Origin of the sequence: Idiomarina solivarensis (assembly GCF_033052755.1) — a bacterium.
Lineage (GTDB): Bacteria > Pseudomonadota > Gammaproteobacteria > Enterobacterales > Alteromonadaceae > Idiomarina.
In genome coordinates this window covers 229315-286985 of the sequence record NZ_JAVFHZ010000004.1, presented here as the reverse complement: position 1 = coordinate 286985, position 57671 = coordinate 229315, and the positions used below count along the sequence as shown (strand labels likewise).

Here is a 57671-nt window from a genome sequence, read left to right as displayed (position 1 = left end):
GTCTCTGTTGGCTGTTTTAGTAAAGATTCGGATTGACTGTTATTTTCTGGTTTGGCGTCTTGCTTAGCGGGCGGTACTGGGTCATAGCCGCCTTCGTGGGCGGGGTGACATTTTCCAACTCGTACAGCGGCAAGGCCAATACCACGGATTGTACCGTGTTTTTGAATAGCCTCACAGGCATAATGTGAGCAAGATGGATAAAATCGGCAACGAGGGCCTAGCAATGGGCTAATAAACCATTGATAAACCTTTATTAACGCGATTGGTATTGTTCGCAACGCTTTGCTAATTTTCGCCATAAATAATTCAATGTATCCCGTAATGCGGCGTTATCCTGCTCGACAATACCCTGCTTGGCAATAATTACAATGTCAAAAGCGGGAATTTTATGTTGCTTTAAACGGAAGGTTTCACGTATCTGTCGTTTGATGCGATTTCGGTCAACAGCGCGCTTAGCCCGCTTTTTGCTGACAGTAACACCAATACGTGGATGTCCGAGCTCGTTAGGAGTTGCCAACATGGTGACATGAGCAGTTACGGCTTTTACAGGAGGATTTGAAAATACAGTCTGGAAATGAGAGGGAGTTAACAGACGTAACTCCCTTCCGTATGAGATACTTTTATGCACTCAGTACTTTACGACCACGAGCACGGCGGCGAGCCAGTACTTTACGGCCATTTTTTGTTGCCATGCGAGCACGGAAACCGTGAGAGCGCTTGCGCTTTAATACGCTTGGTTGAAATGTTCTTTTCATAACTAATATTCCATCGGTCAGTTTGCTATTTCCCACGCTGGCCGAAAAAGTTGAAACCAAACGTGAACGGAATTTTTTAGAGCGCGGATCTTACCGATCTTTTTGCATTGAGTCAATGACTAGACACGGTTTTAGGCGATAAATCCTAAATTAATATCATCCACAATCTAATGAGATTATAACATTAATAATGTGGATAAAATAACAGTTATTCACCGTTCTGGCGTTTTCTTTGTTAATTGGCTTTTCGCCTTTTTAAGCAAGTTATGCGCCACTTTTAAACTATTTTCTAATTTTTAACTCCTTTATTCATGCTGTTTTCAAGCAGTTTATGCTAGCGAATATGAACTGAGTGAAGTACAATATTTGGTTATGATAATAAGAAACGATCCAGGAGAAGAGTGTGAATAATTCGCTTTGGCAACAATGTGCAGAGCGACTGCAATCGGAATTACCGTTACAGCAGTTCAACACGTGGATCAGACCTCTACAAGCCAAGCTTAATGGCGAAACCCTGACGTTGTTCGCGCCGAACATTTACTCGGTAGACTGGGTGCGCGACAAATACTTGAAAACCATCAATACGTATTTGGAAGCTCTGTGTGACGAGAAAGTGCCTAACGTTATTTTAAAGGTTGGTGAAGCCGCTCCAACGCAAAGAAGTAATAGCACTCAGCAAAGAGCCAGCGGTCCCCGCCGGAATTCGCCTAGTTTTTCGTCGAACAATACCGATACGGAAGTTCCTTTTGAAAGCAACATTCACCCTGAATATACCTTCGACAACTTCGTAGAGGGTAAATCGAACCAATTGGCCCGTGCTGCAGCTATTCAGGTAGCTGAAAACCCCGGGGGCGTTTATAACCCGCTTTTTGTTTATGGTGGTACCGGCTTAGGTAAAACCCACCTTTTGCACGCCGTGGGTAACGGCATTATGGCGCACAAAAAAGACGCTAAAGTGTTCTATATCCGGGCGGAGCGTTTTGTGCAGGATATGGTCAATTCAATTAGGAACAGTTCAACCAACGAATTTAAGCGTTATTATCGTTCGGTCGATGCTTTGCTAATAGACGACATTCATTTCTTTGCGAATAAAAAGGGCTCTCAGGAAGAATTCTTCCATACTTTCAATGCGTTGTTAGAAGGTAACCAGCAAATTATTATGACCAGCGATCTTTATCCTAAAGAAATAGATGGAGTAGAAGATCGATTGAAGTCGCGCTTTGGCTGGGGTCTGACTATTGCTATTGAGCCTCCTGAGTTAGAGACTCGGGTCGCTATCTTAATGCGCAAAGCCGATGAACGCGGTTTGAATATGCCGCATGAAGTGGCCTTTTTTATCGCCAAACGGTTACGGTCTAACGTCCGTGAATTAGAAGGTGCGTTAAATCGAGTCGTTGCCAATGTACAGCTTACCGGTCGAACAATTACTATTGATTTCGTAAGGGAAGCGTTGCGGGACTTAATTGCTGCTCAGGAAAAACTGGTTACGATAGATAACATCCAGAAGACCGTTGCAGAATACTATAATATTAAACTGGCCGACATTTTGTCGAAACGCCGTAGCCGTTCAGTTGCTCGACCAAGGCAATTGGCAATGGCATTATCAAAAGAGTTAACGAACCACAGTTTACCTGAAATTGGTGATGCATTTGGTGGTCGGGACCACACAACGGTTTTGCATGCTTGTCGGAAGATACAAGAATTAAAAGATGCACAGCACGACATAAAAGAAGACTATAGAAATCTTATTCGGACATTGTCGTCATAAAGTGTCGTTATAAACAGGGGACTCAGTCATGAAATTTTCAATTAACCGCGATGCTTTTCTCAAGCCGCTGCAGGTCGTCAGTGGTGCTGTTGAGCGGCGGCATACCTTACCTATTTTATCAAACTTGCTGTTGCAAGTTGATAATGGCCAGCTAAAGCTGACCGGGACGGATCTAGAAGTTGAACTTGTTTCGGCTGTGCCACTAGAGTCGGCTGATATGGATGCGGCAGTTACCGTGCCGGCTAAAAAATTGCTGGATATTGTGCGGAGTTTACCTGAAGGTTCAACAATAGAATTTACCTCTCAGGAAGACAGCGCAACGGTTAAATCCGGTCGCAGTAAATTTAAACTGAGTACCTTGCCGTCAGACGACTTTCCAAATATAGATGACTGGAAAAGTGATATCCACTTGGTGACAGAGCAAGCCATACTGAAAGACTTAATGGAAAAGACACACTTTTCAATGGCTAACCAGGACGTACGTTATTACCTGAATGGTATGCTGTTCGAAACTGACAATGGCATGCTGCGTTCAGTGGCCACCGATGGCCATCGGTTGGCTATGAGTACCTGTGCGATAGATCAGCCAGGTTTGGCTCAGCGCCAGGTTATAGTGCCTAGAAAGGGTGTTGTCGAGCTGCTTCGGTTATTGGGAGACGACGACAAGGAAGTTTCAGTTTCTATTGGAAACAATCATATTCGAGTTGAAACCCCAGAGCTTGTTTTTACCAGCAAATTGGTTGATGGCCGCTTCCCGGATTATCGCCGTGTTCTGCCTAGCGGTGGTGATAAAGTAGTTGTTGCCCAACGTGACGCTTTGCGTCAATCTTTTGGTCGCGCTTCAATTTTATCTAATGAGAAGTTTCGCGGTGTGCGGTTAAATCTGAGTAGCGGTGAACTTTGTATTACGGCAACCAACCCTGAACAAGAACAAGCTGAAGAAGTCATTGAAGTGGATTATCAAGGCGAGGATTTGGAGATTGGTTTCAATGTTAGCTATTTGCTGGATGTTCTGAACAATATAGATGACGAACAGGTGTCCTTTACGTTATCTGATTCCAATAGCAGTGCGCTTATAGAACCCCAGCATGACGAGTCTTGTTGTTACGTTATTATGCCAATGCGTTTGTAATACCAAGCATTAATGTTCATTGAGACGTTGAACCTTAGCCACTTCCGAAACTTTTCGGAGGTGGCTTTGTCCCCCAGCCCCAAAGTAAACATCATAACCGGCGATAACGGCTCCGGAAAAACCAGTCTGCTTGAAGCTATCTATTTGCTAGGCTTTGGCCGTTCCTTTCGGCCCGGCGGGTTTCGCCAGTTGATTAAGGAAGGACAGCCGGGTTTTACCGTTTTTTGCCGATCGCAAGATTACGCGATAGGTGTGAGGCGGAGTAACAATGGTGAACAATCTCTGAGGTTGAATGGCGCCAATGTGCAACGCATGTCGGACGTTGCACGTTTAGTCCCTGTGCAATTACTTACACCAGAATCGGTTGATATTCTTTTGGAGGGTCCAGGCCAAAGAAGACAGTTTATCGATTGGGGTGTGTTCCACGTGGAACATTCTTTCTATTCTGACTGGGTGGCTTACACACAACTGCTTAAGCAAAGAAACAGTTTATTAAAGCAGCGCTCACTTCCGACAAGAGAAGACCGTTACTGGAAAGAGCAGTTGGCTTACTATGGCGAGCGGATAAGTAAAAGTCGCGAAAAATATCTAGAAGAACTTAATGATTATATACAAGAATTAGCGAAATCTTTTCTCTCCGATGTTACAATGGAGGTTCGATTAAAATCAGGCTGGGATACTAGCCAAAGCTTATTTGACGCCTTAGAAAGCCATACAGAGAAAGATAAGAAATACGGCTTTACCTCAGTTGGGGCACATAAGGCAGATATAAAAGTGATAGCGGACGGGGTAGAAGTAAAACATCGCCTGTCTCGCGGACAATTAAAGACCGCGATAACCGCTTTAAAGTTAGCGCAAGGGAAGCATTACCAAAAAATAAAAAGGCAACCCTGCATTTATTTAGTCGATGATTTAACGTCAGAGCTTGATTCAAGAAACCAAGCGTTACTCTGTCGTGAGTTAGAAAATCTAGACGCACAAGTGTTTATCACCGCAATTACTGGAAAGCAGTTGTCGGATAAATTTCAAAAATCACCCCGAATGTTCCACGTGGAACATGGGGTAATAAACGAATGATATCGAGATAATACTATGGAAGAAAATAATTACGGTTCATCGAGTATCAAGGTTCTGAAAGGGTTGGATGCGGTTCGCAAACGCCCGGGTATGTACATTGGTGACACAGATGATGGAACTGGTCTGCACCACATGGTTTTTGAAGTTGTCGATAACTCTATTGACGAAGCCTTAGCTGGGCATTGTTCAGAAATTATGGTTATCATTCACTCTGATGGTTCTGTCAGTGTAAAAGATGATGGTCGCGGAATACCAGTTGATATACATGAGGAAGAAGGCGTTTCCGCCGCTCAGGTTATTATGACGGTACTGCACGCCGGCGGTAAATTCGACGATAATTCATATAAAGTGTCAGGTGGTCTGCACGGCGTCGGTATTTCGGTTGTAAATGCGCTATCTGAGAAACTGCAACTGACCATTCGCAGACAAGGTCAAGTTTATGAGCAAACTTACCATATGGGTGAACCCGATAGTGACGTTGAGCCTGTTGGGGAAACCGAAGCAACCGGTACTGAACTACGTTTTTGGCCGAGCCATGAAACCTTTACTAATACTGAATTTCACTACGATATTCTAGCAAAACGCTTGCGGGAATTATCGTTTTTGAATTCTGGTGTTGGCATACGTTTACGCGATGAACGCGATGACCGTGAAGATTTGTTTAAATACGAAGGTGGTATCGCTGCTTTCGTTAACTACCTCAATAAAAATAAAACACCTATTCACCAAAAAGCATTCTATTTTTCTGTTCAAAGAGACGATGGCATTGCAGTCGAAATCAGCATGCAGTGGAATGACTCTTTCCAGGAAAACATCTACTGTTTCACTAATAATATTCCACAGCGCGACGGTGGAACCCATTTAGCTGGTTTCCGGGCGGCACTAACCCGTACGTTAAACAGCTACATGGAAAAAGAAGGTTTTACCAAAAAGACTAAAACCTCGGCAACCGGTGATGACGCGCGTGAAGGTTTAACTGCTATTATTTCTGTTAAGGTACCGGATCCTAAATTTTCCTCGCAAACAAAAGATAAGCTTGTCTCTTCAGAGGTGAAGTCTGCAGTTGAGCAGTCTATGAATGAACAGTTAGCCGATTATCTTTTAGAAAATCCGGGCGAAGCAAAACTTATTATCAATAAAATTATCGATGCAGCAAGGGCTCGCGAAGCGGCTCGAAAAGCGCGTGAGATGACACGCCGAAAAGGCGCATTAGATATTGCGGGCTTACCCGGAAAGCTTGCGGATTGTCAGGAAAAAGACCCGGCCTTATCTGAACTTTATATTGTGGAGGGTGATTCTGCAGGTGGTTCAGCGAAGCAGGGACGTAATCGTAAAAACCAGGCAATTTTGCCGTTAAAAGGTAAAATACTTAACGTAGAAAAAGCTCGTTTTGACAAAATGTTGTCCTCTGTTGAAGTGGGAACTTTGATTACCGCGATGGGTTGCGGCATTGGTCGTGACGAATATAACCCGGATAAAACGCGCTATCACCGTATTATCATCATGACCGATGCTGATGTTGACGGTTCTCACATTCGTACTTTGTTATTGACGTTCTTCTACCGTCAAATGCCGGAAATTATCGAACGCGGATACATCTATATTGCTCAGCCGCCACTTTATAAGGTGAAGAAGGGTAAGCAAGAGGTTTATATTAAAGATGATCCAGCGTTGATTCGTTATCTGACCAGCTTAGCTTTGGATAATGCGTCGTTGCACGTTAACGAAACCGCACCAGGTATCGCTGGCGATAAGCTTGAAGCGTTAGTTAACGGCTACCAGATGGCTCAGGAAAATATCAAACGGCTAAGCCGTCGTATGCCAGAACGCTTCTTGCAGCGACTCTTTTATGCGCCACGCCTTACTGATGACCGTCTAAAAGACAAAAGCTACATGGAAAAATGGGTTAAAACATTAAACGATGATTTAACTGCGCGGGAAGTAGATTCTGCAACTTACACGGTTTCATTGCATGAAGATACCGAACGTAAGATGTGGCTGCCAGCGACTACCATTCGCCAACACGGCGTCGATACAGATTATCCGCTTAACTATGAATTCTTAATGTCGAAAGACTACGAACAAATAGTGACGCTTGGCGAAGAAATAGATTCTTTGGTTGAGCCTGGCGGATACGTTTTGCGCGGCGATAAAAAGGAGCCCGTTGACCACTTTGTTGATGCAGTCGAGTGGATGATTAATGAATCTAAACGAGGCCTCTATGTGCAGCGCTATAAAGGTTTGGGCGAAATGAACCCGGATCAGCTTTGGGAAACAACCATGGATCCAGCTACTCGTCGTATGCTCCAGGTAACTATTGAGGATGCAATTGGTGCAGACCAATTATTTACGACCCTGATGGGCGATGAAGTTGAACCGCGCAGAGCCTTTATCGAATCAAATGCACTTAAAGTGGCGAACTTAGACGTTTAAAAATAACGATTGAAGTAGTTAGCCACAAAAAATCCGGTTCATGAAAGTGAGCCGGATTTTTATTTTTTATAAATCAGCTGGTTAATTACTGAAGAAGAGAAATATCTGCAATTTTTAAGAACAGCTGCCGCAATCTGAACAGCAGGTTAAGTCTATTGATACGAACATCGTTGTTGTCCGCATTAACCATAACGTGTTCAAAAAACGCATCGACAGGCTCTTTAAGCTCAGATAAATGGGTGAGGGCGTCACTGTACTCAGCGTTAGCAATAAGTGGCTCAACCGTGCTCTCAGTTTGCTTAACTAACTGGTACAGGCTTGTTTCCGACTCTTCCTGGAGAAGCTCCTCTTTCACGTCGCCCGAAATTGGTTCCTCAGATTTTGCTAAAATATTACCCACTCGTTTGTTCGCAGCGGCCAGGCTCTCGGCTGAAGTCAGAGACTTAAACCGTTGCACTGCTTTCACGCGCTGGTCAAAGTCGGTGGGTTTCGAGGGGGAGCGTGCGAGTACGGACTGTATAACGTCAACAGAAATGCCTTGCTCTACGTACCAAGGACGGAATCGACCTAGTAGAAAGTCGAATACGTCAGCAGCAACGGTTTCGTTTGTTAATTTTCCACCGAAACCTTCTACCGATATCCTTAGCAGATCATTTAAATCTAATGGCAGATTTCGCCCGACTAACGTGCGTAGTAAACCTAACGCAGCACGACGCAGAGCGAATGGGTCACGATCGCCTTTAGGAACCTGGCCTATTCCAAAAATACCAACCAGAGTATCTAGCTTATCGGCCAGAGCAACTGCGCTAGCTTCTTTTGTTATGGGTAAGTCGTCACCAGAAAAACGTGGCCAGTAATGCTGCTCAATTGCCTCAGCAACAGTCGCGCTTTCGCCATCACTAAGTGCATAGTGTTTGCCCATAACGCCCTGGGTTTCTGGAAATTCGGACACCATATCGGAAACTAAGTCGGCTTTACAAAGTAGGCCCGCTCTTTCAGCAGCTTCTACGTTAGCGTTTAATTCGGCGGCGATTTTACCTGCTAGCACCGAAATGCGACGTGCTTTGTCACCAATACTGCCCAGTTGTTTTTGAAACAGTACAGAATCGAGCGAAGAAACTCGTGATTCGAGAGGTTTCTTCTTATCAGATTCAAAGAAGAACTGAGCATCGGCAAGGCGAGGGCGAACGACTTTTTCATTGCCCTGGATAATTTGCTGAGGGTCGCGGCTATCGATGTTGGTAATGAAGATAAACCGAGATAACAAGTTACCCTTGCCGTCTTCAACAGGGAAGTAGCGCTGGTCGTCCTTCATAGTGACTATCAACGGCTCTTTAGGTACCGCTAAAAAGCCCTGGTCGAAACTGGCGGTTAATGCGACAGGCCATTCAACCAGTGCTGCAACCTCTTCCACCAACTCATCGTCCTGTATGACTTGGCCACCAAGTTCAGCTGCGAGACGAGATACTTCAGACTGAATAGTGCTGATACGCTCTTCAAAGTTAGCGATCACTTTCGCTTCGCGCAGCTTAGCAACGTAGTTGTCGGCGTGGTCGAGTTCGAATCCTTCAGGAGAATGGAAGCGGTGCCCTTGAACAAAGCGGGCACTCCTTGTTTCCAGTATTTCAGAATCGATAAGCTCGCTACCAAGCAGGATAGTCAGCGTATGAACCGGACGAATAAACTGCGCGGTACTGTTACCCCAACGCATCGGCTTGGGGATAGGGAGAGTCTTTATGGACGCTTCCAGAATACCCTGCATTAATTCAGCCAGTGGCTGGCCCTTTACAGTCGCCTTATGCAGCAGCCATTCGCCTTTATCGGTTTTTAGGCGCTCCGCTTCATCTACAGTGATGCCATTGGAGCGAGCCCAGCCCTCGGCTGCCTTTGTTGGCTTACCGGAGTCATCAAACGCGACATTAATCGCAGGTCCGCGCTTTTCAACCGCTTTATCTTTTTGTTCTGTTTCAACCTGTTTTACCATAACTGCCAACCGACGGGGGGTCGCATAAGCTTCAATAGAGTCAAAACTTAAATCTGCACTTTTCAAACCCGCTTCTAAACCCGCTTTCAAACTATCGCGCAGAGATTTTAATGCTTTTGGCGGCAGCTCTTCGGTACCTAGCTCAATCAATAAATTTTCTTTTTGCACGGCGCTGCTCTCCTTAGTTCGCTGCTGGTTTGCTATTGTCTTGGGCTAAAGGGAAACCAAGAGCTTCGCGGGACTGGTAATACACTTCGGCAACGGCCTTCGCCATCGTTCTGACTCGAAGTATGTAGCGTTGCCTTTCGGTGACAGAGATTGCGTGTCGGGCATCCAGCAAATTAAACGCGTGAGACGCGCGCATCACTTGCTCGTAAGCGGGCAAAGCGAGTGATTTTTCAATTAACAGCTCACACTCTTTCTCACAATCGTCAAAGCGACGGAAAAGCACATCGACATCGGCGTACTCGAAGTTATAAGTCGACTGTTCAACTTCGTTCTGGTGAAATACGTCCCGATAGTAGATCTTACCGCGCGGGCCGTCAGCCCAGACCAGGTCGTAAATGCTGTCAACGCCTTGAATGTACATGGCGAGTCGCTCAAGGCCGTACGTGATTTCCCCGGCCACTGGACGACATTCTATGCCGCCAACCTGCTGAAAATAAGTAAATTGTGTGACTTCCATGCCGTTAAGCCAAACTTCCCAGCCGAGACCCCAGGCACCCAGGGTAGGAGACTCCCAGTTATCTTCCACGAAGCGTATGTCGTGAGTTAGAGGATCAAAACCAAGCATTTCTAGTGAGCCCAGATAAAGCTCCTGAATGTCTTTAGGTGACGGTTTCATAATGACCTGAAACTGATAGTAATGCTGAAGTCGGTTGGGGTTTTCGCCATAACGGCCGTCGGTTGGCCGGCGGCAGGGTTGCACATAGGCAAAACTGGCGGGCTCCGGACCTAATGAGCGCAAAAAGGTCATGGGATGAAAGGTGCCTGCGCCCACTTCCATATCTAATGGCTGAACGACAGCACAACCTTGTTGAGCCCAGTAATTTTGAAGAGCAAGAATAAGCCCCTGAAAGGTTTTAACATCGTACGTCGACATACGCATTCTCTGCTTTATTATTTGTGGTTGACCAAGGGTCGAAAAATATGTGTAGATTATACCCTCTGAATCGCCTTGGTTATAGGGGAAGGCATGACAAATAATCTGGTGGAACGTTGTTCGTGGTGCGAATCTGCCGACGACTACCGTGCGTATCACGACACTGTGTGGGGACGACCGGTGCGCGATCCGATAGAACTGTTCGCAAAACTGTGTCTGGATGGCCAACAGGCGGGCCTTAGCTGGATAACCATATTGCGAAAACAGGCCGGTTACGAAAAGGCCTTTCTAGACTTTGAGCCGAAGGCTATTGTGGCAATGAATGATGCGGATCGTGAATTGCTGTACAGCAACCGTGATATTATTCGTAGCAGAGCTAAAATCGATGCCATTTTTACAAACGCGGAAGCTTTTTTAAAATTAGAAGAAAAGGGTGTTCAATTTGAGCAGTGGCTATGGCAGTTCGTCGGTGGTTCACCGATTATTAATGCGTATCGAACGCAAAGTGAGATTCCGACCGAGACTGATGCTTCCCATAACATGGCAAAAGCGTTAAAAAAGGAAGGGTTTAAGTTTGTCGGGCCGACCATTTGCTATGCTTTTATGGAAGCAGTTGGTATGGTGAACGACCATGTGACCAGCTGTCATTGTTATCAGCCTGTTGCTGAACAAATGAAACAATTTACGTTGTAAAAATGAGCGAAGGACGAATGATAGAAATTACTCTTGCCGATTATAGCAACCCCAAACACCGCAGCGCTGTTATTGCCATGCTGGACGCTTATGCCAAAGACCCAATGGGCGGTGGAGAAGGGATATCAAGTGAAGTTAAAGAAAGCCTGATTGATGAAATGGCCAAAAGAGACCATGTGTTTTCGTTATTAGCTTACGATGGAGACACACCGGTTGGCGTAGCAAACTGCGTTGAAGGGTTTTCAACGTTTGCGGCAAAACCTCTCATGAATATTCACGATATAGCGGTTATTCCTGAGTACCGTGGCCAGGGTGTTGCTCGTAAATTGTTAGAGGAAGTGAAAACGCTGGCTGAATTCAGAGGCTGTGTGAAACTCACTCTGGAAGTGTTAGAGAACAATGACCGAGCCAAACAAGCCTATAAGAACTTTGGCTTTGAGCCCTATGAATTAGGTGATGTAGGTCAGGCTGAGTTCTGGGAAATGTATTTAAACAAAGAGAAAGCCTGATGTCTTTGCATCAGGTTTTTAATGCGACTTCCTGACCCAGTAACGATACGGTGTTTCTTTCGTTTCTGAAGTAACCAATTCATGCTCCATAAATTCGCAAAAGCCCGGAATATCCCGGGTGGTTGCCGGATCATCAGCAATAATAAGCAAAACCTCTCCGACTGACATTTTACGAATAGCCGCACGCACAAGCATAACAGGCTCCGGGCACTTTAAGCCGAGGGTATCGAGTTCTTTGTCACAGTTAATCTGAGTCATTATTTCTAAAAGAATTAAGTGAAATTATTAGCTAGCTTAACACTTCGGGGGATGAGAGAGGAGCAATTAGGTCGCCCCTCCTTTTATTTGACGTAGGGCACTCAGAAACACGCCGTGAACCCATCCCTGGGGGCTTGACTGCAGCCATCCATGGCTGCAGACAGTTTCTGAGTGCCCTACGCCAACTAACAGCGGAGGAGCCACCTAATTGCTCCTCTCTGTTTCTCAGCGTTAAACTACCAGCATACGCTGTTTTCTTTAAACACGCTCAAACACGGTCGCGATACCCTGGCCAAGACCAATACACATAGTCGCAAGACCGAGCTTCGCGTCTTTCTCTTCCATCAGGTTGATTAGCGTGGTTGAGATACGCGCGCCTGAGCAGCCTAACGGGTGACCCAGTGCGATGGCACCACCGTTCAGGTTGACCTTTTCTTCCATCTTGTCGAAGAGTTTCAGGCCTTTTAATACCGGCAGAGACTGCGCAGCAAAAGCTTCGTTTAGTTCAACTACGTCGATGTCGTCAATAGATACACCTGCACGTTTCAGTGCTTTTTCTGTGGCTGGTACAGGACCATAGCCCATAATAGATGGATCGCAGCCGGCAACGGCCATAGAGCGAATTTTAACGCGTGGCTTAAGACCAAGCTCTTTGGCTTTGTCAGCTGACATCACCAGCATAGCCGCTGCGCCATCAGACAGAGCTGAAGAGGTGCCTGCGGTTACCGTGCCGTTAGCTGGGTCAAATACCGGACGAAGCTGTGACAAGCCTTCTGCGGTGGTTTCAGGACGTATTACTTCATCTTCAGTAACACGTACCAGTTCGCCGTCAGCGTTGTGACCATTCATTGCGTAAATCTCTTTAGCAAAGCGGCCTTCCACGGTAGCTTCGTGTGCTTTCTTATGAGAACGTGCGCCGAATTCATCTTGCTGTTCACGAGTAATACCAAACTTGCGCGACAATAACTCAGCGGTCATACCCATGCTGCCAGAGGCTTTCGCTACCGATTTATTCATGCCCGGGTGAAAGTCGATACCATGATCCATTGGTACGTGACCCATGTGTTCGACACCACCGGCCATAAAGATATCGCCGTCGCCGTTCATAATAGCGCGTGCTGCGTCATGCAGTGCCTGCATTGATGAACCACACAGGCGGTTAACGGTAACACCGGCCACTTTATGCGGAATACCGGCGATAAGTGCCGAATTACGAGCAATATTAAAGCCTTGTTCCAGGGTTTGCTGAACGCAGCCCCAGTAAATATCTTCCAGTTCTTCCGGGTTAACTTCCGGGTTACGCTCAAGTAAGCCCTTCATCAGCGCTGCTGAGAGGTCTTCGGCACGAGTATGGCGGAAAACACCATTTTTTGAACGCCCCATTGGCGTACGAATACAATCTACAATGACGATGTCTTTCATTTTAATAACCTCCTCAAGCCTTACTTCGCGCTGGTTGTGTCAAAGTAAGATTTACCGGCTTTAGCCATTTCGCGCATGCCGTCTGTTACCTGGTAAATTTCACCCAGGTGCGCGTACTTGTCCGCCAGTTGAATAAAGTTGTCCATTCCTAAAGTGTCCAGGTAACGGAAAGGACCGCCGCGGAATGGAGGGAAGCCTAAGCCATAGAGTAATGCCATGTCTGCTTCAGCAGCAGAACCGACAATGTCTTCTTCCAGGCAACGAACCACTTCGTTCACCATGGGGATCATGCAACGGGCAATGACTTCATCTGCGTCCAGTTTCTTACCTTGCTCACAGCCTAGCAGCTCGTAAGTGGCAGGATCCGCTTCTTTGGTTGGTTTACCTTTTTTGTCGGTGCCGTAAACGTAGAAGCCTTTGCCATTTTTCTGGCCATAGCGCTCAGCTGCTGCCAACTTCGCAATAGCGCTTGATGTGTCGCGCTTCATGCGGGTAGGGAAGCCTTCGGCCATCACTTCGGTGCAATGGTCTGCGGTGTCGATACCAACCACATCGCTTAAGTAAGCCGGTCCCATAGGCCAGCCAAACTGCTTCTCCATTACTTTGTCGATGCCGACGAAATCAACGCCTTCATCAACCATGCCGGCAAAGCCTGCCAAGTATGGGAATAGTACACGGTTTACCAGGAAGCCCGGGCAATCGTTAACGACGATAGGTGTTTTACTGAGTTTCAGCGCATAAGCGACAACGGCGTTAACAGTGTCATCAGAGGTTTTTTCGCCTCGGATAATTTCAACCAATGGCATTTTATGAACCGGGTTGAAAAAGTGCATACCGCAGAATTTTTCAGGGCGTTTTAGGTTTTTCGCCAGCTCAGTAATGGAAATAGTCGAGGTATTTGAGGTCAGAATGGCATCATCACCAATCACACCTTCTATTTCGGCCAGCACAGAGCCTTTGACTTTCGGGTTCTCAACAACCGCTTCCACGACAATATCGACGTCTTTAACGGCATCATTCAGCAGGGTTGGGGTAATAGATGACAAGACCTTAATCATCTTCTCGTTGCTCACCTTGCCGCGTTCAACGCCTTTTTTCAGGATCTTGCCGGCCTCTTTCATGCCTAGGTCTAAGGCGTCTTGCTTGATGTCTTTCATCACGGCTGGCACGCCTTTGGACGCAGACTGGTAAGCGATGCCGCCACCCATAATACCTGCGCCTAAAACACCTGCTGTTTTTATTTCTTTGGTTGCGGCTTTTGCGTATTTCTTCGACTTACCTTTTACGGCTTGATCGGCCAGGAAGATACCAACCTGTGCCTGACACGCGTCAGTTTGAGTCAGGTCGAAAAATGCGTTGTTTTCCGCTTTCAATGCGCCTTCACGGTGTTCGCGAGCGCCGTTTTCAATTGCTTCTAACGCCTTGTGCGGTGCCGGGTAGTGTTTACCAGCTTTGGCTGCAATTAAACCTTTAGCGGTAACCAGAGTCATCATTAACTCGGTGTCGTTAGCTTTCAGCGGCTCTAACTTAGGCTGACGCTTGGCTTTCCAGTCTTGCTCGCCGGCAGCGGCAGCTTTCGCTAAATTCAACGCCGCTTTTGTTAGGTTCTCTGGCTCAACAATCGCATCAATAGCGCCAACTTTAAGCGCGTCTTCTGCTTTGTTGTTTTTACCTGTGGTGATCCACTCTAAAGCGTTATCAGGACCAATAACGCGAGGTAAACGCATAGTGCCACCAAAGCCCGGGATAAGACCCAGTTTAACTTCAGGCAGGCCGATGGTTGCTGTGGTGTCCGCTACACGGTAATCACAGGCTAATAGTGCTTCACAACCACCGCCTAACGCGAAACCTTTAACCGCACCAACAGTGGGTACAGGCAGGTCTTCCAGTTGGTCAAATACGCGTGATGCTTTTGCTACCCAGCTGCGGGTCTTTTCTTGATCAGAGAACAGTGTCAGGAACTCTGTAATGTCAGCGCCGACAATAAAGGTCGATTTGCTACTGGTGACAATGACGCCACGCAGGTCATCTGTATCTTTAAGTTTTGTCAGCGCTTCGCTGAATTCTTCTAATGTTGCCTGGTCGAATTTATTAACCGAGCCTTTCGCATCAAATTGTAATTCTGCGAAACCTGGTTCGATAAAATCGACCCGAATGCTTTCACCTTGATAGATCATCTTGGGTCTCCCACGACTTCCATTAATTTGTTGCTGTAAAGAAACTGATTCTGTTATAGCTTTGGGTTAAGGTAGAGAGAGTTTGGCGTGAATACGCTAATTTTTCAACGGTTATTTAAACATGCGTTTGAATTAATGAAAAAGCAGTCGTTTATCATACGTTACAGTGCGCCATTGTTTTTAGCGTTATCACTGTTTAGCAGTGGAGCAGTGCAATCTGCATCCGTTGACAGTGAATTGCGCAAGCAACAACGTGAATGGTTCAGGCAAGCAGAGTATGCTGCTAAGCGCGGCCGCCTAAACGAATATCGCTTATTGCTTGATAAGTTGGAGGGGTATCCATTAGTGCCCTATCTTGAGCTGGCGAGACTAGAGCAGATTGGTTACTTGGCGAATGAAGATCGGGTTCTGGCATTTTTGAAGAAGTATGACAAGACCCCGCTGGAGTGGCAGCTAAGACAGCCCTGGTTAACGTACCTTGCTAACCAGGAAAAACACGCCCGTTTTATTCGCGATTTCCGCTTTCCCGGAACATTGAGCCATCAGTGTCAGTTCATTGAATCGCAAAGGGAAACTGGATTAGATGATGGTTCGTTTCGCCGTAAAGTTGATGCGATATGGAAGCATGGGTTTTCGCTTCCATCGGAATGTAATCCCATATTAGAAGAATGGGAGGCGCTTGGCGCTCGTACCAGCGAGAAGGTTTGGGAGAGACTACAACTTGCCGCTGAAGACGGAGACCCTACGCTCATCCCTTATTTGACGGGCTTATTGCCTGAGTTGCAGCAGTATTTGGGCGAGTTTTACCACAAAGTGAGCTATTCGCCTGCCGCAATAGAAAGTAGCCATTGGTTTAAGGGACGCTACCCGTTAAAAGAAGCCGAAATAGCAACCTTTGCACTGACCAAATTGATTTGGCGCGACGAAAGTATCGCTTTGCGAAGTTTCGCTCAGCTGAGTAAGCAATTGTCTTTTACTCAGCAACAACAAGAGCGCATAGCAAAAGAGTTTGCTGTAGCGCTTAGCCTGGAATCCCATCCGGAAGCTCGTATTTGGCATGATCGCGTTCCCGTCAATGAGTTAAACCAACGTGTTTTACAATGGCGTTTGGCCGTGTATTTAAAAGATAAAGACTACGACGGTTTGCGTGATGCAATTCAAAACTTGCCTGCGGCTATACAGCAGGGGAATCAATGGCGGTACTGGCTTGCCCGAAGTCAGGAAGTGACCGGAAATGTTCTTGCGGCCCAGTCGATTTATGAGGATTTGTCTGACGAGCGTCATTATTACGGTTTTCTTGCCTCGGCGCGCCTTCAAAAACCGATCAGCCTGGAGCGGGAAAAGCTTGAGGTCAGTGTGGTGCAACTTGAACAAATTCGCAATCATCCCAGCGTCCAACGGGCCTATGAATTAATCCAGCTTGAACGCTGGGTGGATGCCCGGCGCGAGTGGAATCATTTGCTGACGCAACTCAGTGGTGAAGAACATAAGGTCGCAGCGTACCTCGCGAGCGAATGGGGCTGGCACGACCAGGCTATATGGACTTTGGCTCAAATAGGGCACTTCGATGCCGTCGGAATTCGTTTTCCTCTGGCGTATCAGGATATTCTGGGGCGAGCCTCTCAGGCGGCCGGTATCGACAAGAATTGGGCTATGGCGATAACGCGGCGCGAGAGTGCTTTTCGACACGATGCTTATTCAAGTGCTGGTGCCAGAGGTCTGATGCAAATTCTACCGAGTACCGCAAAGCAGTTGGATAGCACCAATAGTAGCTGGCGACGCCTAAACGACCCTTCGGTGAATGTTCGTTTAGGTACCCATTACCTTAGCCGATTAAAACATCGCTTTGAGAATAACTGGTTATTAGCGACAGCAAGTTATAATGCGGGTTACTACAATGTTAGAGAGTGGCTGCCGGACGAGCCTGTTTACGCTGATGAGTGGGTAGAGACCATACCGTATTACGAAACCAGAGATTACGTAAAAGCGGTCTTGAGTTATCAACAAATTTATAGGATGTTGAATGGAAATGAGGATAACTTGTTTAAGCAAGTGATTGATATGACCATTGTTGACACTGAATAAGGCGATCCAATATGACTGCGACAGCAGATTTGTGGCCGTTGTTTCCTGACCATATAAAGCACCTCCAAACTCGCGCTGAGCGTCTTTTTAAACGTGAGAACTTAGATTCAATTGCAATTCATTCGGGGCAGCAGAAGCGCTGGTTTCTGGACGATATGAATTATCCTTTTCGCGCTAATCCTCATTTTAGAGCCTGGTGTCCGGAAACTCAGCTTCCTAATGCCTGGATCATTATAAAACCCAATACTCGACCGACTTTGGTGTTGTTAGACTCTGTCGACTTTTGGCATACAGCGGCAAGCCTGGAAGGGCAGCCTTGGTTAGAAGAGTTCCACGTGGAACACATAGGGTCGCCAGAGGCCATTGAGACATTGCTTCCCTATGATAAGAAAAACTCAGCATACCTTGGTGAACACATTGAAGTCGCAAAAGCGTTAGGCTTTGAGAATATAAACCCTGATCCGGTGCTGCATTTCTTCCATTATCATCGTCTTTTCAAGACCGATTACGAAATTGCGTGTCTCACCCAAGCCAATCACATTGCTGCTGAAGGGCATATTGCAGCTGCAAATGCGTTCTTTAATGGTGAGGCAGAGTTCGACTGTTTGTTGAAATACATGGCCGCGACTCGACAGGGGCAGAATGAAGTCCCTTATAACCACATTATTGGTCAAAATAAAAATGCCAGTGTTTTGCATCACTGGGTACCCGAGAAGCGGGCTTTTGGCTCTCTGAATTCAATGCTGGTGGATGCTGGAGCGGAGGTCTGTGGTTACGCTGCAGACATTAGCCGCACATGGTCGAAGCAACACAATGAGTATGAAGAACTGATTGCAGCATTAGACCAAATTACACTAGCGTTAATAGACAAGATGAAACCAGGGATGGAATTTCCAGCCTTACACCAGCTTGCTCATGAACAAATAGCCAACGTACTTTTCGCCTTTGGATTTGTCAGCTGCAGCCCGGAACAAATGATTGAAGATGGCATTACCACGGTGTTCTTCCCTCATGGTGTAGGCCATCCGCTAGGACTCCAGGTACATGACGTGGGGGCTGCACAAGCGGATGAGCGCGGAACGCCGATACCATCACCCTCAGGTTATTTGACCTTAAAAACCACGCGCACGGTGGAGCCAAGACAGGTTTACACGGTTGAACCCGGCATTTATTTTATTGAGCCTTTATTACAGAAGCTCAGTAACTCACGTAATAAGCACCTTATCAATTGGCGCCGGGTGGATGAGTTTAAAGCCTTCGGAGGTGTGCGAATTGAAGATAATATCGTGGTGTATAGAGAGCGAAACGACAATTTAACTCGTCAAACGTCTTTAGATGCCTACGTGAAGAAGGTGACCCGTCTTGCCTGATTTGGACTACGATATTCCGGCTGCCGAAGCTGAAGCAGGGATAGAAATTAAAGGCAGCCGTTTTATTGCTTGCATAGCTCATACGGCGACGCCCGATAACGGGGGCGACTTCTTGGCAGAGGTAAAGAAGCGGTGGCCAAAGGCTTCTCACTATTGTACAGCGTCATTATTTTCAGCCCCGAACAACAGTCAGGAGATGGCCTATAGCGATGATGGCGAGCCTTCGGGAACCGCCGGTCGACCGATGCTCATGGCATTGCAAAACAGCGGTGTGGGCGAAGTCACTGTGGTCGTGGTGCGCTATTTTGGTGGCGTAAAGTTAGGGACCGGTGGATTACAGCGGGCTTATACCGAAGCGACGGTGGCTGTGTTAGCGGAAGTTGAAAAGGAACAACGGGTTTTTAAGCGTGGCTTTAAGCTAAGCTTTGCCTATACCGACCAAGGAGATGTGGAGCCGCTTTTGGTTGAAGCCAATGCTGAAATTGAATCTGCCGATTATACCGAAAGTGTTCAACTTAAGGTGTTGCTGCGCCCGTTTCAGGTAGAGGCGCTGCAGAAAAAGTTACAGGCCGCTACTCGGGGGCGGGTAAGGTTAGATGCTCTCGACTAGAAGAACATCGCGCTTGGTTGGAACACCTTCTCAACCTGGTCGATGTATTTTTTGTCCAGCAAGAATAGAATAACGTGGTCGTCTGAGTGGATAATGGTTTCACTGTGCGCCATTAATACCTCGTGACCACGAACAACAGCACCAATCGTCGTGCCTGGCGGAAGCTTGATATCTTTAATTGCCTTTCCGACGACCTTTGAAGTGTCTTCGTCGCCATGTGCAATAGCCTCAATCGCTTCGGCCGCGCCTTTCCGCAGTGAGTATACGTTAACGATATCGCCCCGACGTACATGAGTCAGTAGAGCCGAAACCGTTGCCCTTTGCGGTGATATAGCAATATCGATCTCACCGCCCTGAACTAAATCAACGTAAGCACTGCGCTGAATAAGCACCATGGTTTTGCGGGCGCCCATGCGTTTAGCCAGCATGGCTGACATAATGTTCGCTTCGTCGTCATTAGTCACCGCAATAAACACGTCGATATCTTCAACGTGCTCTTCTTCCAGTAGCTTTTGATCGGAGGCATCGCCACGAAAAATTAATGTGTGCTCAAGGCGTTGCGAAAGCTCTTCTGCGCGGACTTCAGAGCGCTCGATGAGTTTAACCCGATGGTCGACTTCCAGCTGCTTCGCTAATCCTGCCCCAATATTTCCGCCGCCAACAATCATTATGCGGCGGTATTTGTCTTCAAGTTTCTGAAGCTCTTGCATTACGGTACTAATGTGACGTGTATCGGCAATAAAGAAGACTTCATCGTCGGCTTCGATAATCGTTGTCCCGGTAGGGCGTATGGGCTTACCCTGACGATAAATTGCGGCGACACGTGTATCAATGTTTGGAATGTGTTCGCGCAGTGTCGAAATGGCATGGCCTACTAACTTACCGCCGTAGTAGGCTTTGACCGCAACCAGGCTGGCGCGTCCATTAGCAAACTCCATTACCTGTAACGCGCCCGGGTAATCAATAAGCCGACGAATGTAATTGGTGACAAGCTGCTCGGGAGAAATAATATGATCAACCGGGGCATCCTGATTATGAAACAGTTGGTCTTTGTAGCGGATGTATTCCTCGGAGCGAATTCGAGCTATCTTTTTCGGTGTGTTGAAGATGGAATAGGCCACCTGGCAGGCGATCATATTGGTTTCGTCGCTACTGGTGACTGCAATGAGCAAATCTGCATCATCGGCACCTGCACGACGCAATACATCAGGATGAGCACCGTTACCAACAACAACACGCAGATCATACTTGTCCTGCAAGTCATCCAACAAATCGTTATTGGTATCAACGATAGTGATATCGTTGCGCTCACCGACCAGGTTTTCTGCCAATGTGCCGCCAACCTGGCCAACACCGAGTATGATAATTTTCATTCGACTTTTTTCAATCTCGCGTAAAAGAAACCATCCCCGTTGTAGTCACCGGGAAGCAATTGCAGCATTTCGTTATCTGCATCAATAGGTATCAGACTAGCACCAGATTGCTGCTGGAGAAAAGACTCTATTTGCGTTTGGTTTTCTTGTCGCAGAATAGAGCAGGTTGCGTACAGCAGTTCACCACCGGGCTTAAGCAGTGGCCACAGCGATTTCAGTATGTCGCTTTGCAAACTGGCCAGGTCGTTAATGTCATCGGCCCGACGTAACCATTTAATATCAGGGTGGCGGCGTATAACCCCAGTGGCCGAGCAGGGCGCATCCAGTAATATACGGTCGAAGGGTTCACCGTCCCACCAGTCAGAGGTTGCGGCAACGTCGGCGCAGTGAATAATGGCACTTAAACCGGCTCGTTCCAGGTTTTCATCCACACGGTCGAGGCGTTTCGGGTCAATATCGATAGCCTGAACCGGGAGTTCAAAGCTGTGTCGCTCAAGCAAGTGCAGTAGTTTGCCGCCGGGTGCAGCGCAGCAGTCAAGCACACGGTGCGAGGCGTTGACGTTCAGGTAATCTGCAGCGAGCTGTGCCGAACGATCCTGCACGGAAGCGTGACCGTCGGCGAATCCGGGTAACTTTTCTACCGGACAGGGCGACTGGAGCCGGATGGCATCGGCGGCCTGATTGTCAGGCTCCGCGGCAATGCCGCTATTTTGCAGCTGTTTTAAGTACTCATCGCGAGATGAGTGTCGGCAGTTAACACGCAGCCACATAGGTGGGTGCGCGTTATTTTCTGTCAGAATGTCGCTTGCATGCTCCGGGTGGTCATTCTTTATGGAATCAAACAACCAGCGAGGGTGATTTTGCATTGCATCATCGGGTAACTCTCGCTGTTGGGATTCATCGGCTGCCGGTGCCTCGCGTAGTAACTGACGTAATATGCCGTTAATCAAACCTTTGTGATTGCGCTTGCCCAGTACTTGAGCAGCTTCGACCGTAGCACTGACCGCTGCGTGATCTTTTATTCGTTGGCAATACAGCTGATAAGCACCCACCAGTAGCAAGTAATGGAGTACTTTTAGTTTACCTTTGAGTGGTTTATCTAGTTTTGCTCCCACCAGACGATTTAGGCTGGGCAGAACGCGCAAAACACCATAACTTATGGCACTAGCCAGTCGTTTGTCGGCGTCAGAGAGTTTACTGGTTGCATGCGGTAATGCAGTAGAAAGAGATTCGCCTTTTTCCAATACCTGAAACAGGGCATTTGCTGCAGCAGCGCGGCTGTGTGCGCCATGACCACTGCTTTCTGAGTTTTTCTGTTGGCTCATTCTAATTCCAGCCCCTGACCAAATACGTTGCTGTAGCCGTTCACTAAAGTACTGGCCGGCTGAGCTTTTTTGCCCGGCATTTGCGCGCTCGTAATACGTAAAACCCCATCTCCGGTGACAACGTCGATGCCTTCCTGGGTGCTCCTGATAATAGTGCCTGGTTTTTCGTTGCTGGCACCTTGAACGAGTTCAGCGGCATGAATTTTAATTGTATTCTGCTGAGCTTTTAAATTATCCGACTGACACCAGCTCATGGGCCAGGGGTTGAATGCACGTACGCAGCGCTCGATGAACGCAGCTGGTTGCGTCCAGTCGATTTCCCCTTCCTGCTTGGTCAGTTTTTTAGCATAGGTTGCTTCGGCGTCACTTTGTCGTTGAGCCTGGTTTTGGTAAGTATCGAGATCCGCCAAAACCTTTGTCAGGGCCTTAGGACCCAAATCTTCAAGCTTATGATAAAGCGAAGCTGAGGTTTCGTCCGGACTAATTGTGCATCGCTGTTCGTGCAGCACGGGGCCTGTATCCAGACCGGCTTCCATTTGCATAATACACACGCCGGATTCTAAATCACCGGCCCAAATAGCCCGTTGAATTGGTGCTGCGCCTCGCCAACGAGGCAATAAAGAGCCATGTACATTCAGGCAGCCCCTGGCAGGAATATCCAGCACCGCTTGTGGCAACAGTAAACCGTAAGCAACCACCACCATGACATCAGGCTCGAGAGCAGCCAGATCAGACTGAGCATCACCGGATTTTAATGACTCCGGCTGATACACGGGTAACTGGTGTTCAATAGCCAGTTTTTTAACGGCGCTGGGCTGAGGCCTCTTGCCTCGCCCCGCGGGACGGTCAGGCTGAGTATAAACCGCAACCACCTGATGAGAGTCATCCAGCAACTGTTGTAAGTGTTGTGCGGCAAAATCGGGCGTGCCTGCAAAAACAATCCGCATTACTGTGCTTCCGCCGCATACTTCTCAGCCAGGCGCTGTTCTTTCTCTAGTTTTTTACGGATACGCTCGCGCTTAAGCGGCGATAAGTAATCAACAAAGAGTTTGCCGTTTAAGTGATCAATTTCATGCTGGATACAAATAGCTAATAACCCTTCTGCTGAGCGACTGAAGCGCTCGCCGTTTTTATCCAGTGCGGTCACGGTAATTTTCTCCGCTCGCTCCACTTTGGCGTAAACTCCCGGGAACGACAGACAGCCTTCGTCATTTTTGAAGTGGCCTTCTGCTTCCGTTATTTCCGGGTTAATAAATACCATCGGCTCGTTTTGATCTTCGCTGCAGTCAGCAACGAATAGTCGCTGATGTACGTCTACCTGAGTTGCAGCAAGGCCAACACCTTGTTCTTCGTACATGGTTTCAAACATGTCATCGATAACCGAGCGGGTGCTGTCATCCACTTTTTCAATCGCCTGTGCGACTTTACGTAAACGTTCGTCTGGATATTGCAGAACCGTCATTTTTGCCATTAGAACCTCCAAATCTTCATCTACCCTTAGTTTACCTTAAATTGGTAGGTCAAGGACAGTCTGTGAACAGACAGGAATTATGTGTATTAATGGGGATGACACGTGCATCAAACAAGGTACAGAAAGCCGCGCGAGAATGTGACAGTTGGCAGGAGTTGTTTGAGCGATGGGGGCAATCGTTAAAACCGGTAGAAGCACGCTGGTTAAAAGCGGCTGAAAATTGGTGCCTTAGCGACTATCAAGGGGTTATATCCTATTTCAGTAACGACTATCCCGCGTCGCTAAAAGCGATAACCAATCCACCGTGGTTGCTTTACTACCGGGGCCGTAAAGAGTTATTAAGCGGCGTTAGTGTGGCAATTGTGGGCAGTCGAAAAGCCACACATAGCGGGTTGCAGATAGCCGACTGGCTTAGTGAACGCCTGGTGGCTGCTGGTATTGTGGTTATTAGCGGCTTGGCTATGGGTATTGATGCGCAGGCCCATAAAACGGCGGCGGACAAAGGGAAAACAATAGCCGTTCTGGGCACCGGCATTGATCAGTATTATCCCAGGCGAAATAAAGCACTGCAGGACTTTATTGCGCATCAGGGGTTGCTGATTTCCGAATTTCCTCCAGGACAAACCGCCAGAATCGATCATTTTCCCCGTCGTAACCGTATTATTAGTGGTATTAGTCAGGCCGTTGTCGTGGTTGAGGCCGCGCGCAAAAGTGGATCGCTTTCCACGGCTACACACGCATTAAACGAAGGGCGTGAGGTGGGAGCCGTTCCGGGCTCTGTTTTATTGCCGGAACATCAGGGTTGTCACTGGTTAATACAACAAGGTGCCAAGCTCATTAATACACCGCAGGATATTCTGGAGTGGTTCTCGCTGGACGACGCGGAGAGTGTCTTGTCAGAAGGTGTACAATGTCGCGATGAAAGCTTGGCAAACAATCGATTGTTCGCTAGTCTGAGTTCAGAGCCACGAACAGTTGATGACATGGTACAATTGTCGGGACTCGAGGTTGCTGAAGTCATGGAGAAGATAGTGTTACTCGAATTAGAAGGGCTAGTGGCAGCCGTACCAGGCGGTTATATCAAAGTGGGGAGGCGCTAAAGTATGTTTGATATCCTCATGTACTTGTTTGAAAACTACATTCATTCCGAAATGGAAGTTGTGGTTGATCACGATGAGTTAACCAATGAACTTACCCGGGCTGGTTTCCGCCATCAGGAAATCCAGAAGGCTTTGGCGTGGTTAGAGCGTCTGGCCGATTTACAGGAGATGGAAACCAAATCTTATTTGGATGTCGCTCCGCAGCAGTCTACCCGTATTTATACCGCGGCAGAGATGACTCGGTTAGACAGTCAGAGCCGGGGTTTTCTGATGTATTTAGAAAACCTGGGCGTGTTAGATTTTGCCACACGTGAAGTGGTTATCGACCGCGTGATGGAATTGGAAACGGCAAACTTTACACTGGACGACCTGAAGTGGGTTGTGCTGATGGTACTGTTTAACGTACCGGGGCAGGAAGCTGCCTATGACCAGATGGAAGGTTTGCTGTTTGAGGAAGCTGAAGGGCCCTTACATTAATGTCATCAGATGAGCGCTGTCCGCGTTGTGAGCGATCATTAGTCATTAAACATGTCGGGCACAACAGTTTTCTCGGCTGTACCGGTTACCCTGACTGCGATTACAAACGAGGCCTTCGCGAGCAATCAGAGATTGAGCCCGAAGACCTCGGTGTGGCCTGCCCTGAGTGTGGTAAAGAATTGCAGCTTAAAAGCGGGCGCTATGGTTTATTCGTTGGCTGCAGCGGCTTTCCTGAATGTGAGTTCGTTACCGAACCAAATGCGGACGAAGAGAGTGTTATCACTTGCCCTGAATGCGGTAAGGGTCAGTTACAGCAAAAAACCTCCAGACGCGGCACGGTCTTTTATGCCTGCGACCAATACCCCAAATGTGAATTTACCGTGAATCAACCCCCGGTTGATGAAACCTGCCCCAAATGCCAATACCCGTTGCTGGTGAAAAAGAAATCCGCTGCCGGAATTCGTAAAGTCTGTCCGCAAAAGCAATGCGACTACAAGTCGGACGCGTTATAATCCGAGACCCTGAGTGGAGGAGCGATTATGGCAGATAAATGGGAAGCGGCGCATAGCGCAATAAAAACAGGCGTTATTGCCTACCCGACAGAAGCTGTCTTTGGCCTGGGTTGTGACCCGGGCAACGAGGTTGCGATACAGCGATTGTTAAGCTTAAAACAGCGCCCGGCAGAAAAAGGTCTTATTTTAATTGCTGCTGACTACAGTCAGTTACTCCCTTTTGTCGAAGACTCAGCTATTTCTCAGGACAAACGCTTTACTGTTTTGTCGCATTGGCCCGGGCCGGTGACATTAATTTTGCCAGCTCGGAAGGGCGTGTCGTCATTATTGACTGGTGGCAGAAAGACGATTGCAGTGCGGGTGACAGCGCATGAACCTGCCAGAGCATTATGCCGGGAGCTAGGCCACGCTTTGGTTTCTACCAGCGCCAATTTAACCGGACAGGAACCTGCACGTACGGCTGCCGACGTTCGGTTGCAATTTGGTGACAGCGTAGATTGGATCATGGATGACAACACTGGCGGAGCCACGAATCCGACTCGTATTATTGACCCATTAAATAACCAGGTGTTCAGAGACGATGCATAATGACTACTTAACTCAGGTAAAGAGCTACCTGATGTCTTTGCAGGACGCTATTTGTCAAAAGCTAGCGGAAGCTGATGGTGAGAATAACTTTCAGGAAGACAGCTGGGATCGCCCGGGCGGCGGCGGTGGCCGTTCACGAGTGATGAAAAATGGCGCTGTTTTTGAACAGGGTGGTGTTGGCTTTTCTCATGTGTATGGCGAAAAGATGCCTGCATCGGCAACAGCGCACCGACCTGAGCTGGAAGGTCGTGACTTTAATGCGTGTGGTGTTTCTTTGGTAATGCACCCCAAAAACCCCATGGTGCCAACCGTGCATATGAATGTCCGTTTTTTCATTGCGCAAAAAGAAGGCAAAGAGCCCGTTTGGTGGTTTGGTGGTGGTTTTGATTTAACGCCGTTTTACCCTTTTGAAGAAGATGTGATTGAGTGGCACCAGCAGGCAAAAGACGCGTTGGACAGTGTGGATGAAAAGCTCTATCCGGAGTACAAAGCCTGGTGTGATGATTATTTCTTTCTCAAGCACCGTGAAGAAGCGCGTGGTGTGGGTGGCATTTTTTTCGATGACCTCAACGATCGTTCATTTGAAGAGTGTTTTTCGGTGATAAAAGCGGTAGGTGATGCTTTCACTAAAGCCTATATCCCTATTGTGGAGCGCCGAAAGGAACTCGCATATAACCAGCAGCAAAGAGATTTTCAGTTATATCGTCGTGGGCGTTATGTCGAGTTTAATCTGGTGTGGGATCGAGGCACTTTGTTCGGTTTACAAACAGGCGGCAGAACTGAATCCATTTTGATGTCGATGCCACCGCTGGCGCGTTGGGAGTATGACTGGCAACCGCAGCCGGGTTCAGCTGAAGAGGAACTCACCGCGTATTACCTGAAGCCCAGAGACTGGCTAGCTAAATGAAACCGGCAGCTAAGTTGGGTGTATTTGGAAATCCCATTGAGCATAGCCTGTCGCCGCGCATTCATGGGCTGTTTGCTGAGGCTAGGCAGGAACCGGTTGAGTATCGACGGCATCTGACAACCCCCGGGCGGTTCTCCCGAAGCGTGGCTGAATTTTTCCGCCACGGCGGGTTGGGCGCTAACGTCACGCTTCCTTTTAAACAGCAGGCGGCAAGACTGGTTACGCAACTGACCGACCGGGCACGATTAGCCGGTGCGGTGAATACGTTAATTCCCAATGAGTCAGGCCAACTATTGGGTGACAATACCGACGGTGAAGGGCTGATTAAAGATATTCATAATAAGGGTTTTTGCGTAAGTGAGCGCTCACTAGTTGTTTTTGGTGCAGGCGGTTCGGCTCGTGGAATACTGCCTTTGTTATTGGAGCAAAAACCCAAAAACCTTTACTTAATAAACCGGACGGTTGAGAAAGCGCTAACGCTAAAATCTGAATTGATGGCACTGGGACTGGTTGCCGCTGAACAAATTCAGGTGCATTCATCTGCCTCGGACATTAACCAGCCTATTGAGCTATTGATTAATGCAACCAGCAGCAGTTTATCGGGGCAGGAGTTACTGTTACCGCCGGTACTTGCAGAAAACGCCTGCGGTTATGATTTGATGTATGCCGACAAACCTACAGTATTTATGCAGCAGCTGAGCCAGGCCGGGTGCAAAAAGGTGACCGACGGACTCGGTATGTTGATTGAACAGGCAGCCTCATCGTATCAGCTCTGGATGGGCGGTGAACGGCCGGATACTGCATTTGTTATGGCTCAATTCAGATCGTCTAGTTAATTGATTGGAAAGGGTTTTTCTTTACTTTTTATAAGTAACCAAAAATGCGGAACAAAAGGTTATAAAAAAACTGAATTTGTCAGTAGACCATTGCTGATTTTGTGGTAATCTGTCTGACCTGTTTACGACGCATTTCCTTCCATTTCAGGACGTAAACAGAATAGTTTCCACAGTGAAGCATAATAATAAAAAGTACTAGGCATTTAGGGATGCCTGCCGTTTTAAATCCCACATTATCAATAACTTAAGTAAATTTCAGACACGGGGAAATATTAATTTCCGGCTGTGGGATTAGTCGTTGTTAACAGAGTTGTTAACAGGTTATCCACACTCTGTTCTGTGGCCTGAATAGCTGTTCTGTGGCATCCTATAGGTAACGCTTAATTTAGGTTTTTAACTATGGCCACATCCGTTCCAGAAAATCCGTTTATCCTCGTTGATGGTTCCTCTTATTTGTTTCGGGCATTTCATGCGCCACCGCATTTAACCAATTCCAAAGGTGAACCGACAGGGGCTATTTATGGCGTCGTTAATATGTTGCGAAGCTTGCTAAAACGCTATAAACCGAGCCATATGGCGGTCGTTTTTGATGCCAAAGGCAAAACGTTTCGTAGCGATATCTATGAGGATTATAAAGCGAACCGACCGCCTATGCCGGACGATCTGCGCTCCCAGATTGGGATTCTACACGATATTGTCAGGGCAATGGGCCTGCCATTGCTATGCGTTGATGATGTTGAAGCGGATGACGTTATTGGGACTTTAGCGCGGCAAGCTGGAGAAAAGAGCCGTTTCACGCTGATCAGTACAGGTGATAAAGACATGGCTCAGCTGGTGAATGAGCATGTCATGCTCATTAATACCATGACCGATACGTTACTAGACCCCGAAGGTGTCGAGAAAAAATTCGGCGTGAAGCCAAACCAAATTATCGACTATCTCGCCCTAATGGGAGACAGTTCGGACAATATTCCCGGGCTGCCGAAGGTGGGTGAGAAAACCGCGCAGGCCATGCTGCAGAGTATTCCTAGTATTGACGCTATTTACGAGAACGTGGATGCGGTCACTGAGCTGTCTTTCCGCGGTGCGAAGTCTATGCCGGCAAAGCTAAAAGAATATAAAGAGCAGTTACTGATGTCTCGTGAATTGGCGACTATTAAGCTTGATGTGGCAATGGACTTGGAGCCGGAAGAATTAACAATACAAACCGCTGATGGCGAGAAGCTTGCTGAGCTCTATGGCCGCTGTGAATTCCGTCGTTGGTTAGGTGAGCTTATGGAAACGGGTGCCGCAACGGATCAGGCGTTGGGTGAAGCAGACGGTGAAAAGCCAGAGAGCGACATAAGCAGCGATGCGTACCGTGTGCTCATGACGGAAAAGGAAGTCAGCGACTATCTAAAGTCAGTTAAACAATGTGATTATTTTGCCTTTGATACGGAAACCACCAGTCTGAATTACATGCAGGCGGAACTTGTTGGTGTGTCGTTGGCGACGGCCCCCAGTGAGGCAGTCTACATTCCGGTTGGTCACGATTACATGGACGCACCTGAACAAGTTGGGCGGGACTGGTTGCTGGAGCAGTTAAAACCATTACTTGAAGCAAGTAAACCACAAAAGGTTGGCCAAAACTTAAAGTACGACGCGCATATTCTGCGCCGTTACGATATTCGGTTAGCCGGTATTCTGAACGACACCATGCTTGCGTCTTATGTTTTTAACAGTGTTAGCTCGCGTCATGATATGGACACTTTGAGTCTGCATTACCTGAATCATAAGACCATCAGTTTTGAAGAGATTGCCGGTAAAGGAGCGAAACAATTAACCTTTAACCAAATTGATTTAGAGCAGGCGGGGCCTTATGCCGCTGAAGATGCCGATATTACCTTCAGATTGCACGACGTGCTGTGGAATAAAGTAAAGGACCTTGGTACTGAATTGCACAGCGTTTTGACCGATATTGAAGTGCCGCTTATTCCGATATTGTGCGACATGGAGCAGTATGGCGTGCGCATTGATGCAAATCTACTGGGTAAACAAAGCCAGGAGATAGCTGAAAAGCTCGATGCACTGGAGAAAAAGGCGTTTGATATTGCCGGTGAAGAATTCAACTTAAGTTCGCCTAAACAGTTACAGCGCATTTTCTTTGAAAAATTGGAGCTGCCGGTTGTTAAGAAAACGCCGAAAGGGGCGCCTTCCACTGCAGAAGAGGTTCTGCAGGAGTTGGCTCATGACTATCCTTTACCGGATGTTATTTTGCAGCACCGAAGCCTGTCTAAATTAAAGTCGACCTACACCGATAAACTGCCGAAGATGATTAATCCTGATACAGGCCGCGTGCACACGTCTTATCAGCAGGCAGTAACGGCTACCGGTCGATTGTCTTCCACTGACCCGAACTTGCAAAATATTCCTATCCGTACCGCGGAAGGGCGTAGAGTGCGCCAGGCGTTTGTACCTGAGCAGGGGTACAAAATAGTGGCTATTGATTACAGTCAGATTGAACTGCGTATTATGGCGCACTTGTCTCAAGATGCGTCTTTGTTAAAGGCTTTTGCTGAGGGGCTGGATATTCACCGGGCAACGGCGGCCGAGGTCTTCGGTTGTAAAGCCGAGGAAGTGTCTGATGATCAAAGACGACAGGCGAAGGCCGTGAACTTTGGCTTAATTTACGGTATGTCGGCGTTTGGGCTGGCGCGTCAGTTAGGCATTTCCCGTTATGATGCTCAACACTATATGGATAAGTACTTTGAGCGGTTCCCAGGGGTGCTGCGTTACATGGAAGATACGCGCAAACAAGCCAAAGAGCAGGGGTATGTCAAAACCTTGTTTGGTCGCCGCTTGCCGCTACCGGATATAAAAGCCAGTAATGGCGCGCGTAGGAAAGGTGCCGAACGGGCCGCTATTAACGCCCCCATGCAGGGAACGGCAGCCGACATTATTAAGAAAGCCATGCTCAAAGTGGCTGACTGGATTGATAGTAATGAGTGCCAGAATGACGTGCGCATGTTAATGCAAGTTCATGATGAATTGGTGTTTGAGATAAAAGAAGCCAAATTGGACGATTATATTGCGCAGTTAACTGAGGTAATGGAAAAGGCCGCAAGCCTTGATGTGCCGCTGATTGCCGAAGCGGGTAAGGGCAAAAATTGGGATGAAGCGCATTAATTTTACGATTTTTGTGAACTTTCTAGCAGGGGTCTAGTCACAATAATTGAGGGGATTAATCCTCCCTCAAAAAATTGTTCTCCCTGGATTACTTTTCGCCCGGCTCATTGAGCCGGGCTTTTTTATTTCTCTTCTTGAGGGATGCCCGCGAGACCGCTGCGGCCCTTGCGGTTGGCAAACCAGACGCCAACAAGGATTGCCAACATTCCAACCCCTTGTTGTAACCAGAACGACTCACCGTCAAGTACGCCTAACAACACCGCGACGACCGGAATTAAATACGTGACGGAGCTGGTGAAAACGGTATTCGTTAGCTGCACAACATGGTTAAAAATAACCAAAGCGCCCGCGGTTCCGATAGTACCTAAAGCTAACACTGAAAATAGCGACAATAACGCGCCCGGCTGTTGAACCTGGGTGACGAATTCGGTGCCTGTAAACAAATAAAGGGTTGCCGGAATAGCGGCCATTAGCAGTGAAATACCAGTAATGGTTAAAGGCGATAAATCACTGATTTTATGTTTAATAAGATTCAGGTTGATGCCGTAGCAGATGGTCGCTGCCATCACTAACAGAGCGTATAGGTTAAAGCTCCAACCACCGCCCGCTGACGCGGTTACCAGTAGTAAGGTTCCGAACAAACCGATAGCAACGCCTATCACTTGAGCCACTTTCGCTTTTTGGTGAAAGAACAATGAACCAATGACCAAGGTTGCTATCGGGGTTAGGGCATTTAATACACCGGTAACACCGCTGGCCAATTGAGTTTGCGCTATGGCAAACATAAAAGCAGGGATAAGGCTGCCGACCAAACCAACACTGGCTAACTTTAACCAATGCTTGCGAGTAATTTTATTAAGGCGGCGTGCAATAAAAGGGGCAAGTACAATGCCGGCTGAGCTAATACGAAGGGCTCCCACTTCCATTGGACCAAAAGCCAGTAGCCCCTTTTTAATCAATAAAAAAGAGCTGCCCCATATCAACGCGAGCAGCCCCAGTAATAACCATGCACCTAGAGGCGGGGTGTTATTCGTCGTCATACGCTTTGCTATACCAGTGATTGAGTTTTTCTTCGACCTGTTCGACACCAAACCGTTTTAACGAGGAAAAGGCCTCGACCTGAACGTCACCATTAAAGGCTATTGCTGCTTGGCGTGCTTGTAAAACGGTGGACTTACGGGCGCCTTGCTTGAGTTTATCGGCTTTAGTGAGCAACACCAGTACCGGTAGTTCACAATCGACAGCCCAATAAATTAATTCCTGATCAGTTTCGCGGAACGGATGCCGAATATCCATTAGTACAACGATGCCTTTTAAGCTATCTCGTTGCTGAAGGTACTCGCTTAAAGAGCGTTGCCACTTTTCTTTTACCGCGAGTGGCACTTTTGCAAAGCCGTAGCCTGGCAAGTCGATAAGGCGTTGACCACTGTCCAGCTCAAAGACGTTAATTAACTGCGTGCGCCCAGGTGTTTTACTGGTACGTGCCAGTGACTTTTGCCGAGTCAGTGTATTTAATGCACTGGATTTGCCAGCATTAGAACGGCCGGCGAAAGCTATTTCTATACCTGTGTCCGGCGGCAACTTGCTGATGTCCGGCGCACTGGTCACAAATTTTGCCGATGCGTAATCTAATTGCTTATCTGTCACTGTTAAGGTCACTTTTATTGATAAAATGGAACGTCTACGCGCATTATGAAGTATCAGAGCTGTATCTCCAATGATCATTTGGCAATTGATTCGGTTTTAATCGTTTAATCCACACAAGTTTTGTGTAAAATAGCAAACTGCTCAAGGTGATTTATTGGGGCGCGTGGCGCCATCCAGAACAGAAGAGAAGCAAACATGAAAAAATTCGCAATCTTTTTGGGACTTTTCTTCGGTACCGCCGGTATCGCAGTAGCACAAAGCGGCGACGCTGAAGCCGGAAAAGAAAAATCGCAAGTTTGTGCGGCTTGCCATGGACCCAATGGTGTATCTCCGACCGATATGTATCCGCATTTGGCCGGTCAGCATGCAACGTACCTGCTGAAACAATTGAAAGATTTTAAACTGGCGTCTGAAACCGGCGGCGAAGAAGGTCGTAATAACCCTATTATGATGGGGCAGGTTGCCGCGTTATCTGAACAGGACATGGCCGATTTAGCGGCGTTTTATGCCTCACAAGATGCGCCCAAAGGGCAGACACCGAAAGAGTTAATAAAACCCGGTGCTGATCTTTTCCGTCGTGGCGATCCTGAAACGAATATGCCGTCGTGTGCTGGCTGTCACGGTCCTCGTGGTAACGGTATGGGATTGGCTGCTTTTCCTGATATTTCAGGCCAACATGCGGCTTATAATGCGTCTCAGTTGAAAATGTTCCGTAGCGGTAAACGTGATAACGATCCGAACGGAATGATGCAGGGCGTAGCAGAAAAGATGACTGACGAACAAATTGAATTGTTGTCTAAGTATCTGAGTGGCTTGCATTAAAATAGGGCCATATCGATAGAAAAGCGGCGCAAGTCGCTTTTTTTGTGCCTATGAAAAATGTTATTTAATAAGCCCTTTTTTACGGGTTGTTAACGAAAAGTAATAAAAAAGTGTTTTTTTAGATCAAGAAAATCATTGAATTAATATTTGGTTCAAGTAGTCTTAACAACGCTCAGGGGCCTTCCGGACAGAAAAAAACAAAAAAAAGATGTTAGAAAGTCCTTGAGAAAATAATAAAAAGACTGTAAAAATACAGCTGACTCGACACAAAAAAATAACAAGAGGTCGAGAGGTTATCGAAAAGCAAGGTTTTATCTTATTTCTCGATAATCCAGGGAGTAAAGCCAATAGGCTAGTGGTTGCTCCATTTAATAATAACAATAATAAAAGATAGGTTACGGAAAACCGCAATAACAACTCGGAAGCAGTGACAACCATTCTCATAGTTGCAGTGCGCTGCCAATTATATGAGAGAAGCAGGCGATGTGAAAGCATCGCCTTTTTTCTTGCCTGAAAGAAAAACCCTCTAAAAACCGCTATTAAAGCCGCAATTAACTTACTCCACTGACGTAATCTTGATTATTGCGTTACAATAGGACCTATTAGTTCTTATTCAGGAGCGACCATGACTCGCCAAAAAAAGACACGTAAAGCAGGGCCGCTTGCTCAGCCTAAGACACCAAGAGACAATCGGGCAACAGACGCTGCGTCAAAAGGCAAAAAAGTAGGTAAAGGACAAGCCCCGGGACAACGCCACTCATCCGCTAAAGTTCTGCAACCAAACAAAACAAAAGGCGATGAAAAAGATCCCCGACACGGAAGCCGTCGTAAGGTATCTCTGGTGATGACGCCCGAGCAGGAACTGAAACAGCTACAAGAAGATACGAAGCTTCAGTTACTGATTGAACGTTTTGAAAGCGATGAGCCTTTGACTGTAGAAGAGCAACGCTATCTTGATGAAAAGTCAGAACGTTACGAGCAGCTGGTTGAAAAACTGGGTTATGAACTTGATGAGGAATGGGACGACGAGGAGAGCTAATGTCCAGCGAACTCTATTGGATTATTGCCATTGTAGGCGTAGTGATTATTGTCGCTCTGGGTTGGTACGCTGCAACCTTACTCCTGCGTTTACGTGGTCAGACAGAAACGCGTAAAGCCGCAGTACAGAAACGCGTTGATCGCATCGATGAAAGCATTATTACCATTGCTAAGGCCATGCAGCAGGAACAATGTCCTTTATCGGAAGGTTGTCTACGCATAGTGGTTTTGCTGGATCATCGGCCCGAAGCGGTTGAACATGACTATTCGCAAGACTACCCGGCAATGCACGAGATGTATGAAAAAATTAAACATATGCCGACACACGAATCGCGTAAGAAGTTTCCTAAGAAGAAGATTCGTGAAATGGACGACGAGCGTGAAGGCTATGAAACGTCTATGCGCGATATTATTCTTGCGGACGTAGATAAGTTACTAAAGCAATTTCCGGCGGCCTGAGGAGGCGGCATGGCGTTTTTTAAAGGTGTAAAAGAAGACATTGCCAGCGTATTTGCCAGAGACCCGGCAGCGCGAAATACAATGGAAGTCCTATTTCATTATCCCGGGCTTCATGCCATTTGGTTTCACCGGCTAAGCCATAAACTCTGGGGTTGGAAACTGTATTGGTTAGCTCGGTTTATCTCAAATGTTTCCCGCTGGTTAACGGGCATCGAGATCCATCCGGGCGCTAAGATTGGACGGCGCTTTTTTATCGACCACGGCATGGGGGTCGTGATTGGTGAAACTGCTGAAATAGGTGATGATGTCACGCTTTATCACGGAGTAACCCTTGGCGGCACTAGCTGGAATAAAGGCAAGCGTCATCCCACATTAGAGGACGGCGTTGTTATTGGCGCCGGTGCGAAGCTACTAGGTCCCATTACGGTAGGTAAGTCTGCGCGTATTGGCTCTAATGCGGTGGTTGTCCGTGATGTACCAGAACTCACCACGGTGGTGGGTATTCCGGCTCGGGTTGCTCAGTCTGCTGTGGATGCGGAGACCACCGAGCGCCGTAAAAAAATGGCAAAAGAATACGGTTTTGATGCTTATGCGATTTCGGCCGATAACCCAGACCCGGTAGCAACGGCAATCGGCCGCATGCTGGATCATGTGCAAGTGCTGGATAATAAAGTGTCAGACCTTTGCCAGGCGGTTAATAAACTCGGCGGTGATGTCTGTGGGGAAATCCCCAAAGTCGATATGGATGACGTCGAGTTTTTGGAGGAAAGTGAGCGCGCCGCTAAACGGCGCTCTCATCAAGACGATGCTAAGCAAAACTCCTAGCTTTTTAGGTTAAAGCGCTCAATCAATGAATAGAGCTGTTTACTCGTATTTTGCAGCTCGTTGCTTGAGCGCTGGGTTTGCTCTGCGGTTTGCTGAGTATGTCGTGCGGTATCAGCAATCTCGGTAATTTGTTCGCTGATATGCTCTGCCACACCACTTTGTTCCTCAACGGCTGAAGCCATTTGCGAGGACATATCGGAAATGTCCTGAATTGCAGTTGAGATCTCACCGAGCGCGCTATCCGCCAGACGGACTTTCTCCACTCCCTCAGCGGCGGCTTCTTCACCTTGTTTAGAAACCTCTACAGCATTACGAGCGCGGTCGCGCAACTGCTGAATCACCCTGTGAATACCTTCGGTAGACTGGGTTGTTCTGGAGGCCAGCGAGCGAACCTCGTCAGCAACAACAGAAAACCCACGACCATGTTCACCGGCTCGGGCTGCCTCTATCGCAGCGTTCAGAGCCAATAGGTTGGTTTGATCAGCAATAGAAGATATTAAGTCAGCGGCTTCACCGATGGCTCCTGTCGATTGGTCTAGCTCTTTAACCGTCTCAGCTATTTGTTTTACTGCGTCATGCAGTTTCACTATAACTTCGCTCGCCTCTCTTGCAAGTCCAACGCTCTCGTCGACATTTGCCTTGGCTGATTCCGCTTGTTGAGCATTTCGCTCCACAGTGTCTGCGACTTCCTGAATAGCGGCTGCCATTTCATTCATAGCTGTGGCGGTTTGTTCTGTTGCTGCGGTTTGTTTGTCGACATACTGTTTACTTAACTGGGCTTGATCGTAGGTGTCGTCCGTTACCTTTAAAAGACTGCCAACGGCGTCTTTCATGCGACTTAAAGCGGTTCGGTTTCTCGCTCCTTCACTAAGCAGCTGCATGGCAAGCTTTGCTTCCCGGCCCTGTTTATCGAAGTACGTCATTCCAACCAGTTCGGAGTCGAACGCCTCGGGCCGTAATTCCAGGAGCCCCTGCAACATACGGCCAATGTAAGCCCCGTAAGCAAAGGTGGTAACCACAGTGGCCGCTAATGCAATAAGTGCCGCGACAGGCTCATTCAGCAATGCTATGGCAGCACTGGCGATTAAGCCTGGGATAACAATCGGTAGTAAGTCTTTACAGTTCAGCCATAAACGCTTACTAAGCGGTATGGCATGCTTGCCGGCATTAAGGCGATCATAAACGCTCTGTGCGCGTCTCTTGCTTTCTTCAGATGCTGCCACCCGAACAGATTCAAATCCTACTGGCTTGCCATTTTCCATTATCGGAGTGACATAAGCACTGACCCAGTAGTGGTCACCATTTTTGCAGCGATTTTTCACTAATCCCATCCAGGGCTTGCCGCGCTTAATGGTTTTCCACATCTGCTCAAAAACACCGCCGGGCATATCGGGGTGACGAAGAACGTTATGCGGAGAACCAATCAACTCCTCCCGTGTGTACCCACTCACATTAACGAAATCCTCGTTGCAGTGACTGATAACCCCTTTAAGATCGGTTGAAGAGATGAGTCGATAGTGGTCTGGAAAGCGGCATTCCTTTCCTGTAACCGGACCATTGTTTTTCATAGGCGCCTTAATAAAGTTTGATTAACATCAATGTTTATAAGGTTATCGTATTTTGGCCCGAAAAGTTTAGTAAGAGGGGAAATTTAGTCATAAAAAAACGCCGCTAAAAGCGACGTTTTTGAAATTCTTTGTGTAAACGTTCGGCACCCGGAAGGGTACAGAAGGTTCCTTACATAGGAACTACGTTTTCAGCTTGTGGACCTTTAGGGCCTTGAGCTACGGTGAAAGAAACTTGCTGGCCTTCTGCCAGAGTTTTGAAACCGTCAGACTGAATAGCGCTGAAATGTACGAAAACGTCTGCGCCGTTTTCTTGCTCGATGAAACCGAAGCCTTTAGCTTCGTTAAAGAATTTTACTTTACCTGTAGTAGTAGACATGCTGATATTCCTCGTAGTGCATGTTGAAATCAATGTATTGCTCAAAAAACTTAGGTATTACTTGGACTTACAAAACGAGGTACAGCAAAAAGGACTTCGTAAAAAATCTCAAATCAATAGCCGAAATTTTCTCAGCGCGATCGAGTATACCCTTAATTTCGCTTGAGTCAACAATGCCTTGCGTTATTTTAACCAGTTACGGCTGATATGACGGAAAGTATCGGTTCCGGCTTTCTCCAGCCATTCGAATGCTGCCATCTCGGAAGTGACGATTTCCACTCCGGCGCTGCGCATCCGTTCTATGGCACCTGATTTATCCGTAGAGCGCCGCGAGCCAACCGTATCGGCCGGTAAAAACACTTGATATCCGGACTCCTGAAGCTCTATTGCCGTTTGCAGAACGCACACGTGGGTTTCCATGCCCATAACCACAATATGCTTTTTATTGTACTCTGAGAGAACATCCCGAAATGTATCGTCCCTGAGTGCACTGAAATGTGTTTTTTCAACCACGCGGGCTGCTTCAATAATTTCCTGAAGGCTGTCTACGGTGTAGCCTAAGCCTTTAGGGTATTGCTCCGTGATAAGAATAGGCACATCGAGCTGCACCGCAATTTCGCCTAACCAACGCATACGGGATGTCACTACATCACGTTGGTAAATGGCTGGCAGCAACCGTTCTTGGGCATCGACTATCAATAGCAGAGAATCTTTAGCAGAAAGCAGCATCATCCATTCCTGTCGTTTAACGTTATACTTATAATAGATACTAACCTTAGCTGATTAACACCGCTATCAGCAAAAAGTCTTAATCTGGTCAATAATTGTGCGTGAAATTTGCAGTTAGGCCGGCCAGTGGCTACAATCCTCGCCTTTCCGAATGCACACGCACATCCAAACAGTAAATAAAAGGTGACACCATGGCTCCGGTATTGATTCTAATGGGTTCCCAGTCCGATTGGCCGGTAATGCAAAAAGCGGCTGAAATGCTAGAGTCTCTGGGCATTAAGTGGCAGGCGAAAGTAGTTTCTGCGCATCGCACGCCGGACTTACTTAAATCCACCATGGAGCAGGCGGAGCAAGATGGCGTGCCTGTCGTTATTGCCGGCGCCGGTGGCGCAGCTCATCTTCCCGGCATGCTGGCGGCTTATACTGCTATCCCGGTGTTCGGTGTGCCCGTGCCCAGTAAGCAGTTAAAAGGTTTGGATAGCTTGTTGTCCATTGTGCAAATGCCAAAAGGCGTCGCTGTGGGAACCTTGGCGATTGGTGATGCAGGTGCCGCAAATGCCGGCTTGTTAGCAGCACAAGTTATCGGCAGCTTTGACAGCGACGTTCGCCAACGAGTGCAGGAATTTCGCACAGCACAAAAAGAAAAAGTGATGGCGAATGCTGATTTGGAGCTGCCAAAATGAAAATCCTGATTCTTGGTAATGGTCAACTAGGACAAATGCTGGGTAAAGCAGTTATTCAGCAAGGCCATGAATGCGTTCTGTATAGTGACAGGCACGACAAGGTAATGGCGCTGGGTAGTCAGCAGACGCTTGCAATGACGTTAGCTGAGGCCAATGACTGGGCTGATGTTACTACCTGGGAACATGAGCATTTGGGTGAGGAGCTCGTTGCAAAAACGGCTGACAAGTTTCTGCTAAAGGCGGAGCGCTTTAATCAGCTGGTCGATCGCCGTACTCAAAAGGCACTGTGTGATGAGCTGGAAATACCCACCTCTGCCTGGAAAGCTTACGAAAGCGTTGCCGACTTAACGGCTATTTTAAACACCTGTGAGCATGCGGTTGTAATTAAGTCAGCGAAAGGAGGCTACGACGGGAAAGGCCAATGGCGCTGGCGTCCGGGTGATGATATTGCCGCAGTGGCTAACGAAGCCGGAGAACGGCCGGGAATAGTCGAAGACATGATTGACTTCACCGACGAAGTGTCGGTAGTGGGTGCGCGCTCACACAAAGGCGAACAACGTTGTTTTCCGCTCACTTTAAATGTGCATACCAATGGCATTTTGTCATACAGTCTGGCGGGCGCAGGGCACTTCTCTCAAGCGCTTGAGGATTTAGCAAAAGAGTATCACCGTAAGCTGACTAACGCGTTGGATTATGTGGGTGTATTGGCTATCGAATTTTTTGTTGTTGGCGATGGCGACAACCAATATTTGTTGGTTAACGAAGTGGCACCAAGAGTGCACAACTCGGGCCACTGGACAATGAGCGGTGCTAACTGCGATCAATTTAACCTGCACATTCGCGCCATTACCGGTTTGCCCCTGCCTGATTTACTGATTGCGCCAACGTTAATGGTCAACGTGATTGGCGTTGCGGGTATTCCTGAAGCGTTGTGGGAAGCCGCTGCGGCTGAGTGTCACTGGTACGGTAAGGATGCCAGACCAGGACGTAAAGTAGGCCACGTGAATATTATGATAGATTCATTTGAGCGAGGCGAGAATCTGGCCAGCAGCTGGACTGAAAAGCTGCAGCTACTGGCGGGCTAGAACCTATTTAAAATCTGAATGAGCGGCTAAAACCGCTCATTCAGCCATTTCTGCATATCCTCAACCTGCTCCATGCACAGCGAGTGTGGCATCGGGTAAGTTTGGTAGGTTACTGAAAACCCTTTTTCCTTCAATACCGCACAGGCCTTTTGCCCCAGTACTTCGGGTACCACCGGATCCTGGGTTCCGTGTTGAACTAAAATTGGCAGCTCTGCATTGGCCTCGTTTACCTCAATGTCACCTGCAGTCGCAAAGTAGGTGGAATGCGCCATCAAGCCTGCCAGCGGCTTGGGATACGTTAAGGCCGCTTCGTAACCGACAGCTCCACCTTGTGAAAAGCCGGCAATAATAATGCGTTTACTGTCGATCCCTTTCTCAATCTGCCCATCAATCATCGCATGCACTTTGGCAGCAGACTCGCGCAGTTGCTGGCTGTCAATCTGACGGTCGATGCTCATATCGGTAATATCGTACCAGGCCGGCATGACCATACCCTGATTAATGGTGACCGGCATTTGTGGTGCATGAGGGAATAAAAAGCGAACCTGTGCATTGGTAGGTTTTAAGTGCTCGGTCATGGGGACAAAGTCATTACCTGAGGCACCCAAACCGTGAAGCCAGATGATAACCGCGTCGGCATTACCTGCCGGCTCGTGTTTGATAACTTCCAGAGACATTACTGATTTCCTATGACTGCGGCCGGGTAGGAACCCAGCCAGTGAATGTTGTTCATTGCGGCCAGTTCTTTAAGAGCAAAAGCCACACCGGGCTCGCTGCGGTGACCATCAAATTCAATAAAAAAGTGATAGTCGCCAAACCGACTGCCAGCCGGGCGCGAAACAATAGAGGTTAAGTTTATTTGCTGCTTGGCAAAAACCTGCAAGCTATCGACCAGCAACCCCGGGTGGTCGTTGTCGTCAATGAGCAGCAAGCTGCTTTTCCAGCCTCTTCCTTTATCGAACACCGGCTCTTCAGAAGCAGCGGATAATACCACGAAGCGTGTTTCGTTGTGTGGGTTGTCGGCTATTTTGTGACTCAGTACCTGCAAATTATCCGGGCACTCCAAATGCTTTGGAACCACTGCGGCCGAGGGGCCTTCAGCCGCTCGTAAAGCGTCCAGAGACAACGAATTACTGGCGGTATGGACAATAGGAAGAGCTAATTTATGCAAGTACTGATGGCACTGTCCTGCCGCAACAAACTGGGCGAATATTTGTTTCGGGTGGTTGCTGTTACTCAAGCATTGAAAGGCTACCGGAATACGAATTTCGGCCTGAATGCGTAAAGGCCGTTGAACCAGATAATCGACCACCGGCGAGACAAACCCTTCAGTTAGGTTTTCGATAGGAACAACGGCAGCGTCACAGCTCTGACCAACAGCGTCCAGACAGCTTACCAGGCTGTCCAGCAACTGAATGTCATGATTTTTTTCGGGCTGGTAAAGTCCCGCGGCAACCTCTGAAAAGGTGCCTGCGGGTCCCAAAGTGGCTAGCTTCATTTTTTGTATTGCTCGAACCAGGCCAGTGCATGCTCGATTTTCGCAATCATGTTTGACGGACGCGCAGTCACACCATGGTATGCACCGGGCACGCGTACCATCGCCGTATCTACTTTTTGCAACTTAAGAGCCTGGTAAAACTGTTCGGTCTCTGAGATGGGGGTACGGCGATCTTTTTCCCCAGTGAACAACAGTACCGGTGTCTCAACGTCACCCACCATAGACAAAGGTGAACGTTGCCAGTAATGCTCGAGTTCTTCCCATGGCATACCCGGGAACTGATTCGTGATTTGACCAATGGAGCTGTCGGCCGTGAGCACCTTACTTACCCAGTTAATGACCGGGTTGGTTGCCGCTGCTGCATTAAAGCGGTTGGTCAGCCCGACTGCGTAGGCCGTCGCAATACCTCCGGCAGAGCCACCGGCAATAAAGAGATTATTCGGGTCTGCAATACCTTTATCTATCAGTAAGTCGATGCCTGTCATGTGATCAGCAAAGTCGTACGGAGAGGCATAGTTTCCATCCAGCAACATAGCGAAGTCTTTGCCGTATGAGGTACTGCCGCGGTGATTCACATAAAGAACGACATAGCCCTCGGCAGCGTAGCGCTGATGTTCGGCAGCAAAGTGAGGACCATAAGACAAGTGGGGTCCGCCATGGACTTCCAGCAATAAGGGGTATTCTTTGCTTGCGTCGTAATTCGGAGGCGTAATGTACCAGCCCTGGATTTCCTGCCCGTCGTAGCGGGACTTATACCGAACTTCATGAATTTTACCCAGGTTACGGTGACCGAGAAGATCCTCGTTTAACTGAGTAAACTGGACGGCTTCACCGCCTTTAGGTTGATAACCGACATCGGCAGGGCGGTAAGCTGAGCCTTTGGTGTAAGCTATTGCGCCGGTTTTTGAGGCGCTAAAGGAGCCCATGGTATAAGGGCGGCTGACGTAAGTGCCGGAAACATCATTGACCCGTTTGGTCAGCTCGTTATCCAGGGTAACATCAGCGACGACGGTCCTTCCCTCGTTAGTAAAGGAAACCGCTAATGAGTCATTGCCTGTCCATTGCGGTGAACTAAAGGATCGGTCAAAGTCTGCCTGCAGTTCGGTTTTGCTGCGATCACTCCAGTCCATGATCCACAATTGTGATTTATGGTAAGGAACAGGTTCGTTGGAGCTGTGCAGGTACACCAAACGTTCGCCATTGGGTGAAAACTGAGGAGACGACTCGCGGCCCGGCTTGTCGGTGACCTGAGTGACCTCTTTAGAACTCAGGCTGACACTGTATAAGTCGCTTTCATTTACCTGGTAGGCCCAGTCGTTGACACGATTACCAGAGAAAACGAGATGCGTATCGCCGGTTGTCCAGGTCAGCGGACCGCCATGTCGATAAGGGCCGTCGGTTAGCTGGCGCGCGGTGCCGCCTTCGGCAGGAACCACAAAGAGCTGCGTGTGTGCAGGCTCCAGTACGCCGCGACCGTCACGCTGGTAATAAGCCTCTTGAACGATAATAGGAGACTTTGACCATTTAGCGCCTTCCGGTTTGGCTGGTTTTTTAACGCTTTTTGCGAAAGGTGTCGGTTCGGCTTTGACTGACATGGTAAAAGCCAGTTGAGTGTCGTCGTTCGACCAACTGATGCTGCCCGGGCTTTCACTCACATGAGTGACTGTGGCGGTTCGCTGCTCTTTTATCCAGTGCACATGAATCTGATTCTTGTCCGAGCGGTTAGAAGCAAAGGCGAGTCGGGTACCATCGTTTGACCAGGCCAGGCTGCCGTAGCTGTGCTGATCGTCAAAAAGGGGTAAATGTTGACCCGTTTCGGTATCAATTAGCCATAATGAGCGTCTGGTGTTGTCTTTCATGTCATCAAAGCTGTTGCGAATGTACGCTATGTACTTGCCGTCAGGTGAAATGCTGACCTGATTGGCGTATTCAAGCTGGAAAATGTCTTCAGCTTTAAATGTACTATTTGTTGGCTTAGTGTCTTGCGATAGTGCTGGAACGGAAGTAAAAAGTAGCGCTAAGCTACCGGCAATGACGGATTGTTTTAACCACATTGTTGTTCTCCTTTTGGTTATCGCTTTACGTTACTTAAGCTTGCCAGGCGATGCAAAGAGTTCCGTTCAAGTTGGCAGAAAATACGGTAAACTGAACGCCTTTCCCAAAGGCTGCTTGAAAAAAGAAGGAAAATACATGCATTACCGCCAAACGCGTGCCGAGATATCCTCTTCTGCGATACAGCACAATGCCAAGTGGGTTCGCCGGGCAATGGCTGGTGGGAAACTCCTGGGAGTCGTCAAGGCTGACGGTTACGGACACGGAGTGGGGCCAGCTGTTCAAGCGTTAACCCCGTACGTTGATGGCATGGCAGCCGGTTTTATGGAGGAGGCATTGGCCGTTCGGGATAGCGGCTACAAAGGGCCTGTGGTGATACTCGAAGGCTGCTTTTCGAACAAGGAGCTGACTCTTTGCTGTGAACAGCAGCTCAGCCCGGTGGTGCATTGTGAGCAACAGTTGCAAGCTATTGAACAGGCCAAGTTAAGAGCTCCTTTGTGGATTTGGCTAAAGGTGGATACCGGTATGCATCGGCTTGGCTGGTCTCAAGAGCAAGCGCAACAGGCGTTAAGCCGACTGCAATCAAGCGATAATGTCGCGGGTGTAACGCTGATGTCACATTTGGCAAATGCCGATGCCGAGCACAGCTTAAATGCGGCTCAAAAACAGTTGTTTTATCAGCTATCAGGCACACTTAGTGGGTATCAGGCTCGTAGTTTTCATAATTCGGCCGGGTTACTGAATCCGGCTACGCAATGGGCGCTGCAGGATGACGACTGGGCCAGGGCCGGGCTGCTACTATATGGCGTTAACCCATCCACAGTAACAGAGGTACAGCCTGAACTGCAGCCTGCTATGCGACTGGTGGCTCCGGTTATAGCATTACACAAGCTGAAACGAGGCGAGTCGGTGGGTTATGGCAGCGGCTGGAGTGCTGAAAAGCCCAGCGTTATTGCAACGGTTGCTATGGGCTATGCGGACGGCTACCCGCGGCAGGCAAAAAATGGTACGCCTGCAATGATCCGAGGCCATCGGGTTGGTTTAGCCGGACGCGTTTCTATGGATATGTTGACTATTGATGTCACCGGTATTGATGACGTTCAGCTGGGTGACGATGTTGAGCTGTGGGGGCCTGATGTTGATGTACGGCAGGTTGCAGCCTGCGCAGATACCATTTCCTGGCATTTACTAACAGGTGTCAGTGGGCGAGTGCCGCGAGTGCTTCTCTAAGCGATTAGCCATACAAAAAGTATGGCATTGATTAGTATTTATCCTACAACTTTTACTCGCTGAACCCTGATCTTTATCAACAAAGGCGTATACTTAAGGCAAACCTCAGTTAAGGGTGTTTGCTATGTTCGAAAGTTTTGACGCACTATTTCTGGCGCGCTTTCAGTTCGCTTTTACTATCGCATTTCACATTATTTTTCCTGCGTTTACCATTGGTGTTGCTAGTTACCTTGCGGTTCTCGAAGGCCTTTACCTAAAAACCCGAAACCCCGTTTACCAGCAGTTGTTCCGCTATTGGGTTAAGATTTTCGCGGTTGCCTTTGGTATGGGTGTGGTGTCCGGCATTGTCATGAGTTACCAGTTTGGCACTAACTGGTCGGTATTTTCTGACAAAGCAGGCCCGGTTATAGGCCCGTTAATGGGTTATGAGGTGTTAACCGCCTTTTTCCTTGAGGCAGGGTTCCTTGGTGTGATGTTGTTTGGTATGAATAAGGTTGGCGAAAAGCTTCACTTCTTTGCCACATTGATGGTGGCAGTAGGCACTGCCATTTCAGCGTTTTGGATTTTATCGGTCAACAGCTGGATGCAAACACCCGCGGGTTACGCTATGAACGAAGCCGGTCAATTCATTGTTACTGACTGGTTTGAAGTTGTGTTTAACCCCTCCTTCCCTTACAGACTGGCACACATGCTGCTGGCAGCTTACCTGACAGTCGCTTTTGTTGTTGGTGCAGTAGGTGCCTGGCACTTACTGAAAGACAAAACCAATGCTGCAGCACGAAAAATGTTTTCCATGGCCATGTGGATGGCGTTAATTGTGGCGCCATTACAGGTATTGGTGGGTGATTTCCACGGCTTGAATACGCAAGAACATCAACCCGCGAAAGTGGCGGCGATGGAAGGCCATTTTCACACCGAGGCTCAGGCGCCTTTGTATTTATTCGGCATGCCCAACGAGAAAACTGCCGAAGTGGATTACGCGCTGAAGATCCCCGGGCTTGCCAGCATTATTCTGAAACACGATATTAATGCAGAAGTCACCGGGCTGGATCAGTTCCCGCGAGAAGACTGGCCTCCTGTAGCCACTGTGTTCTGGGCTTTCAGAATAATGGTGGGGATTGGTGTATTAATGGTGCTTGCAGGGCTTTGGTCAGGAATACAGAGGCTGCGAGGCAAACTGTATGACAACAAGTTATTACTGCGCTTTAGCTTATTTATGGGGCCCATGGGCTTTGTGGCGGTTATCGCCGGGTGGATAGTGACGGAAGTTGGCCGCCAGCCCTGGGTCATTTATGGTCTGTTGCGTACCGCTGATGCAGCGTCACCCATTGATAAGGCAGGCGTTGCGGGCAGTTTGATTGCCTTCATAGTCGTTTACTTCCTCGTTTTTGGTGCGGGTACTTTTTATATTCTGCGCAAAATGGCGAGTGACCCCGCAAAAGTAGCGATTCCCGATTACGCTAAGTATAAGCCAACAATGGCCGCTGAGCGCATTTACGACGAGGAGGCCTAAGTTATGGATTACGCACTTATTTGGGCAATATTAATTTCTGTTTCTGTTTTCGCTTACGTTGCTTTAGACGGATTTGACCTGGGTATTGCGCTGCTTTTCCCCTGGTTTAAAAAGGAAGAAGACCGCGATGTGATGATGAACACCGTCGCCCCTGTCTGGGATGGCAACGAAACCTGGCTGGTGCTAGGTGGCGGCGGTTTGCTGGCCGTATTTCCGCTCGCTTATTCGGTGCTGATGCCGGCGTTGTACATGCCGGTTATCGCCATGTTACTGGGCCTTATTTTCCGAGGGGTGGCGTTTGAGTATCGATTTAAGACTAAGCGCGCCAAGGGTATTTGGGACTTGTCCTTTATTGTCGGCTCGTTAATCGCGGCGCTTAGTCAGGGCATTATGCTGGGGGCTATGTTACAGGGCATTCAGGTCACTGACCGGGCGTATTCCGGCGGCTGGTTTGATTGGTTGACTCCCTTTACCCTCTTTTGCGGTGTCGCGGTGGTTATTGGCTATATGATGCTGGGTGCCACCTGGTTGGTGATGAAAACGAAAGGTGACTTACAGCGCCAAAGCTATCGTGCCGGTTGGTACAGCGCTATTTTATTGGTGGCTTGCATAGCCTTTGTCAGTCTCTATTTGCCTTATGCCGATCCTTTTATTGCGGAGCGTTGGTTTACCTACCCTGCCTCGGTTGGTTTGTGGGCGTTACCAATACTTCTGGTGATCATTACCCTGGGGTTATTGCGCTCTCTGCATAAAAAGCAAGAAGGGCGGCCATACTTGTGGGGGCTGGGTTTATTCCTTTTATCTTTTGCCGGGTTCGCGGTTAGCATTTTCCCTTACCTGGTGCCGCGGAGTATCACTTTGTGGCAAGCTGCAGCACCCGATAACAGCCTGAAGTTTTTGCTCGTTGGAGCCGTATTCCTTCTGCCTATTATCTTTGCCTACACGGGCTATACCTACTGGGTATTTCGCGGCAAAGTTGATCCTGAAAGCGGGTATCACGACTAATGAAACCGGTGCTGAAAAAATGGCTGTGGTTCGTTGGATTATGGTGTCTGGGTGTATTAGCCGTCACGCTGGTTGGCGGCTTAATACGCTGGGCCTTACTGTAGACGTGAAAAGCGTTTGGTATAAAACCAGATTCCGCTAACGGGTAATAAAATAAGCGCGACTCCGGAGAGTAAAATAACCAGCTGATATAGCCAACCGCCCATTGCGGCAACATGCAACGGGTAAATGGTGTTCGATACCTGGTTTCCAAGCGGCGTGTTATGGGTATTAGTGACTTCATCTAGCTTTCCATTTTGGTTGAAGCCAACATAATTTCGCCCGTTAGGGTGCCACTCGTTATTATGCTTAAGACGAATGCGTGGTTCTTCGAGATACAATAAACGTGCGTCTGTTGTTGGCAGCACCTGCTTCGCTATGTCAAAGCGCTGCTGCCAGTTAACTGCTGAAGCATCAATCATCTTATTCGAACTGGTTTGTTGAAAGGGTAGAGTCGCCAGCAGCATAGACTTGACCTGGGCGGAATACATAATCGCGGTACCCGTGCTTAGTCCAATGAATACGGGTATAAACAGAACCACCCCGATAAAACGATGGGACTGCCACAAGGTTTGCATTCCGCGGCGTGAAAAGGGGTTATAAAAACGCACGGATAGTGCGCGCAGGGAGAATCCTCTTCTTGGCCACCAGCGGATCAGCCCGGTGAAAATCAACGCCAGGCTGGCAAGGCCTAATATACCGAGAATATCCTTACCAAGCTCATCTAACAGCAAATGATGGTGTAATTCGACCAGCCAGCTTGTAACGTCGCTTAGGTAGTGCCGCTCTAATAAGAGAGTGCCACTTGCATCGTAATAATAATGCGTACTTTCCGAATCGACGATTTCAAGCCAGGGTCTGTCGTCCGTTGGCATCAGTGCATAGCCGGTGTGGTGGTTATTGGCAATGCGGGCGACTTGGGTCTGAGTTAACGGTTGAGGTAATTGCAGCTGAGGGTATTGCCAGCTCAGAAACTCGTTTTTATAGAGCAAAATGCTGCCGCTTACCGCCATCAATAAAAGCCAAAGGCTGAGCGTTAAGCCCAGCCATCGGTGCCATTGTGTCAGTGTCGGCAGCTTTCGCTTAAGCGACATGGCTTACCACTGGTAATTCCAGGTCACGCTAACAGTACGGCCCCGGCCGGTGAAGTTGCGGTTATCGCCACCAACGGTTTGTGCGTAGTAGGTGAAGTAGTACTTATCAAACAGGTTCTCTATACCAAATGAGAATTGACCCATATCGCGGGTTTCAACCAGCATGGTTGCGTCAACTGTGTTGTAGCCGTCAAAATTGTTAATGGCTTCAGCGCCAGTGTAAATATCGCGGTCAAACAGTTTGTTCCATTGTACGCGGCTGCTGACCATGCCCGTCCATTGTTGTGACCAGAACAGGTTCGCCCGTTTAGGGGCAATATTACGACCGCCCAGTTGTGTATCGACAGAACCGTCATCGTCGCTGTCATACTTGCCGTCGGTATCTGCGTAGTTCAGGCCAAAAGCGGTATCGTTCGATAAAGCGTATTCAGCGCTCAGTTCAATACCGTCAATGTCGGTTTTTTCACGCTGAACGCTATAAAAGCCGTCGACATCAGCTTGCAAACGCGCGCCTAAATCGGAGCTGGAGCGAAAGTAGCTGACAGAGGCGTTCCATGCATTGCTTCGATACTCGATACCCACTTCTTCGTTGTCGGCGATAACCGGTTGCAGATCCAGGAAGCTGCTAACGCTTAAGTTCGGTGTCGAAATGCCCCGTAACACACGGCCAACGTCTGGCATGCTGAAGCCTTCGGAATAGCTGGCAAAAACGCGCCATTCGTCATTTAAGGCGTAAACCGCACCCAAGTTACCCAGCAATTCGTTAAAACTGGGTTCTCCGCCTTCTACGAAGACTGAGCCGTAAGAGGCTAAAGTGGTGAAGTCATCAGCTTTTAACTTACCGTATTCATAGCGTAGACCACCACTTAGTGTTAAGTCGTTGGCCTGGTAGCGAAGTTGAGCGTAGGGGGCCCAGTTCTCAAATTGTGTTTCCGGCACCCATTTACGACCCGTTTGAGCCAATTCCTGAAAGGTTTCGTCATTCAGGTAATCTAGCCCTGCGCTAACAGACACAGGTGACTGCTGAATGTTGTTCCAGTTTAAGGTAATGCGTGAACCGTATTTGCGTGAATCGTTGCGCGATTGGTCGAACAGATCATCACCGTAGGCTGGATCCTGGAAGGTTGCATAGGTGCCACCGCCGTACAGTGCGGAAAAGTCCTGGAAGAACAGCTGCCAATTTAAGTCAGCGCTTAAAAAGTCGCTGTTGTTGTAGGTTAAGCTGGATGTAGTCACCTCGTTTTCCGGTGCCTCCCCAGGGTACTGGCCTTCAAGTGACAACGTCGGGATATTCTCTGCGCGGTTACCGTCAACAGAGTAATAGTCGCCGTTACCGGCCATATCAAAGCGGTTCAGCATAAACTCAAGACGCTGTTCGCTATCAATGTCATAACCGACTTTCGTAAATAAGTCGTAGCTCTTGGAGTCCATGGTGTCGCCTTGGGCAACATCAACACCAATGAGCTGTCCTTTGCCATCAACGTACATACCGGTATCACGATATTGGGCACCAAAAACGACATCCCATTGACCACTGCCATGTCGCAGAAGATAACCTGCCTGGTAGCTTAACCCTTCAGAAATTTCGGAATCTGGTGCGGTGAAGCCGGCATTCACTTCGTGACTAGTGCCATCTTCGGCTTTTTTAGTGACGATATTGATGATGCCACCGCTGGCGCCCATACCTTGAATAGCGCTGGCACCGTGAATGACTTCAACCCGTTCAATCATAAAGGGGTCAATGGTATAAGCTGCGCGTGAGCCGTCACGTAACGGATTTGATTGAGGAACGCCATCAATTAAGTAAAGTGGCTGACGACCGCGTAAGGTTTCGCCTGAGCTGGTTAACTTTTGGCGAGAAGGTGAGTAAGCGGGGATAAGGTTCCCCAAAATATCGGATAAAGACTCTGCGACACTCAGCTGCTGGCGTAACTCTTCGCCATCTATCACGGAGACCGTAGCCGGAATCGCACTTTGAGGAACACTGGTGCGGGTTGCCGTAATTTTGATGGTTTCGTCGACCGGAGTCTGCTGTGCTGCTGCAGAAACGGACAACAAGGAAGCAATAGCTAACGTAAGTGGCTTTTTGAACATGAGAATCCTTATCATTTACTTAATTTGCGGTGATGATAATTATTCTCATTACAAAGTCAATTGAAACTTAATTATTTATTAAGTTTTTTGCTTAATCGCAATCTTCTATCCGATATGGTATTTAACTAACACTGTTTGTCGAAAGGAACCGATTAATGAAATTTTGTTTTCAAACACTGAGTTCAGCCCTACTTGCAGCCGCGTTGCTGACCAGTGCGCCGTTGTGGGCGCAAAGTGCTGACAGCATTCGTAACACCGCAGAAGAAACGTTAGAGGCCTTTAATATTCCCGGCCTCGCCGTGGTGGCCGTCAAAGATGGTGAGGTGATTTTAGCGGAAGGTTTTGGCGTGCGCGATATAAAAACTGGAGAGCCGGTTAATGCCGAAACATTGTTCGGTATTGCTTCAAACACCAAGGCCTTTACCGCCGCGGCCATGGCAACCCTGGTGGAGCAGGGGAAGTTAGATTGGGATGACAAAGTCATTGAGTACATTCCAGAGTTTCGGTTAGCCGATCCGGCTATTACACAGTCGCTGACTATTCGGGATACGTTAAGCCATCGTTCAGGGCTGGGTTTGGGCGCCGGAGACTTGATGATTTGGCCAAACACCGATAAGTCCACCAGTGAGATTATTGCCGGATTAGCGCATGTGCCTATTGAACATGGTTTGCGTGAGCGATTTGCCTACAATAATTTAATGTTTTTGACCGCAGGTGAAATCATCCACCGTGTTACCGGTATGCCGTACCGTCAGTACATTGAAAAAACTTTTTTCGAGCCGTTAAATATGGATGAAAGTGTTCTTGGCTTTTCAAACATTCCGCAAAGCAACAATAATGTGGCTGTGGGTACCATTGAAATGGATGGAGAACTGCATCGCTTTCCGCTCGACTTTCTTGAGGATTTTGGCGCCGCTGGCGCGACGGCGGCAAGCGTCGATGATTTAGGAAATTGGTTAATTACCCAGTTGCAAGGTGGTGTGAGCCCGTCAGGTGAGCGTGTTTTTTCGGAAGACGCACAGCAAGAGATGTGGCAATTGACCACGCCGCTGGGCACGTCTCCTGAGGCTGCCGAACAAGGAACATACTTTAGTGGATACGGTATGGGCTGGTTTTTGAAGGACTACCAGGGTGTGAAGCGCGTTTACCACAGCGGAGGCATTCTGGGCATGTTGTCGCTGACCACCCTCATACCAGAGAAGAACTTCGGTATGGTGGTGCTGAGTAATCAGCAAGCTTTTGGCGGCCTTACGGCTGTGACTCAGGAAGCGCTGGAAGATTTACTGAATTTGCCAGACCGCGACTGGGTTGCAGAGGAGCAGGAAAAGTATCAGGCTTTCATGAATAACAAGACTGAGTTTGCTATTCAAACACCAGAACTAGTGAGATCAGCTTTGCCGTTAACGCGTTACGCCGGGGTTTATCACGACGCCTGGTATGGTGATGTGGAACTGACCCTTGAGCAGGGAGAGCTGCGTATTAACTTTACTCACACGCCCATGCTAAACGGTACGTTAGAGCACTATAACGGAGATACCTTTGTGGTGCGCTGGGATGAACCGCTGCTTGAGGCCGATGCGTTTATTGATTTCGGTGTGAATCGAAATAATGAAGTGACGGGCGCCACACTGGAGGCTGCGGCACCTTTTACTGACTTTAGCTTTGATTTTCATAATTTGAATTTGCAGAAACAGCAATCGAAAACGGCCGATTAAACTGTCGGTTGACCCACCTGTATATCGAGTAAAGCGCAGCCTTTTCAGGCTGCGTTATCGTATGCGCGCCTTCGCCGACGGCGAATACGCGCTGGTTGGGCGTCAGAGACTGTGTAGTTGAGTAGCGACAGTTCGCCTTTATGGTCTTCAAGCAGAGCCGTACAGTTCTCGACCCAGTCGCCTGTGTTGGCGTAAATCAATTCGCTTTCTTCAAGCAGCTCGGGATGGTGAATGTGACCACAGACAATGCCATCCAGGCCTCGCTTGTTGGTTTCACGAAGCGCCGCCGACCGATAGTTACCGATGACTTCTTCAGCCTTGCCAACCTGGCTTTTTACATAAGCTGACAGCGACCAGTAATTGTGACCAAAAAGGTTGCGCACGCGGTTTGTCTGGCGGTTGAGCCACAGTAAAAAGTCATAAAGGTTATCGCCAACAAAGGAAAGCAGCTTGCTGTGACAGGTTTCCGCGTCAAACGCATCGCCATGCATGACTAGCAGCCGTTTGTTGTCTGCGGTGGTGTGAATGGCCTGACGTTGAATTCGTATGCTGGCGACATCGGGGTGCCGGTATTTACGCATCACTTCATCATGATTGCCGGGAATATAGATAACATCGACACCGTTGCGTGCCATGGCCAATATTTGTTGAATGACCTTGTGATGCGAAGTGGGCCAAAAAATCTGTCGCTTCATGGCCCAAAAATCGATGATGTCGCCAACTAAATATAGCCGTTCGACGTCAACGCGTTTTAGCAAGTGAAGCAAAAACTCGGCCTTGCAGTCCTTCGAGCCTAAGTGAACATCAGAAATGAATAACGTTCGGGCATTTAAACGAGCCTGGGGCATAACGATCTCCCACGGTGGGTTTCGTCTATACTCCGCTGCTTAAATGAACCGACGTTGACAGTTCATTTAAGCTTTTGTGACACGTACAATACTGGACATTGCGACGGATATTCCCTAAAATCCTCGCCTGCTCTGAATACCCCAGACTACGCACCCGTAGCTCAGCTGGATAGAGCGCTGCCCTCCGGAGGCAGAGGTCGCAGATTCGAATTCTGCCGGGTGCGCCATCTCTGTGCGAATTTCCTTGATAGTAATCACTTACTAAAAATTTAATGTGTCCAAATTGTGTCCAGAATGTGGCCAACATTTTCGGATTAACTTTTCATCAGCCAAATTTTGACCTTTCCCTACAATTTTTAAATCAGAGCCAGAAAAACCTGAGTTTAGGTGTCGAAAATATTCGACGTTATACTTTGGAATTCGAAATGATCCCAGCAACTTATATTGAGAGTCGAATAGGCCATGGAGATTAGTCGGAAGCCCGTTAATTTTTTGTTTACTTCCGCTTTGTGTCAACACCGGACCTTATCATTTAAATTGGTTTCCGAGTGTAAACCGTTGGTAAGTCGAAACGCCTTATAACGGGACAAAGAAATCAATAGGCGAAAGGATCTCGCCTTTGATAACCTAGTCTAATTTAAAACTTAGATCCTAATGCCCCTCAAATCTTTTTTTCTTGAGAGCCTGAAGCTCTCCCCAAGACATGATGTAACCGGAACCCACTTCTCCTGTCTCTTGTTTTTCCTTCGCTTGCGCTAATCTTGCTTTAAAAAAACTGTCTTCAGAGCTGGAAAAGCTTCGTCTACTTTTAAGTATATTTACCATGGGTATCAAACTAAGCTGAGCGACAGCGGGGAGGTTATCTATTTTGAAAGCGCTGAGCGTGTTCTCTACAGTCAGTTCCTTCCATTGGGTCGCTGATATTTTTATTAAGTTTATGGTGAAAGAAAATGCCTCTGCTTTATCGTCAAAAGGTCGGACATTTTCTTTAATACTAATATGACCATCTGCCTCCTTGCGAAGTAGACTCATCTCCAGTAACTGCCAATCTAATTCTGAGATAAAGATATCCATATCAGTTGTCATTTGTCGCACGCAATGAAGTGAAAAAGGTAAGTCACCGGCAAAGCAAAATTTAACTTTGTTTGCTTGGAGCTTCTTTATAAGCGCAGTTACGGACTTAAACAGCTCTTTGTTCTCTCCATACATGGGCGCTATGAAGTCAGTGTACAGGTCAAAGTTCATTGTTAATGATCTTCCGGCTGCGCTCCAGATCCGCTGTTTGAGCGATTAATAGAGAGTATGATTCGCTTGCTCCCGACTTAAAGTCCAGTGGGTGAGAGTCTCGCTCCAGTGATTTAAGCCAGGACAAGTCGCTAGCTTGCTTTTGTCCTGCAGCCTTGTAATAACCGTTTGTCCAAAGCTTCAGATTATTTGGGCGCCAAGTATCTGCAAGTAATATTCCTTTAACCTGCTTTATGGCCCCAAACGGTTCTCTATATACGCCAGACCTATTCATCATCAAACGAAAGCTAACGGCTAATTCTGGTGACTTTATGCGTTCGTAGTCAGCTTTTATGTGTTGTAAAAAAGTCTCTGCCGGATAATCTCGTTTAGCCTCGATGAAGTACAGTGTCTCATTTAGGTAGATAAACGCGTCAATGTGATTTTTCCAAGGTTCGCCTAAAACATCTTTTTCGCTAAGTTTGGATGGTTGATTGTTAACAGGGGGTCTAGCTGAAGCAGGTTTTTGCTGCGGTGCTCCTGCAAAAGGAACCTCAACACCCCAGAGAGAATCAGGATAACGCTTTAAGGAGGCCAATAAAAATGCCGTTATTAAGTTTTGCTCTACCATTTCACCGCCGGGCTTACACGGACGGAAAATACTCATAGATTTCTTATAGTGGTCGCGTAAATCGGCAAACCCTTGTGCGATAAACTCATCCATCTTTCGTCTGGCCTTACATTAAATTTTGTAGTTTGGGTATGATATTACAAAGTGAGTTTTCAATCTCCTTGGAGAAGCGCATTGCAGTAAAATTAGGTACTTAAACAGCGGATTAAATTTAAAATGGGCCTGGAGAAATCCGGCTTTCACGAGATGCATATTATAAAAATTGGAGGTCGTGTGAACAACTCCCTACTTATCGAGAGTTACAAGGCAGTTTTGTCGTCAATTAGATCGACAGACTTTATTCTGGGGCAAGATTTATATTCTGGTGTGTTTTTGTCTAAACCGTTTGAGCATTATGAGGCGAGCAAAAAGAAGGTGATGGTGGTAGGTAGGGAGACCGCAGGCTGGAACACAGCAGGCTGGAACACAGAAACAAAGAAAAATACTATATCAGCAATTGTAAAAGCAAACGAAGAAGGTGATTTACAAGATGTAATAGATGAATCGCTTTTTCGCTACTCCTGGCACCTTCGCGATCACCCTGACGGACCCGTAAGAACAAAGTCCAAAAGTACATTCCAACGATTTTATTTAAAGGTCGCCAAATCCCTCGAGCTTGATCCTCATGCCCTCATCTATCAAAACCTTTATGCTTGGGATTTCAATGGCCGCTCTCCGTTATCGAGAAAAGATTCGGAGTTCAAGTTTATTCAGCGATGCTCAGCAGAGCTTCTCGCAGCCAGCATAAAATATAACCGCCCCGACGCCATTATATTTGCAGTCGGTTGTACCACAGCTAACGATCAGACTATAAAAATGGTTTGCAAATTGTTGGCGGGAGACAACCACGGGGGAGGGGAATCGACAGATCTTGTGGACTATAAGAATTACGAAACTAAAGAGCTTGTTAAGCGCCGATATTGGCATTTTCAGTCTGATGGAATTGACTGTATTAGAATTTCGCATCCTCGCCCGCAAGGCGGAGAATTCGAGAAGTATCGAACTAAGGCAATTAACACCTTAGTAGAAAAGTTTTCTTCTCGGAGTTGAGTGTGGGCATACGGAGTCGAGTTTCTTTCTCTCCGGAAATACTAGCGATAATGAACAATCTCGGTTGACTTGATTTTCAAATATTTAGACCACTTTTATAAGGAATGTACTTTTTTGACTATTAAACTAGCGCATCAAGCCATTGGATCATTTAGCAAATATATTGAAAGGTTCGATAATGCCCAGTCCTGTACGTTTTTCTGTCGAATTATTAGCCTCATAGAGAATAAATGCCTTACTAAGGCGGGCGGCGAAAAAGTTAAGGCTAATGTTGTTAGACTGCCCGTTCGAACTGAGGAAATAGAAATTAAAGCATTGGCGGAGGTCTATAATGTTTTTGAGAATTTTGAACTTGAGATTTTTTTTACCGAGACGGCATTTAGCGGTGGAAAAAATGAACTTTTATCGGCACTTCGGAAGTGTATAGAAAACGATTTAGTGATTAGCGCTCATTCAAATACCTATTCTCTGCTGGATGGAGAGATGACACTATATAACCCCGCACTAACGCTTTACGAGGATAAATTTTCGTCGCTATTTTTATGAAGATTATATCGAGGCGTATAGAAAACAATGGGGATTCAAGGTTTTAGATTAATCGATCGAAATGTAGTGGCCAACTAAATTTGGTCACCTAATAGTAGGTCTTGATAGAGAAAACCTATTCATATACGTAGTCGCGTATAAAACTTTACTTATGCGCAATTGCGTATATAGTGATACCTATACTCACTCGCGTATAAAAGGTGTCTAATGAAAGTTACTGATCCTAAAGCTCTTGCCGTTTACTTACGAGATGAGAGGAAACGCCGTGGCTTGAGTCAATCTGTGGTTGCAGACGAAGTCGATCTGCGGCAAGGAACCGTGTCCCGGTTTGAATCAACGCCAGAAAAAATGCAGCTTGATACGCTATTCCGGTTGTTGTCAGCGTTAGAGCTCGAGCTATCAGTAAAACCGAGAGACGGCAGCGCTCGAAATCAAAGAGGAAGTCATACTTCGGATGACGGTAAGTGGACTGAGGAGTGGTAATGGCAACTCTCAATGTCTATATGAACGGTTATAGAGTGGGGTTCTTTCATCGAACGGATGCCGGCGCTCATTCTTTTATTTATGATGACCAATGGTTGTTGAAAGATGGTGCTCGTCCAATTTCTCTCTCTTTGCCGTTACGGCAGGACGAGTATATTGGAAGCGAAGTCATCAATTTCTTTGATAACTTACTACCGGACAATGCCGAAATTCGGGATAGAATTTCAGCACGTTACCATGCAGATTCCG

General features: G+C 47.7%; 55 protein-coding genes and 1 tRNA gene (2 of these 56 only partly in view). 31 read left to right on the top strand and 25 right to left on the bottom strand.

Going from position 1 to position 57671, the window contains the following annotated elements:
* The 3 genes in view from yidD to rpmH are tightly spaced (each overlapping or abutting the next) and all read right to left on the bottom strand, a layout consistent with a single transcriptional unit that may run on beyond the window.
* Positions 1–299: the 5' portion of a membrane protein insertion efficiency factor YidD gene (yidD, locus tag RBK99_RS08940; RefSeq protein ID WP_317504258.1), read on the bottom strand. Its footprint begins 13 nt before the window's first position; only the first 299 of its 312 coding nucleotides appear in the window; the start codon lies at positions 297–299; the stop codon falls past the left edge of the window.
* On the bottom strand, positions 254–628 hold the full coding sequence (gene rnpA, locus RBK99_RS08935; protein ID WP_317504257.1) for a ribonuclease P protein component: 375 nt from the start codon (positions 626–628) through the stop codon (positions 254–256). The genes yidD and rnpA overlap by 46 nt, the downstream gene beginning before the upstream one ends.
* The gene (gene rpmH, locus RBK99_RS08930) at positions 621–755 is read right to left on the bottom strand and encodes a 50S ribosomal protein L34 (protein ID WP_011235863.1); all 135 of its coding nucleotides are present in this window, start codon (positions 753–755) and stop codon (positions 621–623) included. The genes rnpA and rpmH overlap by 8 nt, the downstream gene beginning before the upstream one ends.
* A 403-nt stretch (positions 756–1158) precedes the next feature.
* Between rpmH and dnaA the strand changes: the two genes are divergently transcribed.
* From dnaA to gyrB, 4 genes are read left to right on the top strand one after another with little or no spacing between them, the layout of a single operon-like run.
* Positions 1159–2523, top strand: a complete 1365-nt coding sequence (dnaA, locus tag RBK99_RS08925) for a chromosomal replication initiator protein DnaA (RefSeq protein WP_317504256.1) — start codon at positions 1159–1161, stop codon at positions 2521–2523.
* Between the two features lie 28 nt (positions 2524–2551).
* Positions 2552–3655, top strand: coding sequence for a DNA polymerase III subunit beta (gene dnaN, locus RBK99_RS08920; protein ID WP_317504255.1), 1104 nt, complete (start codon positions 2552–2554; stop codon positions 3653–3655).
* Between the two features lie 12 nt (positions 3656–3667).
* Positions 3668–4732, top strand: a complete 1065-nt coding sequence (gene recF, locus RBK99_RS08915) for a DNA replication/repair protein RecF (RefSeq protein ID WP_317504254.1) — start codon at positions 3668–3670, stop codon at positions 4730–4732.
* A gap of 15 nt (positions 4733–4747) precedes the next feature.
* Positions 4748–7165, top strand: coding sequence for a DNA topoisomerase (ATP-hydrolyzing) subunit B (gene gyrB / locus RBK99_RS08910; protein ID WP_317504253.1), 2418 nt, complete (start codon positions 4748–4750; stop codon positions 7163–7165).
* 85 nt (positions 7166–7250) lie between these two features.
* Here the strand turns inward: gyrB and glyS are convergent, their stop codons facing one another.
* Both glyS and glyQ read right to left on the bottom strand, forming a co-directional pair.
* Complete coding sequence (gene glyS, locus RBK99_RS08905; protein ID WP_317504252.1) at positions 7251–9317, bottom strand: glycine--tRNA ligase subunit beta; 2067 nt, start codon at positions 9315–9317, stop codon at positions 7251–7253.
* 13 nt (positions 9318–9330) lie between these two features.
* Complete coding sequence (gene glyQ, locus RBK99_RS08900) at positions 9331–10251, bottom strand: glycine--tRNA ligase subunit alpha (protein ID WP_317504251.1); 921 nt, start codon at positions 10249–10251, stop codon at positions 9331–9333.
* A 93-nt stretch (positions 10252–10344) separates the two neighbouring features.
* Here glyQ and RBK99_RS08895 point away from each other — a divergent pair, with 93 nt between their 5' ends.
* Complete coding sequence (locus tag RBK99_RS08895) at positions 10345–10944, top strand: DNA-3-methyladenine glycosylase I (protein ID WP_317504250.1); 600 nt, start codon at positions 10345–10347, stop codon at positions 10942–10944.
* A 17-nt stretch (positions 10945–10961) separates the two neighbouring features.
* On the top strand, positions 10962–11453 hold the full coding sequence (locus RBK99_RS08890) for a GNAT family N-acetyltransferase (RefSeq protein ID WP_317504291.1): 492 nt from the start codon (positions 10962–10964) through the stop codon (positions 11451–11453).
* A gap of 18 nt (positions 11454–11471) precedes the next feature.
* Here RBK99_RS08890 and tusA read toward each other — a convergent pair whose 3' ends face one another.
* The 3 genes from tusA to fadB all read right to left on the bottom strand — a co-directional run bounded on the left by tusA (position 11472) and on the right by fadB (position 15310).
* Complete coding sequence (tusA, locus tag RBK99_RS08885) at positions 11472–11711, bottom strand: sulfurtransferase TusA (protein WP_317504249.1); 240 nt, start codon at positions 11709–11711, stop codon at positions 11472–11474.
* Between the two features lie 258 nt (positions 11712–11969).
* Positions 11970–13133: an acetyl-CoA C-acyltransferase FadA gene (gene fadA / locus RBK99_RS08880; RefSeq protein ID WP_317504248.1), complete on the bottom strand. Its 1164-nt coding sequence runs from the start codon at positions 13131–13133 to the stop codon at positions 11970–11972.
* 20 nt (positions 13134–13153) lie between these two features.
* Positions 13154–15310, bottom strand: a complete 2157-nt coding sequence (fadB, locus tag RBK99_RS08875) for a fatty acid oxidation complex subunit alpha FadB (RefSeq protein ID WP_317504247.1) — start codon at positions 15308–15310, stop codon at positions 13154–13156.
* An 87-nt stretch (positions 15311–15397) separates the two neighbouring features.
* Here fadB and RBK99_RS08870 point away from each other — a divergent pair, with 87 nt between their 5' ends.
* From RBK99_RS08870 to RBK99_RS08860, 3 genes are read left to right on the top strand one after another with little or no spacing between them, the layout of a single operon-like run.
* Positions 15398–17395 carry a transglycosylase SLT domain-containing protein gene (locus RBK99_RS08870; RefSeq protein WP_317504246.1) on the top strand — a complete coding sequence of 666 codons (1998 nt, stop codon included), beginning with the start codon at positions 15398–15400 and terminating at the stop codon, positions 17393–17395.
* A gap of 11 nt (positions 17396–17406) precedes the next feature.
* Positions 17407–18765 (top strand): Xaa-Pro dipeptidase, encoded by a 1359-nt coding sequence (gene pepQ, locus RBK99_RS08865; RefSeq protein WP_317504245.1) that lies wholly within the window; start codon positions 17407–17409, stop codon positions 18763–18765.
* Positions 18758–19375, top strand: coding sequence for a YigZ family protein (locus RBK99_RS08860; protein WP_317504244.1), 618 nt, complete (start codon positions 18758–18760; stop codon positions 19373–19375). The genes pepQ and RBK99_RS08860 overlap by 8 nt, the downstream gene beginning before the upstream one ends.
* Here RBK99_RS08860 and trkA read toward each other — a convergent pair.
* From trkA to def, 4 genes are read right to left on the bottom strand one after another with little or no spacing between them, the layout of a single operon-like run.
* The gene (trkA, locus tag RBK99_RS08855; RefSeq protein ID WP_317504243.1) at positions 19372–20748 is read right to left on the bottom strand and encodes a Trk system potassium transporter TrkA; all 1377 of its coding nucleotides are present in this window, start codon (positions 20746–20748) and stop codon (positions 19372–19374) included. The genes RBK99_RS08860 and trkA overlap by 4 nt on opposite strands.
* On the bottom strand, positions 20745–22073 hold the full coding sequence (rsmB, locus tag RBK99_RS08850; RefSeq protein WP_317504242.1) for a 16S rRNA (cytosine(967)-C(5))-methyltransferase RsmB: 1329 nt from the start codon (positions 22071–22073) through the stop codon (positions 20745–20747). The genes trkA and rsmB overlap by 4 nt, the downstream gene beginning before the upstream one ends.
* Complete coding sequence (gene fmt / locus RBK99_RS08845) at positions 22070–23020, bottom strand: methionyl-tRNA formyltransferase (RefSeq protein ID WP_317504241.1); 951 nt, start codon at positions 23018–23020, stop codon at positions 22070–22072. The genes rsmB and fmt overlap by 4 nt, the downstream gene beginning before the upstream one ends.
* Positions 23020–23544, bottom strand: coding sequence for a peptide deformylase (def, locus tag RBK99_RS08840; RefSeq protein WP_317504240.1), 525 nt, complete (start codon positions 23542–23544; stop codon positions 23020–23022). The genes fmt and def overlap by 1 nt, the downstream gene beginning before the upstream one ends.
* A 62-nt stretch (positions 23545–23606) precedes the next feature.
* Here def and dprA point away from each other — a divergent pair, with 62 nt between their 5' ends.
* The 7 genes from dprA (at position 23607) to polA (ending at position 31129) form a co-directional block, all read left to right on the top strand.
* Positions 23607–24644 (top strand): DNA-processing protein DprA, encoded by a 1038-nt coding sequence (dprA, locus tag RBK99_RS08835; RefSeq protein ID WP_317504239.1) that lies wholly within the window; start codon positions 23607–23609, stop codon positions 24642–24644.
* A gap of 3 nt (positions 24645–24647) precedes the next feature.
* Positions 24648–25121, top strand: a complete 474-nt coding sequence (locus RBK99_RS08830; RefSeq protein WP_126781548.1) for a DUF494 family protein — start codon at positions 24648–24650, stop codon at positions 25119–25121.
* Entirely contained in the window at positions 25121–25633 is a 513-nt protein-coding gene (locus RBK99_RS08825) for a DNA topoisomerase family protein (protein ID WP_317504238.1), read from the top strand. The genes RBK99_RS08830 and RBK99_RS08825 overlap by 1 nt, the downstream gene beginning before the upstream one ends.
* A gap of 27 nt (positions 25634–25660) precedes the next feature.
* Positions 25661–26221: an L-threonylcarbamoyladenylate synthase type 1 TsaC gene (gene tsaC, locus RBK99_RS08820; protein WP_317504237.1), complete on the top strand. Its 561-nt coding sequence runs from the start codon at positions 25661–25663 to the stop codon at positions 26219–26221.
* Positions 26214–27128, top strand: coding sequence for an oxygen-dependent coproporphyrinogen oxidase (gene hemF / locus RBK99_RS08815; RefSeq protein ID WP_317504236.1), 915 nt, complete (start codon positions 26214–26216; stop codon positions 27126–27128). The genes tsaC and hemF overlap by 8 nt, the downstream gene beginning before the upstream one ends.
* Entirely contained in the window at positions 27125–27964 is an 840-nt protein-coding gene (aroE, locus tag RBK99_RS08810; RefSeq protein ID WP_317504235.1) for a shikimate dehydrogenase, read from the top strand. The genes hemF and aroE overlap by 4 nt, the downstream gene beginning before the upstream one ends.
* A gap of 399 nt (positions 27965–28363) precedes the next feature.
* The gene (gene polA, locus RBK99_RS08805; protein WP_317504234.1) at positions 28364–31129 is read left to right on the top strand and encodes a DNA polymerase I; all 2766 of its coding nucleotides are present in this window, start codon (positions 28364–28366) and stop codon (positions 31127–31129) included.
* Positions 31130–31251: 122 nt separating this feature from the next.
* Here the strand turns inward: polA and RBK99_RS08800 are convergent, their stop codons facing one another.
* Both RBK99_RS08800 and yihA read right to left on the bottom strand, forming a co-directional pair.
* Complete coding sequence (locus RBK99_RS08800; RefSeq protein WP_317504233.1) at positions 31252–32169, bottom strand: DMT family transporter; 918 nt, start codon at positions 32167–32169, stop codon at positions 31252–31254.
* Positions 32156–32776, bottom strand: coding sequence for a ribosome biogenesis GTP-binding protein YihA/YsxC (yihA, locus tag RBK99_RS08795; RefSeq protein ID WP_317504232.1), 621 nt, complete (start codon positions 32774–32776; stop codon positions 32156–32158). Before yihA ends, RBK99_RS08800 begins: the two co-directional genes overlap by 14 nt.
* A 195-nt stretch (positions 32777–32971) precedes the next feature.
* On the opposite strand from yihA, the gene RBK99_RS08790 reads away from it, so the two are divergent.
* From RBK99_RS08790 to cysE, 4 genes are all read left to right on the top strand, one after another.
* Entirely contained in the window at positions 32972–33598 is a 627-nt protein-coding gene (locus RBK99_RS08790) for a c-type cytochrome (protein WP_317504231.1), read from the top strand.
* 625 nt (positions 33599–34223) lie between these two features.
* Entirely contained in the window at positions 34224–34637 is a 414-nt protein-coding gene (locus tag RBK99_RS08785; protein ID WP_317504230.1) for a GTPase-activating protein, read from the top strand.
* The gene (locus RBK99_RS08780; protein WP_317504229.1) at positions 34637–35095 is read left to right on the top strand and encodes a DUF2489 domain-containing protein; all 459 of its coding nucleotides are present in this window, start codon (positions 34637–34639) and stop codon (positions 35093–35095) included. Before RBK99_RS08785 ends, RBK99_RS08780 begins: the two co-directional genes overlap by 1 nt.
* A 9-nt stretch (positions 35096–35104) precedes the next feature.
* Entirely contained in the window at positions 35105–35920 is an 816-nt protein-coding gene (gene cysE, locus RBK99_RS08775; RefSeq protein ID WP_317504228.1) for a serine O-acetyltransferase, read from the top strand.
* On the opposite strand, the gene RBK99_RS08770 is transcribed toward cysE, so the two are convergent.
* The 3 genes from RBK99_RS08770 to RBK99_RS08760 all read right to left on the bottom strand — a co-directional run bounded on the left by RBK99_RS08770 (position 35917) and on the right by RBK99_RS08760 (position 38596).
* The gene (locus RBK99_RS08770; RefSeq protein ID WP_317504227.1) at positions 35917–37488 is read right to left on the bottom strand and encodes a methyl-accepting chemotaxis protein; all 1572 of its coding nucleotides are present in this window, start codon (positions 37486–37488) and stop codon (positions 35917–35919) included. The genes cysE and RBK99_RS08770 overlap by 4 nt on opposite strands.
* 169 nt (positions 37489–37657) lie before the next feature.
* Positions 37658–37864: a cold-shock protein gene (locus tag RBK99_RS08765; protein ID WP_011233297.1), complete on the bottom strand. Its 207-nt coding sequence runs from the start codon at positions 37862–37864 to the stop codon at positions 37658–37660.
* 183 nt (positions 37865–38047) lie between these two features.
* On the bottom strand, positions 38048–38596 hold the full coding sequence (locus RBK99_RS08760; RefSeq protein WP_317504226.1) for a hydrolase: 549 nt from the start codon (positions 38594–38596) through the stop codon (positions 38048–38050).
* Positions 38597–38784: 188 nt separating this feature from the next.
* On the opposite strand from RBK99_RS08760, the gene purE reads away from it, so the two are divergent.
* Positions 38785–39276 carry a 5-(carboxyamino)imidazole ribonucleotide mutase gene (gene purE, locus RBK99_RS08755; protein WP_317504225.1) on the top strand — a complete coding sequence of 164 codons (492 nt, stop codon included), beginning with the start codon at positions 38785–38787 and terminating at the stop codon, positions 39274–39276.
* The gene (locus RBK99_RS08750) at positions 39273–40361 is read left to right on the top strand and encodes an ATP-grasp domain-containing protein (protein ID WP_317504224.1); all 1089 of its coding nucleotides are present in this window, start codon (positions 39273–39275) and stop codon (positions 40359–40361) included. Before purE ends, RBK99_RS08750 begins: the two co-directional genes overlap by 4 nt.
* Positions 40362–40387: 26 nt before the next feature.
* Here RBK99_RS08750 and RBK99_RS08745 read toward each other — a convergent pair whose 3' ends face one another.
* The 3 genes from RBK99_RS08745 to RBK99_RS08735 are packed head-to-tail and all read right to left on the bottom strand — an operon-like array spanning position 40388 to position 43913.
* Positions 40388–41038: an alpha/beta hydrolase gene (locus tag RBK99_RS08745; protein WP_317504223.1), complete on the bottom strand. Its 651-nt coding sequence runs from the start codon at positions 41036–41038 to the stop codon at positions 40388–40390.
* Positions 41038–41859 carry a prephenate dehydratase gene (locus RBK99_RS08740; protein WP_317504222.1) on the bottom strand — a complete coding sequence of 274 codons (822 nt, stop codon included), beginning with the start codon at positions 41857–41859 and terminating at the stop codon, positions 41038–41040. The genes RBK99_RS08745 and RBK99_RS08740 overlap by 1 nt, the downstream gene beginning before the upstream one ends.
* A complete protein-coding gene (locus RBK99_RS08735) occupies positions 41856–43913 on the bottom strand; it encodes a S9 family peptidase (protein ID WP_317504221.1) in 2058 nt (685 codons plus the stop codon). Before RBK99_RS08735 ends, RBK99_RS08740 begins: the two co-directional genes overlap by 4 nt.
* Positions 43914–44049: 136 nt before the next feature.
* Here RBK99_RS08735 and alr point away from each other — a divergent pair, with 136 nt between their 5' ends.
* From alr to cydB, 3 genes are all read left to right on the top strand, one after another.
* Positions 44050–45141, top strand: coding sequence for an alanine racemase (gene alr, locus RBK99_RS08730; RefSeq protein ID WP_317504220.1), 1092 nt, complete (start codon positions 44050–44052; stop codon positions 45139–45141).
* Positions 45142–45265: 124 nt separating this feature from the next.
* Positions 45266–46654, top strand: coding sequence for a cytochrome ubiquinol oxidase subunit I (locus RBK99_RS08725; protein WP_317504219.1), 1389 nt, complete (start codon positions 45266–45268; stop codon positions 46652–46654).
* Positions 46655–46657: 3 nt separating this feature from the next.
* Positions 46658–47659, top strand: coding sequence for a cytochrome d ubiquinol oxidase subunit II (gene cydB, locus RBK99_RS08720; RefSeq protein WP_317504218.1), 1002 nt, complete (start codon positions 46658–46660; stop codon positions 47657–47659).
* A gap of 95 nt (positions 47660–47754) precedes the next feature.
* On the opposite strand, the gene RBK99_RS08715 is transcribed toward cydB, so the two are convergent.
* Positions 47755–48792: a PepSY-associated TM helix domain-containing protein gene (locus tag RBK99_RS08715; RefSeq protein ID WP_317504217.1), complete on the bottom strand. Its 1038-nt coding sequence runs from the start codon at positions 48790–48792 to the stop codon at positions 47755–47757.
* Between the two features lie 3 nt (positions 48793–48795).
* Complete coding sequence (locus RBK99_RS08710; protein ID WP_317504216.1) at positions 48796–50886, bottom strand: TonB-dependent receptor; 2091 nt, start codon at positions 50884–50886, stop codon at positions 48796–48798.
* Between the two features lie 155 nt (positions 50887–51041).
* On the opposite strand from RBK99_RS08710, the gene RBK99_RS08705 reads away from it, so the two are divergent.
* Positions 51042–52601 (top strand): serine hydrolase, encoded by a 1560-nt coding sequence (locus tag RBK99_RS08705; RefSeq protein ID WP_317504215.1) that lies wholly within the window; start codon positions 51042–51044, stop codon positions 52599–52601.
* Between the two features lie 44 nt (positions 52602–52645).
* On the opposite strand, the gene RBK99_RS08700 is transcribed toward RBK99_RS08705, so the two are convergent.
* Complete coding sequence (locus RBK99_RS08700) at positions 52646–53449, bottom strand: UDP-2,3-diacylglucosamine diphosphatase (protein WP_317504214.1); 804 nt, start codon at positions 53447–53449, stop codon at positions 52646–52648.
* Between the two features lie 150 nt (positions 53450–53599).
* Here RBK99_RS08700 and RBK99_RS08695 point away from each other — a divergent pair.
* A tRNA-Arg gene (locus RBK99_RS08695) sits at positions 53600–53676 on the top strand.
* A gap of 424 nt (positions 53677–54100) precedes the next feature.
* Here the strand turns inward: RBK99_RS08695 and RBK99_RS08690 are convergent.
* Positions 54101–54694 (bottom strand): hypothetical protein, encoded by a 594-nt coding sequence (locus RBK99_RS08690; protein ID WP_317504213.1) that lies wholly within the window; start codon positions 54692–54694, stop codon positions 54101–54103.
* Positions 54684–55304: a hypothetical protein gene (locus tag RBK99_RS08685; RefSeq protein ID WP_317504212.1), complete on the bottom strand. Its 621-nt coding sequence runs from the start codon at positions 55302–55304 to the stop codon at positions 54684–54686. The genes RBK99_RS08690 and RBK99_RS08685 overlap by 11 nt, the downstream gene beginning before the upstream one ends.
* A gap of 216 nt (positions 55305–55520) precedes the next feature.
* Here RBK99_RS08685 and RBK99_RS08680 point away from each other — a divergent pair, with 216 nt between their 5' ends.
* The 4 genes from RBK99_RS08680 to RBK99_RS08665 form a co-directional block, all read left to right on the top strand.
* On the top strand, positions 55521–56393 hold the full coding sequence (locus tag RBK99_RS08680) for a hypothetical protein (protein WP_317504211.1): 873 nt from the start codon (positions 55521–55523) through the stop codon (positions 56391–56393).
* 114 nt (positions 56394–56507) lie between these two features.
* Positions 56508–56939, top strand: coding sequence for a hypothetical protein (locus tag RBK99_RS08675; RefSeq protein ID WP_317504210.1), 432 nt, complete (start codon positions 56508–56510; stop codon positions 56937–56939).
* A gap of 207 nt (positions 56940–57146) precedes the next feature.
* Positions 57147–57422, top strand: coding sequence for a helix-turn-helix domain-containing protein (locus RBK99_RS08670; RefSeq protein WP_317504209.1), 276 nt, complete (start codon positions 57147–57149; stop codon positions 57420–57422).
* On the top strand, positions 57422–57671 hold the 5' end (the start) of the coding sequence (locus RBK99_RS08665) for a type II toxin-antitoxin system HipA family toxin (RefSeq protein ID WP_317504208.1). The gene runs 1064 nt beyond the window's last position; only the first 250 of its 1314 coding nucleotides appear in the window; the start codon lies at positions 57422–57424; its stop codon lies beyond the right edge, outside the window. The genes RBK99_RS08670 and RBK99_RS08665 overlap by 1 nt, the downstream gene beginning before the upstream one ends.

Bases quoted from the DNA above. Each gene is read 5' to 3' on its own strand.
- rpmH (WP_011235863.1), bottom strand. From the start codon at position 755: ATGAAAAGAACATTTCAACCAAGCGTATTAAAGCGCAAGCGCTCTCAC.
- dnaN (WP_317504255.1), top strand. From the start codon at position 2,552: ATGAAATTTTCAATTAACCGCGATGCTTTTCTCAAGCCGCTGCAGGTC.
- recF (WP_317504254.1), top strand. From the start codon at position 3,668: ATGTTCATTGAGACGTTGAACCTTAGCCACTTCCGAAACTTTTCGGAG.
- gyrB (WP_317504253.1), top strand. From the start codon at position 4,748: ATGGAAGAAAATAATTACGGTTCATCGAGTATCAAGGTTCTGAAAGGG.
- glyQ (WP_317504251.1), bottom strand. From the start codon at position 10,251: ATGTCGACGTACGATGTTAAAACCTTTCAGGGGCTTATTCTTGCTCTT.
- RBK99_RS08895 (WP_317504250.1), top strand. From the start codon at position 10,345: ATGACAAATAATCTGGTGGAACGTTGTTCGTGGTGCGAATCTGCCGAC.
- RBK99_RS08890 (WP_317504291.1), top strand. From the start codon at position 10,962: ATGATAGAAATTACTCTTGCCGATTATAGCAACCCCAAACACCGCAGC.
- tusA (WP_317504249.1), bottom strand. From the start codon at position 11,711: ATGACTCAGATTAACTGTGACAAAGAACTCGATACCCTCGGCTTAAAG.
- fadA (WP_317504248.1), bottom strand. From the start codon at position 13,133: ATGAAAGACATCGTCATTGTAGATTGTATTCGTACGCCAATGGGGCGT.
- fadB (WP_317504247.1), bottom strand. From the start codon at position 15,310: ATGATCTATCAAGGTGAAAGCATTCGGGTCGATTTTATCGAACCAGGT.
- pepQ (WP_317504245.1), top strand. From the start codon at position 17,407: ATGACTGCGACAGCAGATTTGTGGCCGTTGTTTCCTGACCATATAAAG.
- trkA (WP_317504243.1), bottom strand. From the start codon at position 20,748: ATGAAAATTATCATACTCGGTGTTGGCCAGGTTGGCGGCACATTGGCA.
- rsmB (WP_317504242.1), bottom strand. From the start codon at position 22,073: ATGAGCCAACAGAAAAACTCAGAAAGCAGTGGTCATGGCGCACACAGC.
- fmt (WP_317504241.1), bottom strand. From the start codon at position 23,020: ATGCGGATTGTTTTTGCAGGCACGCCCGATTTTGCCGCACAACACTTA.
- def (WP_317504240.1), bottom strand. From the start codon at position 23,544: ATGGCAAAAATGACGGTTCTGCAATATCCAGACGAACGTTTACGTAAA.
- RBK99_RS08830 (WP_126781548.1), top strand. From the start codon at position 24,648: ATGTTTGATATCCTCATGTACTTGTTTGAAAACTACATTCATTCCGAA.
- RBK99_RS08825 (WP_317504238.1), top strand. From the start codon at position 25,121: ATGTCATCAGATGAGCGCTGTCCGCGTTGTGAGCGATCATTAGTCATT.
- tsaC (WP_317504237.1), top strand. From the start codon at position 25,661: ATGGCAGATAAATGGGAAGCGGCGCATAGCGCAATAAAAACAGGCGTT.
- hemF (WP_317504236.1), top strand. From the start codon at position 26,214: ATGCATAATGACTACTTAACTCAGGTAAAGAGCTACCTGATGTCTTTG.
- aroE (WP_317504235.1), top strand. From the start codon at position 27,125: ATGAAACCGGCAGCTAAGTTGGGTGTATTTGGAAATCCCATTGAGCAT.
- polA (WP_317504234.1), top strand. From the start codon at position 28,364: ATGGCCACATCCGTTCCAGAAAATCCGTTTATCCTCGTTGATGGTTCC.
- RBK99_RS08800 (WP_317504233.1), bottom strand. From the start codon at position 32,169: ATGACGACGAATAACACCCCGCCTCTAGGTGCATGGTTATTACTGGGG.
- RBK99_RS08790 (WP_317504231.1), top strand. From the start codon at position 32,972: ATGAAAAAATTCGCAATCTTTTTGGGACTTTTCTTCGGTACCGCCGGT.
- RBK99_RS08785 (WP_317504230.1), top strand. From the start codon at position 34,224: ATGACTCGCCAAAAAAAGACACGTAAAGCAGGGCCGCTTGCTCAGCCT.
- RBK99_RS08780 (WP_317504229.1), top strand. From the start codon at position 34,637: ATGTCCAGCGAACTCTATTGGATTATTGCCATTGTAGGCGTAGTGATT.
- cysE (WP_317504228.1), top strand. From the start codon at position 35,105: ATGGCGTTTTTTAAAGGTGTAAAAGAAGACATTGCCAGCGTATTTGCC.
- RBK99_RS08770 (WP_317504227.1), bottom strand. From the start codon at position 37,488: ATGAAAAACAATGGTCCGGTTACAGGAAAGGAATGCCGCTTTCCAGAC.
- RBK99_RS08765 (WP_011233297.1), bottom strand. From the start codon at position 37,864: ATGTCTACTACTACAGGTAAAGTAAAATTCTTTAACGAAGCTAAAGGC.
- RBK99_RS08760 (WP_317504226.1), bottom strand. From the start codon at position 38,596: ATGATGCTGCTTTCTGCTAAAGATTCTCTGCTATTGATAGTCGATGCC.
- purE (WP_317504225.1), top strand. From the start codon at position 38,785: ATGGCTCCGGTATTGATTCTAATGGGTTCCCAGTCCGATTGGCCGGTA.
- RBK99_RS08750 (WP_317504224.1), top strand. From the start codon at position 39,273: ATGAAAATCCTGATTCTTGGTAATGGTCAACTAGGACAAATGCTGGGT.
- RBK99_RS08745 (WP_317504223.1), bottom strand. From the start codon at position 41,038: ATGTCTCTGGAAGTTATCAAACACGAGCCGGCAGGTAATGCCGACGCG.
- RBK99_RS08740 (WP_317504222.1), bottom strand. From the start codon at position 41,859: ATGAAGCTAGCCACTTTGGGACCCGCAGGCACCTTTTCAGAGGTTGCC.
- RBK99_RS08735 (WP_317504221.1), bottom strand. From the start codon at position 43,913: ATGTGGTTAAAACAATCCGTCATTGCCGGTAGCTTAGCGCTACTTTTT.
- alr (WP_317504220.1), top strand. From the start codon at position 44,050: ATGCATTACCGCCAAACGCGTGCCGAGATATCCTCTTCTGCGATACAG.
- RBK99_RS08725 (WP_317504219.1), top strand. From the start codon at position 45,266: ATGTTCGAAAGTTTTGACGCACTATTTCTGGCGCGCTTTCAGTTCGCT.
- cydB (WP_317504218.1), top strand. From the start codon at position 46,658: ATGGATTACGCACTTATTTGGGCAATATTAATTTCTGTTTCTGTTTTC.
- RBK99_RS08715 (WP_317504217.1), bottom strand. From the start codon at position 48,792: ATGTCGCTTAAGCGAAAGCTGCCGACACTGACACAATGGCACCGATGG.
- RBK99_RS08710 (WP_317504216.1), bottom strand. From the start codon at position 50,886: ATGTTCAAAAAGCCACTTACGTTAGCTATTGCTTCCTTGTTGTCCGTT.
- RBK99_RS08705 (WP_317504215.1), top strand. From the start codon at position 51,042: ATGAAATTTTGTTTTCAAACACTGAGTTCAGCCCTACTTGCAGCCGCG.
- RBK99_RS08700 (WP_317504214.1), bottom strand. From the start codon at position 53,449: ATGCCCCAGGCTCGTTTAAATGCCCGAACGTTATTCATTTCTGATGTT.
- RBK99_RS08690 (WP_317504213.1), bottom strand. From the start codon at position 54,694: ATGAACTTTGACCTGTACACTGACTTCATAGCGCCCATGTATGGAGAG.
- RBK99_RS08685 (WP_317504212.1), bottom strand. From the start codon at position 55,304: ATGGTAGAGCAAAACTTAATAACGGCATTTTTATTGGCCTCCTTAAAG.
- RBK99_RS08680 (WP_317504211.1), top strand. From the start codon at position 55,521: ATGGGCCTGGAGAAATCCGGCTTTCACGAGATGCATATTATAAAAATT.
- RBK99_RS08670 (WP_317504209.1), top strand. From the start codon at position 57,147: ATGAAAGTTACTGATCCTAAAGCTCTTGCCGTTTACTTACGAGATGAG.